Source organism: Dyadobacter sp. CY326 (genome assembly GCF_021390515.1).
GTDB lineage: Bacteria > Bacteroidota > Bacteroidia > Cytophagales > Spirosomataceae > Dyadobacter.
The window spans coordinates 1-57,671 of record NZ_JAJUXI010000015.1; the positions used below are offsets into that span (position 1 = coordinate 1).

Consider the following 57,671-nt stretch of genomic DNA (forward strand, 5'->3'; position numbering starts at 1 on the left):
CCGCTAGCGTTCATCCTGAGCCAGGATCAAACTCTCCATTGTAAATTTTGTTGTGATCTCTTCCTATTACAGAAGGACCGAATCTTCTTAAACGAGTATTTCTTACTCTCTTGGTTTATCTCATCATGTCAAAGAACAGGGCCAATCGCGCTTTCTTTTCTTCTTTTCTCTTTCGCCGTTTGCGATTGGGATTGCAAAGGTAGAAAAAGATTTTAGGGATGCAATATCACGTCAAAAAAAACTTCAAAAAAGTTAAAGTTCTTTAACCCTTTAAATAAATCACTAAAATTGTACAATTAAGCGCCTTCTAAGAAGGGATATTTGTAATCAACTGGGGAAACCAGTGTTTCTTTTATTGCCCGTGGTGACACCCAGCGAAGCAAGTTTAAAACAGATCCAGCCTTATCATTTGTGCCGGATGCCCTTGCTCCTCCAAAAGGTTGCTGCCCTACAACCGCACCTGTTGGCTTATCATTGATATAAAAATTCCCTGCTGCATTCACCAAATGTTCAGAGGCATATTGAATAGCATATCTATCAGTGGCGAAGATGGCTCCGGTTAATGCATAAGGAGATGTGCTGTCAATAATGGGGATGATCTTTTCGAACTCATTCTCCTCATATATATACACAGTAAGCACCGGCCCGAAGATTTCCTCGCAAAGCGTCACATAATCGGCTGTATGAGCCCTGATAATGGTTGGCTGGATAAAATACCCTTTGCTTTTATCAAACGATCCACCAGCAACGATTTCAGTATCGCTATCTTCCTTTGCTTTTGTTATATATCCTGTAATTTTATTAAATGCTCTTTCATCAATAACAGCATTAACGAAATTTGAAAAATCTTCCACGCCGCCCACTTTGATTTCTGCCAGATCGGCGAGCATCAATTCCTTCACTTCTTCCCATAAATTGGAAGGAATGTAAGCGCGGGAAGCCGCTGAACATTTCTGTCCCTGATATTCAAATGCTCCTCTGATAAGACCTGTTGCCAATGCTTTTGGATCAGCAGATTTATGCGCTAAAACGAAATCCTTACCGCCCGTTTCTCCTACAATCCTCGGAAACGTCTTATAAGAAGCGACATTTTCACCGATCGTCTTCCATATCGTCTGAAACACTTTCGTGCTTCCTGTAAAGTGAATTCCAGCAAAATCAGGATGTTTGAATATAACGTCTCCGGCAACAGGACCATCGGCCAAAACCATATTAATAACTCCGTCCGGTAAGCCTGCTTCTTTAAACACTTTCATGATCACATTGGCGGAATAAACCTGCGTAAATGCGGGTTTCCAAATCACTACATTACCCATTAGTGCTGGTGCAGCTGGCAAATTTCCTGCAATGGCTGTAAAATTGAATGGCGTGATTGCAAACAAAAATCCTTCCAAAGGCCTATATTCCATCCGGTTCCAAACACCGTCAGACGAAATGGGCTGCTGACTGTAGATGTCCCGCATGAAGTTTACATTCAATCTCAAAAAATCAATAATTTCACATGCGGAGTCTATTTCAGCCTGGTAAGCGTTTTTGGATTGCCCTAACATTGTTGCTGCATTGATTTCAGCACGATAAGGCCCTGCTATGAGGTCGGCTGCTTTCAAGAAGATTGCAGCGCGCTGTTCCCAGTTCAAAATCGCCCAGCTTTTTCTGGCTTCAAGGGCGGCTTCAACAGCTAATTTTACGTCTCCCGCGTTCCCTTCGTGGAAATATCCGAGCACATGCTGGTGATCATGCGGCGGTGATATTGTTTTCTTGTTTTGAGAAAATATTTCTTGACTACCAATATATTGGGGGATTTCAATCGTTTTTGCTCTTGCTTCCTCGAGCGCTTTTTTCAGCAAATCCCTTTCGGGGCTTCCGGGCGCGTAATTTTTAACCGGCTCATTCCTCACTGCGGGAGCATTAAAAATACCTAGTGACATATTTTTAGTTTGTTAATTATTATAAATCAATTTGAAAACACAGCCTAAGGCAGACAAATTCACCAGCCTCATTTATATCCGTGAAATTTTCTAGCCCCTTGCTGGCAGCTTTTTACGTAAATTTGGAATCTTAATTATGCACCATAGTTACTGCAATGATATTTTATAGTACAAAAACAGCCAGTATAAAGGCCTCGGCCGAAGAAGCCATCTTCAACAGCTTGCCTGCCGATAACGGGCTCTACATGCCGGAATCTATCCCAACATTGTCTCCGGATTTTATCTCAAACATTGAAAATAAAACTTTCAATGAAATCGCCGTTGAGATAACGCATACATTATTCGGAGACGAAATTACAAGAAGTGAGGTTGAAACCCTCATTAATCAGGCTTATGATTTTGATGCGCCAGTGCGGCAGATTAATGAGAAAGACTATGTTTTAGAGCTTTTTCACGGTCCGTCGATGGCTTTTAAAGACTTTGGGGCACGGTTTATGGCGGCCATTATGTCGCATTATTTGGCGCGTTCTAAAAGAAAAATACAGATATTGGTTGCCACTTCCGGAGATACGGGCGGGGCGGTTGCACAGGGATTTTATAAAATTCCCGGCATTTCCGTTACAATCCTTTATCCAAGTGGCAAGGTCAGTGAAATTCAGGAAAGGCAGCTGACTACGCCCGGACACAATGTAACAGCAATAGAAGTCGATGGAACGTTTGATGATTGCCAGAAATTGGTGAAGGAAGCTTTTCTAGATCCGGAACTGAATGCCAGATTTAATCTCGCCTCTGCCAACTCCATTAATATTGCACGCCTTATCCCGCAATCATTTTATTATTTTTCAGCTTATGCGCAATTGAAAAAATTAGGCAAGCCGATCGTGTTCGCGGTGCCAAGCGGGAACTTTGGAAACCTGAGCGCCGGCCTTCTCGCCTATCGGATGGGGTTACCAGTTGAGCGCTTTGTTGCGGCTACCAACTTGAACAATGCTGTCCCGAGATATCTCGAAAGCGGAACTTACGAACCATTGCCTTCTATAGAAACCATATCAAATGCAATGGATGTCGGAAACCCAAGCAACTTTGTTAGATTCCAACGATTTTTTAATGATGATTGGAAATCCGCAACAGAAAAAGTTTCAGGATTTTATTTCGACAACGAACAGACAAAAACTGCAATGCGCGAAGTTTCGGAAACGTCGCAATATGTAATGTGCCCTCACACCGCGGTTGCTTACCAAGGGCTCCAAGCTTATCGCGAAGAGAACACTTCGGATTATACGGGCGTGTTCCTGGCAACTGCTCATCCGGCCAAATTTATAGATCTTGTGGAAGAAACATTGGAAAAACAAATTGAAATTCCTGAAAGACTCAAATCTTTGCTCTCCATTGAAAAAGTCGCCACCAGTATGAATTCTTCCTTTTCTGAGTTTAAAAAGCTGTTATTAAGCACGTTAAATTGAAATTTGATATATTTTCAGCCTCTGAGAATTGCATATAGCAATCCAATCGCATCTCAGCCTGCAAATACGAAAAAGAAAAGAGCCAGAAATCGCTATGATTCTGCCTCTTTTCTTTTTTTCGCTTAATTCTAGTTGATCACGTCTCCTCTCAAAAGTCTAAATCTTTTTCTTGACTCAGCGACGAAAATGCTTCCCGGATATTTTTCCATTAACTCCTGGTACAGCTTCATCGCAAGATCTTTGTCTTTTAACTTTTCCTGGTTAAGTTTGGCAGAAGCGAACAATGCGTCGTCACCGTAAATGTCGTGACCATATTTTGTAGTCAACACTTTCAGGTTTTCCATCGCCTGCTGATTGCTGTCGAGCTTAATGTATGTTTTGGCAGTGAGCCAGAGAATCTCATCCGCCAGACTGTGATTCTGATATTTTGCATAAAGATGTTTTAATGTGTCGATGGCTTCGTACTTTTTATTCTGAAACAACAGCAACTCCACGGCCGAGTATTGCTTCATCGCAGCTTCCGTGCTATCCAGTCCCGTGTTGTCCATGATGAGCAACGACAGCTCATTGGCATCATTCGCAATTTCCCTAGAAGTCGCCTTTTTCAAAATATCGAGCACCGCTTTGGCCAGCTCAAACTCACCTTTAAAATAATGCAGCTTCGCATTTTTAAGCTTTGCTTCGTAGCCAAGCAAGTCGTCTTTCTGTGATTTTTCAACCTGCGAATAGACCAATGTTGCTTCCCAAGGTTCACCCTGCAACAAATAAATATCGCCCAGGTCGAGCTTGCATTTGTCCACAAAATTCTTTTCCTGCTTTCCTGCTTCAATCGCGGCGTTCAGTATTTCAATTGCTTTTTTGAAATCATCCATATAAAATGCATTCAAAATCGCCATGTTCCGCATTGCTTCCACCGTCCTCGCATTGACACCCAGCTCATCAACGAGCTGCTGATATTGGCCAAGAAGCTTTTGCACTTCGCTTCGCTTGATAGGGTAAGTGTTTTTTACCTGTTCTTCTCTCGCAAAAATGGCCATTCTTCTGGCAACCGGATACAGCTGACCTTTCGGATATTCCTTTACCAAATGATCAAAGATTGTCCCAGCATTACTATAATCGAGATTTTGAAGCGCAAGCATTCCGAGATTGTAAAGTCTCGATCCATTGTGTTTAAAGCGCTTGTCAAGCGAGCGTTCCTGAATGAATGCTTTGTAAAAATCCTTTTTCTGGATCTGATACCAAATCAGCAATTCGTTATAAAAGCCTTCATTTGGAAACTTCTGGATCTTATCATAGAGGACTTTTTCCAATAACGCCTGCTCTTTCTCATCCTTGGTGAAATCTTGCAGCATATTCTGCACCACTTCAATGTTCTGATAACGCATGCCGTAAGACAGCAGCTCATCAATCATTTGTTCAGGTGCATTAAGATCCCGATAGACACTGGCCAGTTCGAGCTGGAAAATGTCTGTTCGTTTTGCAGCTTCTCTCGCTTCTATCAATATTTGCTTGGCCGACTCAGGTTTATTAAGCGCCCTGAACTCGTCCGCTAAATCACGTTTGAGCTCAATTCTTGCACCGGAGGCAGCAATGCTCTGCTCAATCTTTTTTGTGGCTTCCTGCGTCTTTCCCTGCTCTTCCAGCAGCACTCCCCAATACAAGTTATACCAGCTCGCATTCGGCGCATCGTTCTTGATCTGTTTCTTGAAAAACTGCTCACCTTCTCCCCACGTTTTGGTTTTGATAATGCAGTTTGTGTAATTTTTTAGCGCGCTCTTTTCAAATGTCGTTTTCAGGAAGCTTGTATAATAGGTCAGCGCCTTCGAACAATCATTATTCTTAAAATACTCCTCCGCCATCTCCTTCTCCGACTGCCCGACCGCGGCCGCCCCGGAAAGAAGCATGTATATCAACACCCATCTTGAAACCTTTTTCATAATAGATAAAAAAATTTTCCTTTAGTTATTATCTCTTACTATGTATGTGGAAAAGGGGATAAGTTGTTTATCCACTGTAGATTAACATAGTTATCCACATTATGTGAATAACTATTAAGTATTATCCACTTCAGTTTTCAGAATTATCAACGTTTAACTTGCTGAAATACAAGATAAGAAATTATCTGTACACACTGGGGTGTTGGTACGGTGCGGTCTTTCGTGTTTTGTCTTATCCACATTTACTAAAGTGTATCAACGCGGTGTTAACTTCATTTTAGATCAGATTTACCCACAGTAACACGACATTCGATTTTTTATCCACACATATCCACAGTTATCAACACAATTGTTAACAATTTCGACCTGCTTACCAACAAAATTTCTGTGTTATTAACATAGTTATCCACACAAAGTGTATAAGAAAATGGGATTTTTTTACTTTGGAAGCGTGACGTTGATATCGTTTAATTCAAAATTGGCTTTCAAAAGGATCTTATCCGGAATGTAAAACATGGCTTCGGGCTGTTTGTCTTTATCGAGCTCTCCCGTATCCCAGCGGCGGTTGCGGTTTGCATCGAGCGTAACACGAATGAAATATTTGCCTTGCGGAATGTGGATGAATGTGTAGGGCGAGGTGTATTGCGTTTCTATGAGCTTATATTGCTCGTCCACCAGTTCGATAATGTAGCCCGTTGACGCGTCAGCATTCGTAATAGCGCCTTTAATCTGTCCGTAATTTTCCTCGTTAAGCACCGGATGCTTAATGAGTAATTTTGACAGTGTATCGCCTTCGACACTAATCACACTGCCTTTCGGAAAGTCCCACTTGATCGTATCTTTTGCAAATGATTTAGCTTCAATAGTCAGCTCCGTGCGATTCGCATTCCAGCGATATTTGAATGCGTTCAAAGGCTCATGCGTGAGACTATCCGTAATCAGACTGATGTTTTTGTCATCCAGAAACTGGACAGGTTTATTCAGACTTAATGTGTAGGAAAATGTGTTTGTAAGCGGCTTGTTTCCCTCTGGTTTGGTCGTCATATTGAATGGGTCCCGCTGTCTCTCCTTTCCTCTTTGTGCCTGAAAAGCTATCTTTTGCTCAAAGTCTGTAACAGCTCCAAGTGAATCTGTGACAGTGAGTTTCACTAATGTTGAATCCGGATGCGGCTGGACATTAAAAAACTTCAAAGCGGCACCATTTTCAAGCATATAGGGCAACGTGTCATTGTTCATGAATTTCACATCCACCTTCTCGATTGATTTGCTGAAAACGACCGAATAGTTGTTCACCCGTGGAATCGTGCGCTGAATTTTCAATATCGTGTTGTCCGAAAGGAACATGCTGATATTATAGGATGCGGAATCTGAGCCGGCTGTAACCGGCGGGCTGAGAAAGCCCATTCGCTCGTCCTTTGCATTGAAAAGCATATTGCGGTTTTTGTCATCAATCGCGATAAGCTTATAGTTTCTGGTTTGAATATTCTCGATCGAAAACACGCCGCTGCTGTCGGTGCGGGAGAAATAGTAGGGCTTTTGTTTTGTGATATTTAGCGTGTCGCTCATATTGTAAAGACCCACCAATGCATCAAAAATAGGCTTGTTGGTTTTAATGTCTTTCACGGTGCCATACACGCGGCCGGAGTCCAATGTGGAGCCGGTGCTGAATACGAGTTTCAGATTTTTTGCAGGGTTTTTTTCAGCAAAATCGCGGATTGCATCACCAAAGTTCAATGTGTAAGTTGTGCTGTCCTTGAATTCATTTTTAAAACTCAACGAAACAGACATGCCGTTTTGCTTATAAGAATATGGATTGTCCGCTTCTGGCGTAATGATCAGTTTCTGATTAATGTTATCGACAACCACATATTCGTCGAAGAACAGCTCTATTTTCTTGCCCTTAAAATTGAGTGTTTTGTTAAGCGGATTGCTTTCTAACAAGTTTGGAGGAATAGAATCTTTTTTACCTCCCGTAGGCGAAACTTGTTGGGCGCAGCGACCGAAAATCAACAGGCAAATAATGGCAATGGCAATGGTTCTGATCATTGATTTTTAAAGTTAAAAGGCCCGCAATACAGATAACGCGTATTGAGGGCCCATTCAGATTGTCGTCAGAATTAGTGTTTATTTTTTTGAAACAATGTATATCAAGCTCGATGTATTAAGGTGCTCCCTGTCTTTGGAACGCCCTTTCCAATTCGATAAAAGCCCGGTCTTGACACTATCAATGTAGTTAATGCTCCCTCCGCTATATTTCGAGCTCAGCATTCCTACGTAAAAGGAATCAAACCACATCGGCAGAATGCTTTTGACTTCCAAATTATGTTTTTGAAGCAGCGTTTTTATAGTTCCCTTTGTAAAGTGATACAAATGGCGCGGGACATCATAGGCAGCCCAGAAACGGCCATATTTGTTTGCATCAAACGACTGCGGATTTGGGACAGCAATCAAGATCTTTCCATTCGGGTTAAGGTGCTGATAAAGCCAGTCAATCGTTTCGTTCAGCAAATGAACATGTTCGAGAACGTGCCATAATGTGATGATATCGAAAGTTTGAGAGCCTAATTCACTTGCATTAATCGATTCATAAATGGAAGCTCCTGCCTTCTTTTGTGCTTGTGTCCTCGCTCCCGAGTCGGGTTCCATACCGGATATTTTCCACCCGTCCTGTGCTGCTGCGGCCAAGAAGTTTCCTGTGCCACAACCAAGGTCTAACAGGTTCCCTTTTCCCGGGGACAAACTATTAATTAACTCAACTTTCTGCTTAATCGTACGATTTCTAACGGCCGTGTAAACCTTCGAGATCACATTCTTTTTCTCTTCGTCATGATGAGAAATATAATCTTCGGACTGATAATACGCGCCTATTTCTTCTTCCGATGGACGTGGATTTGTAAACAAGAAATAGCAATTGTTGCATTGCTGGATCGTAAACTCCTTGTGCGAAACGGTGAAATCCTCAACATTCAAATAATTATTGAAGCTGGACTTTTCACAAATCGGGCATTTTTGAAGCGTTTCTAATGGCATTATCGTCCTATAAAAAGCATTAATACTGAGATATCGGAAGGGCTAACGCCACTGATCCTTGAAGCTTGTCCGATCGTCCCTGGACGAGTTCTTTTAAGTTTTTCACGGCCTTCATATGAAAGCGAAGTCACCACATCATAATTGAAGTTCTCAATAATGTTGAGGTCTTCCAGCCTATTCATTTTCTCGACCAACAGCATTTCCTTCTCAATATAGCTGTCATATTTAAGATTTATCTCCGCCTGATGAATCGAATCCGTTCCAAATTTTTCAAGCAAATCGGCAACAATTGGACTGGCTTCCGTCAATTGATCTATCGAAATTTGTGGTCTTTTCAGGAGTTGCGCCAAAACGATTTTCTCGCGCAATAGTGCTGTTCCAATCGCCTCCAGTGTTGGGTTAATCTCTTCCGGCGTCAGTTTTGTTCCAGAGAATGCGGCAATGATCTCAGCCACTTCTGCTTTCTTTTTATTGACATTATCCAATCTCTCCTGACTTGCTAAGCCGAGATTAAAACCCTTTTCAGTAAGACGAATGTCTGCATTGTCTTGTCTCAACAGCGTGCGATATTCAGCGCGGGAAGTGAACATTCTATATGGCTCTTCTGTGCCTTTATTAATGAGGTCGTCGATCAAAACGCCGATGTATGCCTCAGACCTTTTTAAAACGAATGGTTCAAGCTCGTGCACATTCTGGTGTGCATTAATACCAGCCATCAATCCCTGGCAAGCGGCTTCTTCATAACCGGTGGTGCCATTGATCTGTCCTGCAAAAAAGAGGTTTGTAATCAAATGTGTTTCCAGCGTCGATTTTAATTGGGTCGGCGGGAAGTAATCGTATTCGATTGCGTAGCCCGGACGAAACATTTTGGCATTCTCAAAACCAGGAATTTTCCGGAGTGCTGCATATTGAACGTCTTCGGGCAATGAAGTGGAAAAGCCGTTCACGTAAACTTCAACCGTGTCCCATCCTTCCGGCTCTACGAAAATCTGATGACGATCCTTGTCAGCAAAACGATTGATTTTGTCCTCAACCGATGGACAGTAACGCGGCCCAATTCCTTTGATCCTGCCCGAAAACATCGGTGATTTCTCAAAGCCCGTTCTCAGTATTTCATGCACTTCCGAATTGGTATAAGTAATCCAGCAGCTGCGTTGTTTTGCGAGCGGCTTTGTATCGGTGTAGGAAAACTTAGAAGGATTTTCATCCCCAGGCTGCTCCTCCATTTTAGAATAATCCAGCGAACGACCATCCACGCGCGGAGGCGTTCCTGTTTTCATTCTTCCTGCTTCAAAGCCCAATGTTACCAGTTGTTCGGTAATGCCGGTCGCTGCTTTTTCGCCAGTCCGTCCGCCGCCGAAATTTTTCTCGCCAATGTGGATTAGTCCATTCAGGAATGTTCCATTAGTGAGGACGACAGACTTTGATTTAATTTCAATTCCAAGACTAGTTTTAACCCCACAAGCCTTTCCATCTTCAATCAGTATCTCCTTTGCAGTGTCCTGCCAAAAATCAACATTCGGATTATTTTCCAAAACGTTCCGCCATTCAGTTGCAAACATCGCGCGGTCGCTTTGACATCTTGGACTCCACATGGCGGGGCCTTTTGACAAATTGAGCATCCGGAATTGGATCATAGTCTTATCGCTTACGATGCCCGACTGTCCGCCAAGCGCATCGATCTCACGAACGATTTGCCCTTTTGCTACTCCCCCCATTGCAGGGTTGCAAGACATCTGAGCAATGGTATGCATATTCATTGTAATCAGCAGAACGGAGGAGCCCATCGTCGCCGCAGCCGCAGCTGCTTCACAACCCGCATGGCCCGCTCCTACCACGATTACATCATATTTTTGAAACATAATTCATTTACTTATTAAACCACTTTAATTAAAGTGTTCCACGTGGAAATTTAACTAGAACAGCAAAAGATACTGATCCTCTTTGGCTCGCATTGCAGCTTTTAGCTTTTCATCCGTATCATCATAACCCATCAAATGCAGCAAACCGTGTATCAGAACTCGCCGCATTTCGGTTTCAAAATCGGCTTCAAAAGTTGCCGCATTTTCCTTTACCCTATCAACGCTGATATAAATGTCTCCTTCGATCACATTGTCTTCCTCACTATTGTCAAACGTAATGATGTCCGTAAAATAGTCGTGATCGAGATATTGTTTATTGATTTCCAGAAGGTATTCGTCGTCGCAAAAAATATAGTTCAAATCAGCGATCTCATAACCCTCTGATAACGAGGCATTTTTAATCCATTTTTTTGTCTTAACGGGGCGTAATAAGTCGAAATCGACGTTTTCGGTGAAGAAATTAAGCATACTGGGTGATAAAATATTACAAACATACTAAACTATCCGTTCAAGATCAGTTTAGCCGGTGACAGCGCCCCTAACAACTTGCTTAAAAAGTGTTAAAACGCAGTCACCGGAACGTTCACAACAGTGGGATGCTATAATCAGTTCTTAGCCTGATACTTGCGGAAGTAAGTGTCCACCTCTCTTTTGTAGAACGGAGAGAATGTCGGTGGAATGGTCCTGAGCAGTTCGGTTTGCTTTTCTTTGTCGCGGATATATTTTTCAAATGCCGCAGGTGGTTGTCTTGGCAATTGTTTTGCACTTTGCGCTTTGCGCTGCTCGTCCTCATCCTGTTCTTTCATTGCTTTTTCGGATTCCAGCAGTCGCGTCGTGATTTCCTGGTTGCGCTTAATGAGCTCGGGCGTGATGCGCTTGTTCACAAGATCCGTTTCGGTCTCATCCATTTTCTCAGCAATTTCCTGCAACTCCTTACCCATCTGTTTGCCAACTTCGGTGCCTTTTTGAGACTCCATTAAATCATTGATCATCTTCCGGATCATCGCCTGTTCAGCCGCCATTCTGGCCAGCTTCTCGGAATTATTTCCCTGCCCCTCTTTTCCCTGCCCAAGCTTTTTCATTTCACCATTGAGTTTCTCCTGCATTTCGCCCATCCCCTTCTGCTCACCTTTTTGCTTTCCTTTTTTGCCCTTACCACTTCCCGGCATGGCCATCGCCATTTGCTGCTGCATTTGGTTAAATACATCACTTAGCATTAATGCCAAATTGTTCATAGAAGTCATCGCAAATTGTTGCTTCGAAGTCGCCTGATTAATTTGACGGTCTTTAATGCTCTTCACGCTCTCATCCATGTAAGACTTCATATCATTGAGCTCACGCGTAATGAACGACTGGATTTGGATGACACGATTCGCAAGTGCGTAAAGGCTGTCCTCAACGATTTTTGCATCATCTTTCAATTTCAGTTGTTGCTGGCCAAGTTTAATAAATCGTGGATCTTGCAGACTCACGCCTCTGAAATCTTTCATCAATGTTTCCTGATCAAATGAAAGTGTGATCAAGTTTTCAAGAATATCGCGTAAGGCGTCCAGATTTTCCTGCATTTGCTCCATCTCCGCAGATTCCATCGCTTCCTGCATAGACTGCGACATTTTTTTCATGGATTGCGCCGCCTTTTTCTGCGATTCAGAAGCTTTTTTATTCTGTTGCTTATCAAGTTGTTCCTTACTTTCTTCCATCTGTTCAGAAGCGTTTTTCTGCTCTTCTTTCTGTGTGTCCAAAGGCTGTTCAAGCTCCTCGCTCATTTTTTCGACCTCCTTGGAATCCTCCTGCGCTTTTTTAAACTCGTCCTGGATTTTTTCCTGCTCTTTTTTCAAATCCCCATTTTTGCCTTTTTTGTCATCGGAATTTTTATTCTTGTCATTTTCCTGACTTTTATCCGCAAGCTGATCTTCCTTATCTGCTAATTCGTCCAACTTTTCGGTCAGGTTTTCCATTTTCTGTTCAAGCTGCATTTGCTTGAAAAGCTTCATCGTCCGTTCCAGCTCTTTTTCCAGGTTATTCTCTTTGTTTTTAAGCTTTTCCATCATGCTAGACATGCGGTCGCTCTGCTTCTGTTCCAGCAATTTTTTCAATTCCTGATAAAGCTTTTCTGTGTCCTTATCCATCAGCTCATTCATGAGCTTTTGAAGCTGTTCCAGCTTGCTTTGCAGTTCAGGGCTTTGCTGATTGAACTGCTTCGATTTCTCGTTCGCATTCTGATTTTTTTCCTGCAGAGCCTGCAATTCTTTCATCAGCTCTTCCCGCTTTTTGAGCACTTCCTCAATCTGCTTCTGCTCTTTAAAATCGAGTTCTTTGTTGCTCTTTAATTTATTGTCAAGATTTGTCAGATCCTTTTGCAAGCTCTGCGCCTTCTTCATGGCCAACTGCATTTGATCTTCCGTTTCCTGCTCAGATTTTCTAATCTCAGCCTCTAACTGGTCTTTGGAAGGAACAGTAAATTGAATCGACCGTGATTTAGCGCTTTTCGGCCCGTTCACGCCATCATTATCCCAGACCTGAGCATAATACTCGATCTTATCGCCCGGAGCCAGTTTGAGGCTATCTACATACCATTGGAAGTAAAAGCTTTGCGTATTTACCGTTTTGTTAAATGGCACTGGAATTCCTTTGGCTGGCGAAGGTTCTTTCTGGTCAGCCCGCTTTACAGAATAAAACATTTTCAGCTGCGAAAAGCCGTAATCATCACTGATTGAGCCGCCAAGCACTAAATAGTTATAAAGTGTTGTATCCTGGAAATTTTCGAGGCTCATGACGGGGAATTTGTCGGGAACCACATTGATGAAGTAACCGATTTTATCCAAATTTGTAGTCTCATCATTTTGCAAATTCACCTGATATTGCGACGAGCGTTTAACCGTTTTTCTGATTTCGAAACGGTCTCCTTCCCTCCCTTTCGCACGGTATAATGCCGAATCATCATCAAATTTGATCGCCAGCGATTTGGTCGATGAAGTGTTAAAATTCCACTCAACAGTCGTTCCTTCCGGCACAGAGAGATTTCCAACATTGTTAAGCCCTTCCGCAGGTTTGTTGAGATAGGCTGGATAATGCAGGTTTACGTCAAAAGAAAGCAGCGAAGGCCGTTCTGCAACATTGATCTTGTATTCCTCAGAAGTGAATCCAGCAGCGTCGAAGGAAAATGCTACATCTCTTTGCAAATTTTTGAATGTGTAGGAATAAGTCTGATTGCCGTCATTATTCAGTTTAAATCTCGAACCATTTTGGACCAGGTAAGCGGCAGTAGGCAGTGCTTCGCCCTTCAATTTTAGTTTTAGTACAAAATCCTCATTTCTAAATGCTTTCAATGATTTGTTTTCAAGAATAAATGAAAACGGTGCATAAGTGTAATTTTTCTGGAAATGAATGATCCGGTCAGAGCTGGACGAGAAAAATGAAGGATTGAAAAGCAAAATGGCCGCAATGGCCGCAAGCGGATAAATGGCATATTTAATGCGCTTTTTATTCTCATTAAAACGAATGGCATCTGAGAATTTAACAATCAGCAACTGGCCGGATTTCTGGCGAATGCTGGCTTCGATAAGGTCGGATTGTGTGCCGGTTAATCCCCTTAGTTGCAATGTATTTACAAGCTTATCCCCTATTTCCGGAAAATATTCTCCGATTTGCAATGCAGCCTGCTCGTCCGAAATCGGCTTTCTAAGGCCGGAAAGGTGGATTAACGGCTGAACAACCCATTGAAAAAATGAAAAAACAAGCACAGCCAAAAATCCGAAGAACAATGTTCCACGGACACCCGAACTAAACCGACCGAAATATTCGATTGTATTGAAAAACAAAAACACACTCAGCAGCAGCGCAGCAGAAAGGATAATGCCTTTAAGCAACTGATTTTGATAGTATTTTTGACGGTATTCCTGAATGCGGAGCAACAGGCCTTCCATTGCCGGCGTAAAAGCAGCCATATATGAATGTCGTTAAATCTCTGATGGATTTTTATAACGTATCCGGCTGGCAAAAATTACGATCCGCCTGGCCACGCATAAAACAAACTAAGATAGCGATTTATATGGAATTCCATCGTTAAAAATGGATTTTTCCGGCGCCCAAAAGTTTATTTTGTGAAGAACTTAAAGCGAAAGCAAAACACCTACAGAAGCGTAATTGATCCAATTGAAATTGTAGACCTCGTCACTATCCGCACCGCCTTCCACAACGCGGTAACCAGCCTTAATGCCAAACTTAGGATTAACCTGATAAGCCGCGCCCGCAAAAACATCCTCCGCCCGTCCTTGTTTAGCAGCCAATGCATCACCTTCCAAAATCACAGACCAGCGGTAAGATGGCTTGTAAGAAGCATAAAAGTTGACTAGCGGAACGAAGCCAACATTATCAAAATGCGTGTCATTAGATTCATTTTTGAAGCGCACATCGGCATCACGGATCTTGGCAGTAAGACCTAAACCAACACGCCAGCGCGTTTTTGTCACAAAATCGTAGCGATAAGTCAGTCGATAGGAATTGAATTTATAGAAAACTTCCAGTGGCTGTCCGGCAGCGTAATTAATGCCATTGAAATTAACATTTTCATCAAACGTACCATGATATTTCACAGAAAGTGGCGCAAATAATGCACTGATATTATGCCGGTTTCCAATCGTATAAGTGCCTCTGATCCGGTAAAAAATCTTTGGATCAATGCTCAGATCGTTCGCGAGGTTAACCTGCGTGCCGCCCACATTGGGAATGCGGACTTTGTTATAATTCGTCCCAAACACCACCCCGCTTTCCAGATCGAGCCGGAACTGCGCGTAAAGCGGTGATGAACAAAGCATTAAAATGATGAAAAAAATTTTTCGAGATCCCATATCCGCACCTATCTAAAAAAAACAAACAACCCGATGATGAGTTGTTTGTACAAAAGTGATGCCTGAAGCGAATGGTTTCTCGGTAGATTCGAATGTGTTATGCTTCGATCGTTTCAGGATAGTTTTTTACATTTCTTACAAAAGACTTAATGTCCTGTTCAAGATCATTGCTTTCCTGCAAAACGCGGATGAATGCGCTGCCAATAATGGCACCTGCGGCATAATCAGAAGCTTTTTTGAACGTTGCATGGTCCTTAATCCCAAAACCGATCAGTCGCGGATTACGGAGCTGCATGGCATTCAATCTGTCGAAATAAGCTTCCATATCATCGCTAACGCCTGTATTAGAACCCGTTACGCTTGCAGAGGAAACAGTGTAAATAAAGCCTTCACTAATTTCGTCGATCTGGCGAATGCGTTTTTCAGAAGTTTGTGGGGTTACCAGGAAGATATTCAGAATGCCGTAAGCGTCGAAAATGGCTTTGTATTCATTCAAATATACATCCATAGGCATATCCGGCAGGATCAGCCCGTCAACGCCAACCTCAGCGCATTTTTTACAAAATGCTTCGATGCCGAACTGCAAAACCGGATTCACATAACCCATTAGCAGCACAGGAACAGAAATGGTCTCACGCATATCTGCCAGTTGCTCGAAAAGAATCTTTACAGACATGCCGTTTTCCAGCGCCCGGTCATTGCTTTTCTGAATGGTTTCACCGTCGGCAACAGGGTCCGAGTAAGGCATGCCAATCTCAACCAGATCAGCGCCGCCGTCCTGCAAAGCCTGTAAAACGCGCACGGTGTCATTCAGTTCAGGAAAGCCTGCTGTGAAATACACATTCAGCAATCCGGCTTCGGGATGATCATTTACGCCGCTAAAAAGGGTTGTAATGCGGTTCATTCTTGTGTCCAGTAATCAATAACCAAAACTTTGTCCAAATGCGGTCCTAACACTTTTCCGAACGCTTTGTGATCAGGATGCGGAAGATATACTTCACGACCTGCTTCGTCATCGAATGTTACAAAGAATGCGTGCGTAAAACCTTGTGAAAGTCCTTCCGGGCTGTTGTTTGTTCCCCATTCAAGGCCCTTGATCTCCTTAATTTTAGATGGCAATGCTTTAAAAGCCTCTTCCACTTCCTTAATCTGCGCCGGCGTTGCCGAGTCTTTGAATTTGAATAAAACGACGTGACGAAGCATTTTTTTAGTAACGGGTTTTTCAGGTGAAGCAGAAGCCACAGCGCCAAAAAGGAGCATTCCGGCCATTAAAAGTAATTTGAAATTCATAATCGGAAAAAAGATAAGGTTGAATGATGGTTGCTATGCAGAACAGTTGAGGCACTCGCCTTCGTCACTGAATTTCAGGCGATCAAATTCGCCCAGTTTTTCTTTGAGTTCAAGGATTTCGTCTTCCAGGTCGCATCTTTCAAAAAGCGAAAGTTCTCCCGAGTTTACTTTTGCTTCCAGCTCTTGTAGTTTGAGCCTTACGTCAAAAACCTCAGGTAAGGTCAGTGTTGCCATTGTAATGTGTTTATGAGTAAATTAAACGATGTATTTCATGTAAGTGGCCATGTCCTTATCGCCACGGCCAGAAAGGTTCAAAATCACAGTCTCGTTTTCCGTAGCGCCTAATTGACCCAAAATAGCCAAAGCATGCGATGATTCCAATGCTGGGATAATGCCTTCATAGCGCGTCAGTTCAAATGCAGCCTGCACCGCTTCTTCATCCGTTGCTGACATAAAAATCCCTCTTCCGCTGTCGTACAAATATGCGTGCTGAGGACCAATTCCAGGATAATCCAAACCGGCCGAAATTGAGAATGGCTCTACAACCTGGCCGTCTTCCGTTTGCATTAATATCGTGCGGCTTCCATGCAAAACGCCTGGTTTTCCCAATGCTGTTGTCGCAGCAGAATGTCCGGAATTAATGCCTTTTCCGGCAGCTTCCACAGCCACGAGCTTCACATCTTCATCATCCAGAAAATGATAAAATGCACCCGCCGCATTGCTTCCTCCGCCCACACAAGCCACCACATAATCAGGCGTTTCCTTGCCGGTTTGTTCTTTCAGCTGCCATCTCATTTCTTCCGAAATAATAGACTGGAACCGCGCCACCATATCGGGATAAGGATGCGGGCCCACCACTGAACCTATGATATAATGTGTGTCCACCGGATTATTGATCCAATGGCGCATCGCTTCATTCGTAGCGTCTTTCAATGTGCGAGATCCGCAAGTCGCCGGCCTCACTTCTGCGCCGAGCATTTTCATACGCGCCACATTAGGAGCCTGACGTTCAATGTCGAGCTCGCCCATGTAAACGATGCATTCAATGTCCATGAGCGCGCAAACAGTCGCCGTTGCCACGCCGTGTTGACCTGCACCGGTTTCGGCTACGACACGCTTTTTGCCAAGCCTTTTCGCCATCAGGATCTGCCCAATGGTGTTGTTCACCTTATGAGCACCTGTATGGCAAAGATCTTCACGTTTGAGGAAGATGTTGGTTTTATATTTTTCCGAAAGCCTGTTGGCCCGGTAAAGCGGCGTGGGACGTCCTACATAATTACGCAGGAGATCATTGTATTCTTTTTGAAAAGAAGGCTCCGCAATGATGCTGAGATAATTTTCGCGCAACTCTTCGACATTCGGATACAGCATTTCGGGAATGAATGCACCTCCAAAATTGCCGTAATAACCGCGGCTGTCAACCTGATATGACTTCTTTTCTAATGTTTCCATATTTCACTGCGCTTCCGCCTCTTCTTTCTCTTTTACACGAACTAAATTGAACAATTCTTCAAGCTTGGCAATGTCCTTCACGCCCGGCTCCGTTTCAAACTGACTATTCACGTCAATCCCATAGATAGGAAGCGTTTTTGACAATGCAATAATGTCATCCACATTGTCGACGCTAATGCCTCCGCTCAGCAAAAACGGCTTTTCATTATCGTATTTTTTCAAAAGGTTCCAGTCGAACGGCACGCCGTTTCCTCCTGGGGCATCGCCTTTTGTATCAAACAAAAACAAATCACAAAACGACTTATAATTGTTCAGCATTGCGAAGTTGAATGATGCGTCAATGCTAAATGCTTTGATCACATTAACCCCTTTCTGGCGAATGCTGCGACAAGTGTCCGGCATTTCGTTTCCGTGAAGCTGCGCATATTGCAAGTCGTATTTTTTGACCGTGGCAAGAATATGGCTAGGGCTTGCATTCACAAATACGCCGACTTTTTTAATGTTTTTAGGGATACTTTTTACAAATTCTTCATCCAAATCTTCGCCAACATAACGGGGTGATTTTTCGTAGAAAATAAACCCGATGAAGTTAGGCTGTAAGGCCACCACTTTTTCAATGTTGTCTTGCTGGCGCAGTCCGCAAACTTTTATTTTCATAGAACCAAAGGATTTAAATTGCTTTGTTGAGTTAAGTCAATTTGTAAATCCGCCAGTGCGGTTCCGGGATTTACAGTCTTCATAAATGTTTCACCTATTAAAAAGCCTTTATATCCGTAACCATACAATCGGTGAATGGTCTCAGCATCTTTCAGGCCGCTTTCTGATATTTTAACAAAAGAATCGGGAATCTGTTCACTCAGCGCAATTGAAGTTTCAATGGAGGTTTCGAAGGTTTTGAGATTTCGATTGTTAACCCCCACAATATCAATGTTTTCACCAATGGTTGCGGCAAGCTCTTCGGCATTGTGCACTTCCAACAAAACTTCCAATCCTAGTTCGTGCGCTTTTTGACTTAATGAAACCACTTCGGCTGGTGTAAGGCAGGCTGCAATGAGCAAAATCACGTCCGCTCCTATCGCTTTTGCTTCGTAAAGCTGATATTCATCAATGATAAAATCCTTGCGCAACATCGGGATCATTGGATTGGCTTCCCGCGCTTTCAGAAAGTCCGAAAATGAGCCGCCAAAGAAATCAATGTCAGTCAAAACCGACAAGGCAACTGCGCCAGCATTGGCATAATCGAAAGTCACAACCTCCGGCGAAACGTCGGCGTTAATGATGCCTTTTGAGGGCGATTTGCGCTTGAATTCAGAAATGATTTTCGGAGATGAAGCATTTCTCAAAGCCGCCGACAAGGAAACCGTTTTGCGCGCAAACAATTCTTCTTTTTCCAACTCGGAAACGGACTTATTTTGCTTGGCTTCAATGACTTCCTCCCGCTTTCTTGCGACAATTTTATCTAATATGTTCATCTGTGATCAGTCTTCTATCAATTTTTTAAAGCTGGCCAAAGCCTTTTTACTTTCTAACGATTCCCGCGCCGCTTCCACCGCATCCAAAAGCGATAATGCCGGATTTGCGCAATGCAATGCCAATGCAGCATTCGCCAGCACGGCCTCTTTTTGCGAGAATGTTGCTGTATCGTTCAATACATTCATGAAAATTTTGGCAGATTCTTCGACCGTTTCTCCTCCCGACAGGTCTTGCGCGCGCAAAGTTTTTAACCCTAAATGCGAGGGAGTCAGAACTTGCTCCGTTTGAGCGGTGATGATTTTAAAAGCACCTGTTAATGACACTTCGTCGTAGCCGTCTAATGCGTGAAGAACCAGAAATTGCTTGTCAGTCTGTTGGTAAAGATAAGCAAAAAGCCGTGCCAATTCAAGACTGAAAACGCCTACAAGCTGTTTTTTGGGCGACACCGGATTCACCATCGGGCCCAGCATATTGAAAAAAGTTTTCACTCCCAGCTCCCGGCGGATCGGCGCCACATTCTTCATCGAAGGATGGAAAAGCGGCGCATGCAGAAAGCACACATTTGCTTCATTGATTTTGCGTTCCAGATAATCTTTCTCATTGGTAAACTTCGCGCCGAGAAATTCCAGAACCGTAGACGATCCGCACATAGATGAAACGCCATGATTTCCATGCTTGGCTACATGTTGGCCCGCGCCCGCAACCACGAAACACGACAATGTTGAAATGTTGAATGTATCCTTTCCGTCGCCTCCCGTTCCGCAAACATCAATGGGATCATAAGCTGACAAATCAACGGCTAAGCACAACTCTAACATTGCATCCCGGAAGCCTTCTAATTCTTCAACCGTAATGCTGCGCATGGCATAAATGGTTAAGAATGAGGCGATTTCGGAATTGGAATATTTGCCTGTGCTAATGCCGATCAGGACGTCTTTGGCTAATTCTTTACTTAAAACTTTATATTCAAAAAGATGGCTAAGAATCTGTTTCATGTTCATGCTAAGCGTACTAAAAGAAAGTTTTTACTATTGAGGAGGAAGTAATCTTAAATTGCCAACCAGTTTTCCAGCATTTCTTTCCCGTGCTCTGTCAGCACAGATTCCGGGTGAAATTGCAGGCCTTTAACATCATATTTTTTGTGAGAAAGCCCCATAACTCTGCCTTTTTCGTCCAATGCCGTAATGGTGAGATCTTCCGTGAATGTTTCAGGGATAACAGTCCAGGAGTGATAACGTCCGACTTTAATCTCAGTTGGCAAGCCTTTAAAAATGCGCTCCGATTGATCTGTAACAATGGCCGTATCGCTGATGCCATGCAGCACGTCGGTCATGTTTTCGAGTGCTGCGCCATAAACCTCGCCGATGCCCTGATGCCCCAGACAAATGCCCAAAATGCTCTTGCTAGGACCATATTCGCGGATCAGTTCATGCATAATGCCCGCTTCTGACGGAATGCCCGGGCCGGGAGAAAGGAGGATTTTATCATATTTACCAACCTCTTCCAGCGCAATTTTATCATTGCGGACAATGTCCACCTGATCATTCAGCTCGCGGAGAATGTAGACGAGGTTGTAAGTGAAAGAATCGTAATTATCGAGCACTAAGATTTTCATTATTTCCAGTTTTTGAGGATTGTCCTAATGTTTAAATTTCTTCTGCAAACTCGATCGCTTTGCGTAAAGCGGCCAGCTTGCTGTTAATTTCCTGCAATTCGCTTTCCACATTGGACTTGGCCACAACGCCCATTCCAGCCCTGAAAAACAATGTGTTATTCTTGCTCAGGAATGTTCTGATGGCAATCGCGTGGTTGAAATCTCCATTGAAATCCATAAAACCAATCGCGCCGCCGTAAATGCTTCTGTTGCTCGTTTCCATCTGGTCAATCAGCTTCATGGCATTGTGTTTGGGCGCGCCCGAAAGCGTTCCCGCAGGGAATGTGTCCGCCACCAATTGCAATGGATTCACACCTTCATTCATTTTTCCAACAACTTTGGAGACCAAGTGAATCACGTGCGAATAATATTGGACTTCCTTATAATTCGTCACTTTCACCGCGTCACAGCTTCTGCTCAAATCGTTTCTTGCCAGATCAACAAGCATTACGTGCTCCGCAGTTTCCTTTGGATCATTTAACAACGCCTGCGCGGCCTCTGCATCCGCCTGATCGTCGCCCGTTCTGCGGAATGTGCCTGCTATGGGGTGAATTTCAGCTTGTCCGTTTTTGATAAAGATCTGTTTCTCAGGCGAAGAGCCAAAGATCTTATAACTGCCGTAATCAAAATAGAACAAATACGGCGAAGGATTAATGGATCGCAACGCCCGATAAACATTAAACTCGTCTCCCTGAAAATTGCGACTAAACCGGCGCGAAGGAACAATCTGGAACACATCACCTCGAAGACAATGGTCAATGCCTTTCTGAATCACCGCCCGCATTTTATCATCCGTCACATTGGACGTTTCATCAGAAGCGATTTGGAAATCATATTTAGGGAAATTGCGGTTTTTGATCAAAATCTCAATCTGCTCAATGCCACTCTCCTGCTCGCTGTCGCCATATTGATGCTCAAAAATGTAAAGCTCATTTTTGAAGTGATTAATGGCAATCACATATCGGTAAACCTGATAAAAAATCTGGTCAATGTCCGTTTCCGGGCTCGCAGGCTGGATGGTAATGTCTTCAAAATAACTTACCGCATCGTAAGTCATGTGACCGAAAAGGCCATTGGAAATAAAAGGAAAACCGCTTTTTTCCGATTTGAAACTTTGGGCAAAAGCATATAACGTCTGCACTGCATCTTTCGGCTTTTCCAGGGTCAAATTTAGCTGCTGCCCGTCCGGAAATTGCTGCGTAACCACATTCTGATTCAGTTTGAAAGAAGCAACAGGATCGCAGCAGATGTATGTAAATGAGTTTTCATTGCCATGATAATCAGAGCTTTCCAGCAAAATGGTGTTGACAAATCTATCTCGTAATTTGAGATAAATGGAAACCGGCGTTAATGTGTCGGCCAGAAGCTTCTTGTGGCGGGTTGATATCTGAAAGGTAGGATTTGACATTTTTATAATCGTAAAATTTTATAATTATGGCACAAAAAAACGGCTCGCTGTCAGATGAACAGCGAGCCGTATGTAAAGTATATTTTTGATTATACCAAAGCAATGACTACTCGTCCATCTTGTTAAGACGTGCACGCCACCACCAAATAGTATTCAAAGTCTTCATATCTCAGTTTATGATGTCTTGCGACATTACCAATGGCAAATATAGAAGAAAATAAATCTGATTTAATTTATTTGAAAAAAATTATTGCATCGTACCAGCAGACTTTTTTTCCCTGATACGCTTCACTATCCGGACTGCTGTCATCATCAGTATTGCAAAAATAACGAGCCCCAGCACGCCCCAGAGCCAATCCACGGTGTTTTTTAACACAACCAAAAAAACGATCGAGAATAAAAAGATTGTTGCGATTTCATTGAATAGCCGAAGTTGGAAAGAGGAAAACCTGAAAACACCACGACGTAATTCCAGCAGGATTTTGCGAGTAAAAAAATGATAAGCGATCAGGCCGGCTACAAATACAAGCTTCAACTGCATCCAGCCCTGGTCCAGCCAGGAAGGTGTGATGTAAAGCATAGTGGAGCCGAAAATGATGGTGAGCCAGCAAGCGGGCGTCATAATGGCGTTCCAAAGCAGCTTTTCCATTTTTGTGAATTGGGCAAAAAGAATTTCCCGCTCCGGGCTCGTTTTATCCTTAGCCTCTGTGTGATAGACAAATAGCCTCGGCATGTAAAAAAGTCCGGCAAACCAGCTTACTACGAAAATGATGTGTAATGCCTTAAAATGGAGATAGGTCATGGGCGGATTGCATGCATGGGTTGTCAGTTGAAAAGCTGTGCATTTAGTGATCTTTTCATGGCCAAATTTCGTAAATATCGTCGAATGCGTCACATAAACTTTCTTTGATCGCGATTCGTTTACCAAATAGGAATAACACAAATCGATAAAATGAGAACCACCATCCCTATTTTCACGTTCCTTTTTCTGTGTTGCATGGTTGTGATATCCTGCGCACAGTCGGACAAAAAACAAAAAAAGCAAATGAACAAAGAAACGGCTTTGACAGCATTGGACGAAAATAACGTAGACTTGGCGAATACGGAAACCGCAACATTTGGAACCGGATGTTTCTGGTGTACGGAGGCCGTTATGGAGTCATTGGATGGCGTAAAAAAGGTGGTTTCGGGTTACGCTGGCGGGCATGATCCCAATCCAAATTATAAGGAAGTCTGCACGGGCAACACGGGACATGCGGAGTGCGTGGAAGTGACCTACGATCCTAAGGTGATCAGTTATGCAGACTTGCTTGAAGCATTCTTCCGCAGCCATGATCCAACGTCGCTTAACCGTCAGGGAAATGACGTTGGCACGCAGTATCGTTCGGTGATCTTTTTTCACAATGAGGAACAACATAAGCTTGCCGAGCAGGCAAAAGCCGAATTGGACAAATCCGGGGCATATGACAAAAAAATTGTAACTGAAATCACTGCTGCACCGAAGTTTTTCCCGGCAGAAGATTATCACCAAAATTACTTCGCAAACAATCCAGATCAAGGATATTGCGCATTTGTAATCGCTCCGAAACTGGACAAATTTAAGAAGGTTTTCAAGGACAAACTGAGAAAGTCAATCTAGGAAAATACCGTTAAGATCATTCGTTTCGCCATTTACATAATCGTGCGTCCCGAATAATAATTATCAATGGCACAAGTTTTGAAGCATTAAACAAAAGGTTTTAATTTGTGCCATTATTTTTATTAACAAAAACTAATCTATTACGATGAAAAATTTTCTATTTATGTTTTTTGTTGTTGCCGTACTAGGAACAACGTCTCAAAAGGCTTTCGCGCAATATGAGAAAGGAGATAAGTTATTGAATCTTGGTATTAATCTTGGCGGGACGTACGGCGGCGGCGGCATAGGCCTAGGCGCTTCTTATGAAGCTGGGGTGCATGATTTTATAAGTGTTGGTGCACAGGCAGATTTCACCACTTGGAGTTACGGTGGATTTTCGGGTTATAAGTGGAGATATAACTTTTTTACCATTGCTGCAAGAGGTTCTTACCACTACGGAAAGCATTTTTTAACAATGGATAACCTTGATTTGTATGCTGGACCGGCGTTAGGATATCGGATCTCTTCATACAGCACACCGGATGGCTTCTCAGGAATCTATGACGATGGTTACGGAAGCGGTGTTTTCTTCGGCGTGTTCGCAGGAGCTCGTTATTATTTCAAACCAACAATGGGTGTTTTTGCAGAAGTTGGTTACAACGCTTCTCCTTTGAAAGCAGGAATTACTTTCAAATTCTAAGACAAGCATTACATATAGAAAAAGGGCTTTGGGAAACTTCCCGAGGCCCTTTTTTCTTATATCTTGATTCAAAGTTTAATGCTTAACGTTACAAACGCCGCTCCACTCGCAGCATTGAAGCCTGGTGAAAATTGAAAGGTGAGCGGCTCATTTCGTCTCATTAGTTCCCTTCTCACGCGTGTTGATTTTGAACCGTTTCGTCCGGCTTTGACAAAACCTACGGTGCCAAATGTTACTGCGCCCGCAAACCCACCAGCCATCATCAATGCGCCTCGTATTGCTCTTTTTTCGTCCTGAGAACTTTTGAAATTGCCATTGGCATCCGTGGCGCTCGCTACAATGCCGGTTCCTATTCCGGCTACAATTACACCGGCCGAAGTTCCTGCAATGCCCATGATCAGGCCACCTTTTGATTTCGTTTTGTAAAATTTATAAATCGCCCTCAGTCTTTCTGGTGACGCTGTCTGCAACTCTTCATGAAAACGTGCTTTTGGTGTTACCGTGCTTGAAACAGGCGGTCTGGATGTTTGCATTGGAGCAGAAGGCGAATAATAACTTGGCACTTCCAGCACTGCTTCAAATGTTTCAGTTTCGCCATTTCCATATGTGATTGCCGCTATTTCGCTTTTCCTGACCGTAAAAAGTGGCCCGTCCGGGTCGGTCACTTTCTTGTATTTCACAACATTCTCATCAACTTCCTGAATCAAAACTTCAAGCTTTGTCGCGTCGCGAAGTGTAATCAAATCCGGCTTGCGGGACGGTTGAGAATAAGCGAAATGAGCGGTTAATAGCAATAGAAAGAAGAAAATCCGGAGGATCTTCTTCTTGGAAATGGTGGTTTTCATTCTGGAAGGACGTTATAATAAGACATTTAATACCAATAATGATACTAAATAAATGTTATTACAGTGACATCCTCAATGTTAATTGCGCTGACTTATTGAACGGATCAAGGCTTGGAGCGAAGTTAATTATGGTCAACGATTGATTTCTGCGCACAAGCTCGGTTTTCACCTTTTCAGCACGGTTTCTGTGGAACTTGTAGTTTCGGAAACCAATCAAACCCAATCCAACGCCAACAACCGGGCCGGCAATCGCCAATGAATTTCCAATCGTTTTGTTATCCGGACTTGTTCCAGAACCCGCAATGATGACGCCTGAGATCAGGGAAGCGGCTGCAAAGGAAGTAAACACAATTGCCCCTGTTTTCCCGTCTATCGAACGGTCTGTATGGTAACGATATTTGTCGCGCAACTGATCGGAATTTGCCATTACAACGTCCCGTTCGAATTTATTGGTCGGCAAATTGGCCATATCAGCATATTGTCCGACGCTATCCGGCGGCACATGACCGATCAGAACGGAGTCGCGGACATGGATGATTTTTCCAGTTTTCAGGATGACGCGGGCAACTTTGTCAAGGTAAATGTAACTTTTAGCGCTGTCTGCGGTTCCAAGATCGCGGTAATTGATCTTTTCATAGCTCATTTGAGTAATCAAAGCCTGTATTCTTGAACTGTCGCGTTTGACGATTATATCATTTTTGGCAGCACTTTGAGCCAAAGATCGATTTGAAATGACAAAACTCAGCAAGCAAATGAACAACAGACCTGACTTCATAAATGTGTGTAATCGCATGGTGTTAATGTTAGGTGGAAAATGAATGTTAAACTACACAATCTTTCAACATTACCCGTAAAAAACCATGCTACTATACGCCAAATTTGTTTAGCTGTTTCACAAGAACCTCAAAATCTTTGGGATAAGGCGCCTCGACCCGAACCGGGTCGCCATTCATTAATGCAAATGAAAGCGCAAATGCGTGCAGTGCAACACGCTGGATTAGAGGCTGTTCTTCCGTTTCTTTTTTAAGATTAAACTTGCGTTTCAGGCTCGACAGGAAGATTGGCTCACCGCCGTATTGCGGATCGCAGACGATAGGCGCTTTCAGGCAAGACAAGTGAATGCGGATCTGGTGCATGCGCCCTGTGATGGGGATACATTCAACCAATGTGTATCCGCGATAAACTTTCAATGTGTTAAATATTGTTTCTGCAACTTTTCCCTCGGCCCGGTCTATTTTCACAGCGGTGCCGTTTTTCAGCTGCATAATTGGCAAATAGACGGAGATGCTTTCCAGATTATGAACGCCATTGGTCACCGCGTGATAGCGTTTTGTAACTTCACGATGTTCAAACTGCATGGCCAAATGGCGATAAGCAGCCGGATTTTTAGCAAAAGCCAGCACGCCAGAGGTTTCTTTATCCAAACGGTGGGCTGCCTGCAATTCGGAATTGTATTCTTTGGCTAGTCTCAACACACTTCCTCCCCTATCCGCAGTTCTTTCGTCAAGGGTTGCAAGATGCGGCGGCTTGTTAACGAGCAAAAAATCCTCGTCCTCAAATAATATCAGGTCCTTAAAATTGATCTTCATAAAATATTAAATAAAAATAATCCGGAAGAACGACCCATTGCGGTTATTCTGCCGGATTGGCATGTTAAGGCAAAGATAACTACTTTTTGTATGCCTCTTTTCGATCTGCAACCTTAATCACTTCTATCAAAAGCTTGTCGTCTTCAATCGAATAGATCACACGATAATTACCAATCCTGATTCTATAACTGTTTGTAAAATTTTCTAGTTTCCTGACGCCCTCGGCCTGGGATTGTTCATGAGCGCATCAATGTGCGCAATGATTTTTAATCTGAATGATTTTGGAATGTTTTCTAACTCCTTTAAAGCAGATCTTTTGATTATGATCTTGTACATATCAATCTTTTGAAATCAGCGAGCTTCTTATTTCCTCCCAATCAAGTGAAGGCTCATTTTTTCTCAAATTAATTGCTACTTCATCCTCAATATCATCCAGGATATCCAAGAGATTGTCCCGATCTTTTAACAAATCAAAATCAATGACAACCGCCTTTTTGTGACCTTCCTCATCCGTTAAATAGCTGATCCCTTTCATAATTCGATAAAGTTTAAGGAAAGTTATTAAATTTTAGACCAAAGCGCTAACCTTAGTCGGATTCGGATTTATAGTGTCGGATTCGACGAGGCCGTCGCGGAGGCGGACGATCCTGTGAGCATAATGGGCAATGTCCTCTTCGTGGGTTACCATCACGATCGTGTTGCCTTTGCTGTATAATTGGTCAAAAAGATCCATGATTTCGTAAGAGGTTTTGGAATCGAGGTTCCCGGTTGGTTCGTCAGCAAGTAAAATACTCGGATCGTTGACGAGGGCCCGCGCTATGGCCACGCGCTGCCGCTGTCCTCCAGAAAGTTCGTTGGGCTTATGACCAGCGCGATTTTCCAAACCCACGTTTTTAAGCGACAACATGGCCTTTTCAGTGCGGTCCGATTTGCTTAAACCTGCGTAAATGAGCGGCAGGGCAACATTATCGAGCGAAGACATCCTGGGCAGAAGGTTGAATGTTTGAAAAACGAAGCCAATTTCCTTGTTCCTAATCTCCGCCAATTCACTCTCCGTCATATCGCTGACGTCCTTATTATTTAAAATATATCGTCCAGTTGTTGGCGTGTCCAGGCAGCCGATGATGTTCATTAACGTTGATTTCCCGGAACCGGAGGGCCCCATAAATGCCACATATTCGCCTTTATTGACTGAAATTGTGACTGATTTGAGTGCCTGAATTATTTCACTTCCCATCACATAACGTTTCGAAATTTCCGTGGTTTCAATGATTCTCATGTGATGCTGTTTTCGATTTTTTTGAAATAAAATAACTTATTGATTAAGAAGAGGCTGCGATTTTGCGCCAGTAATTGCTTACGTATAAAGCAGATAGAATAATTCCGGCTGGAATGTAATCATTATCAACGCTGCCCTCATTTTTCCAGAAGCTTGACAACTGGAATGTCGCCGCGTCCTCAGCGTTTTGTACGACCCATTTTTTCCGGGTCCAGGATTGAAATTTCCATTCATATTCCTGGTCTTCGTAATTGATTGTCGCTGAGCCTTTCCAATAATTGTAACGAATTTTTCCAAGCTCTTTTTTGCCTTCAATATCCAGAATCTTGGTTGTTGTATTGAACCATCCCTCGCCTTTGAATCGCAGCAAATGTCCATTGAGCTCGCCATATCCATCTTCTTTCCAAATGCTCGTTTTCAGGAGCCCGACGATCAATTTGTCGCGGAATATCCGACATTCAGTTCCGCTGAGATTAGATTTCCAGGATAAAGCCATGTTGATGAAGTGTAATATGTTCTCTAAAATACAAATCACTGAAATTCGGCTCGTTGTTTTTCGATAAGAGCCCGCATGGGTTGATAGCGCATTATAAATTGCTGATAATCGGCAGGCAAGGCATATTGCCGCACTTTTTGCTCACCCTCATTGCCTTGGCCTATCAAACCCTGTTCGAGACTCAAATACGCATATTGTTCCCAAAGTTGTGGCGCATATTCGTTGTAACGCAACGCATTCAGCACGATTTTATAAGCTTTTGCCGTCGCTTTCTTTTGTCTGTAAAAAGCGGAGGCAGCCGCAATAACGTGCTCATCAAAAGGATTTACCCGAATTGCATTATCGAAATTTTTATCTGAAGGCGACCGCTTTGCAACTTTTAACAAAGAATCCGCCGGAGATTTTGGTTTTACACCCGAAAACAATGTTTGCTTTAATTGTGCGATCGCTGCGCTGGGTTGCTTTTCCTGTAATTTGTCCAAAAGAACCACTGCAACCGCTTGTTTGTCAGACAATGCATTGGCCACAGCCATGCCAATTGTTCCCTCAACGCCTTCCACTACGGACAAGTTTTCAATGGCCTGATCATAAAGCCCCAGCTGCAATAACCAGTGGCCCAGAATTTTGTGATATAAATCGCTTTTCTCGCCCGCATCTTCGGTCCATCCGGTAAGCGTTTCGAGTGCTTTTAATTTACTTCCGCTATAATATTCAGAATAAAGCGCTGCAAGACTCAAATCCTGTGACAGCACGGGGTTTTTTGCTGCCAAAGTTGGCAGAAATTTTGCCGGTAAACTGTCCTGTTTTGCCTGATTAGCCGCATAATTCATCAAATAGGCAAAGGATGAAACGCTCAGCAGCGAATCGGCCGGAATGGCTGATTGATTTAATGTTTCCTTCGAAAATTTCTGTCTTAAATTTTGCACAGCAAGCCAATTTGCCTGCCAGGATAGATAATTTTGCTGCTCACTTTCAGTTGCCAACGAATCGAGTAAACTTTCGTCCGTGCTTTTGGCAAGAATGGCCAGGAGATTGGTTGATGGAATTTCAGCGCGGTTTGTGTTCTCCTTTGCTTTTGCAAGATAAAAATAGGCGGAGTCGGCCACATTGGTTTTGGAATACAACATGCCCAGGTTATTAAGCAACTCACCGCTTTTTGGGAACCTGTGAGTGCCTTCCTGCAAACTGTAAACGGCATCGAAAAAGAGATTTTCCTGGGCTAAAATGCCGCTTAATCCTGCGTAAGCTTGCGCCGATGGATTTTTTAAAAGAGCTTGCCGGAAGTAAAAAGCCGCGGCATTTCTGTCGCCTTGCCGGATGGCGAGTGACGCCAGTGCGTAATTGGATTTATGGTTTTGAAACTCCTGCTGAACCGCCAGTTTATAATATTGCTCCGAAAGCGAAAATTCCGCTGTATTGGCATGTAAATCACCTAATCCATTGAAATAACCTGCAATCGCTTGATTGACGGGAAGCAATCTCTGGATTGAAAACAATACAATCAAAATTGTAAAACCGAAAAGTCGCGTTTGCGTTAATCCAAAGCGCAAAGGCTTATACAGGACTTTGTGAACAGCCAGCTTTTGCTGAAAGATTGGGAGGAAATTGATCAGTACATAAAAAAGGAAAAGGACGCTCATGGCAAGCTGGCCTTCGACTACAACATCTTCTAATGTCTCCAAAACAGGATCATTGGCCATTCCAGCCATATAAGCCGTAAAAGAAACCGCAATGATGAACATTCCCATGTAAAGCCAGAATCCAGTGCTTCTGAACGGGATAATGCCATCCGTAGAATCAGCCCTTTTACGAAAACCCCAAATACCAAGAAGTCCAGCCGCCAACCCGAGGAAAACAGGGCTTACCAATGTGAGTTCCCAGTCAATTTGCTTCGTGTTTCGCAAATACAAAAGAAGGAGCAGCAATAAATATAGAATGCTGATTACCAAAAAATTAACTAGCCCAGACTTTCCTTTTCCTGTGGATCCGCTGGTGCTCAGCCACACAAGCGCCGCCATAATTTCGGTGGCAGTGACAATCAGGAATAGGACGGTCATAATTAGCCAAAACGGATAAGAATAAGAGGCGGCTGTTAATGACGGAAATTGAGCATTGGACGCAAAAGCGACTAGCAATGCAAGCAATATGGTCACAATGCCAATGCCGATAATGCGTTTTGCAATGCCAAAGTCTGGCCGAAATGCATGGAAATAGTAAGTCACGCCGCCGTAAAGTGCAACTGCGATTAAAAACAGTGCGCGATTTCCTTCGCCAAAAACGCCCAATGTTTCCAATCTCGAAAATGCCAGAAACATGATAAAAGCGATCATTCCAGCCAGATAATAGAAGCGGGACATGGTCGTCAAAGCGCCTAGCAGGATCGTAAGTCCGATTAAAGAGAAGGCCCAGAAAGCGGTCACATTCAGAAAATCAGTCTCCATGACAGAGGCCATAAAGCTTTCCGTAACCAGATGTGTGGGCGTTGAAATGCCATATTGCCATTGTCCCAGCTGCAAAATATCTAAAACGGCAGTTGTCTCCGACAGCTCGCTAACCACATTCCAGCGGATCACATTAGCTAGCGGATCAATGCTTTTAACCAGAAAAAAAACAAGCGCCACAAAAAGCGCCAGAAAAGCAGCAACCGTCATATTTCGTTCCGACGGCGACCAAACCTTCCAGAAAAAAAACTCCTTCATAAATTTTGTTTAAAGCAATTCACAAACGTGAGTGTCCACGTTTTATAACAGGTGATGGTGAACATTATTGTCCAGTAATTTCAACCAAATCACTCGTTTGAAGCAAAGCAAGGGCTTGTGCGAGATTTACTGATAAGATCTCTTTCCATCGTTCTTTGGATGTATTTCCGCAGGTCAGCCAGATTACCCTGGGAGGGCTTCCATTTCTGCTAAGAAGTGACACAAAGTCGTCATCCTTTGTGATAACGATGGCATCTTTTTCTCTTGCGAGCATGAAAATCTCCTTGTCTTCTGCCTCACATAAATTCAAAAACTTCGCAGAATAACATTCAATAAAGTAAGAAGACGCAATCCACGATGCAAGGCTGGGCGGAATGTGAGCATCCAGAATGATCATTAAGCAGCCTGTAAAACAGGATGGTTCAATTTGAGGGCTGCGTAAAGCAAGCATACAGTGATATCTTCAGTTCGAGATCCGGAAGTTCTTCCGTTATAATTTGCTCAACTGTTAGCCCATTTGCCAACAATTCAATAACGTCCGTGACCCTGACGCGCATATTGCGAATACAAGGTTTGCCACCACATTGATTCGGATTGAAAGTAATTCGTTCCAGGAGTTGCTTGTTCATTTATACCAATATGGACTATGCCAAATTTAACCGTTTTTCATTGACAGTTTATCCAAAACCAACCCTCTATCTAAAAAATATCCAATAAATCAATAATTCCGCGCTTGGTACTGACCAAATTATCCCATACTTTTGCGGTCTGAAAAAAACCTCATTGGAGATAATCAAAATTATATAATGGCAAACGCGACAAACATAGGAAAAATTACGCAGGTAATTGGTCCGGTTGTAGACGTATCATTTGAGGACAGCGGACTTATTCCGTCGATCCTTGATGCGTTAGAAGTCATCAAATCAAACGGTCAGAGAGTCGTTCTTGAGTGTCAACAACACTTAGGCGAAGACCGTATCCGCACCATCGCAATGGATAGCACCGAAGGGATGCAGCGCGGAATGGCGGTTACTCCCCTTGGATCACCGATCAAAATGCCGGTTGGTGAAGGCATCAAAGGACGTTTGTTCAACGTGATCGGTGAAGCGATCGACGGACTTACACCGCTTGACAACACAAATGGTATTTCAATTCACCGTTCAGCTCCTAAGTTTGAAGATCTTGCAACATCAACTGAAATCCTTTTTACAGGGATTAAAGTAATTGACCTGCTTGCGCCTTATGTAAAAGGAGGTAAAATTGGTCTTTTCGGTGGTGCCGGTGTTGGTAAAACCGTTTTGATTCAGGAATTGATCAACAACATTGCAAAGGCTTACGCAGGTCTTTCTGTATTTGCTGGTGTTGGAGAGCGTACCCGCGAAGGAAATGACTTAATGCGTGAAATGATCGAAGCTGGTATTATTAAATACGGCGACGAATTCAAACACAGCATGGAAGAAGGCGGCTGGGATATTTCAAAAGTGGATTACAACACATTGAAAGACTCGCAAGCAACCTTCGTTTTTGGACAAATGAACGAACCTCCTGGCGCACGTGCCCGTGTTGCACTTTCAGGATTGACAATGGCTGAGTATTTCCGAGACGGAGATGGCGAAGGTCAGGGTCGCGATATTCTTTTCTTTATTGACAACATTTTCCGCTTTACACAAGCAGGTTCTGAGGTGTCGGCCCTTTTGGGCCGTATGCCTTCTGCGGTGGGTTACCAGCCAACATTGGCAACGGAAATGGGACAGATGCAGGAACGCATTACATCTACAAAACGCGGTTCAATTACATCTGTACAAGCGGTTTACGTGCCTGCGGATGACTTGACTGACCCTGCTCCTGCAACAACATTTGCTCACTTGGACGCAACTACGGTATTAAGCCGTAAAGTTTCTGAAAAAGGAATTTATCCAGCGGTGGATCCACTCGATTCAGCTTCAAGGATTTTGAACGCAGAGACATTGGGTGCAGCACATTACGATTGCGCACAGCGTGTTAAGAACATTCTTCAGCGTTACAAAGAATTGCAGGATATTATCGCAATCCTTGGTATGGAAGAACTTTCTGACGAAGATAAGCTTGTCGTTTCACGCGCTCGTCGTGTTGAACGTTTCTTGTCTCAGCCGTTCTTTGTTGCAGAGCAATTCACAGGTTTGAAAGGGACATTGGTTGACATTAATGATACAATCAAAGGTTTCAACCTGATCATGGATGGCGGTTATGACCACCTTCCTGAAATGGCTTTCAACCTGGTTGGAACAATTGAAGATGCGCAGGCAAAAGGAGAAAAAATGCTTGCAGAAGCAACGAGATAAGTTGTAATGCTTCATAAACATTTGAATTCATGCATTTAGAGATCATCACCCCAGATAAGAAAGTATTTGCCGGAGAGGCAAATGCCGTTACATTACCGGGTACAGAAGGACAGTTTCAGGTTTTAAACCGTCACGCGCCATTGGTTAGCACGCTGGGCAAAGGTGATGTAGTTGTGGATACAGGTGCTGCAAAGCAAACTTACCTGATCGACGGCGGCGTTGTTGAAGTGCTTAATAACAAGGTGCTTGTTCTGGCTGAGGCTGTTCTTTAAGAATATATATATTAAATGAAAAAAGCAGATGTTGCGCTAGCGACATCTGCTTTTTTGTGTTTAAACCGCTCAATTCTCCGTTTCCAGGATAAGAATAATGGCATCATTGGATAAAGCTTCAAATTCCACCTCGGGCACATTTTTCAATGAAAGCCCGTCGCGCTTTTCGAGCAGCCTGTTCTGGACTTCAAATGCACCTTCAATAATAAAAATGAAGATGCAATTTGCCGGATTTTTGGAAATATATAAGCCGTCCTTGCGTCCTTGATATTTTCCTATCACCAAGATTCCATAACCTGCATCGGCATCCAATATTGGAATAAGCGTATTTTTAATGTTTAGGTCAAAAGTGTTTGTAGCATTGTTTTGCAAAGAAATTTCTTTGTCCAAAAGTCTGATTTGCAGGTAATTAATGGCTTGATCCGGATAAGGGTTTGTAATTAAAAAACCATCATTCGGCGTTACCACGAGACTCAGGCATTCACCGGAATCAACATATCGCACGTCTCCTTTTCCTTCGTTTATTTCAACAGCACCCACCAGTGGTAATAAAATAATCTGAACTGGCTCATTGACAGTTACTTCCCATGAACATTGGGGCAGAAGCGTTTCATCATTCAAAGCCAGCAATTTCCCTATCGGCTCCCTATTTTCAGCTTGGTAATCCCCGAAGTTAAAAGTATAAAACCCTCGAAAACCGTTCGACTGGAATCGTCCACGTTGACTTTGAAGAAAAATCTGCGCTTCTATATCCATTTGTGCAGTGATCATTATGCGCTTACAACGATCGCGTGTGTCAGTTCGTATCCTGCGGACGTGCTGCCTGTTACGGTCGACATCTCCGTAGAAGTGCCGTCGCTGAACACATTATCCCGCGCATTGGTCGTATCCGCTTGTCCGTGGCTTGCATAAACGCCTTGCGCATAAACCACTTTGCTGATTGCTTCGGGAAATGCAATTTGCGTTACAAGCAATGATTTGCCGCTTGCATTATACACATGCACGTGAATGTGCGGCGCACGGCCTGAGTACCAGCCCGGGTAAATGCTTGTAAAAGTGACCAGCCCGTTTGCGTCTGTGGTCTGGCGGCCTCTTAGAAAATGAACATTTGTGTAGTCTGTCGACTGCATGCCTGAGCCGCCATATTCAGAGTAATTTCCTGTTGCATCACAGTGCCAGATGTCTACCAATGCGCCAGCTAACCCTTCGCAATTGTTGTTCAGGTTTTGAATGGTGATTTTAATAGAAAGTTTGGTTCCCGGCCTGTCCGATGTGATGTCATTTGAAACAAGCGCGCTTGGTGATTTGGTAGGAAAAGGCCCCGCGGTTTCAGATGCCGTCGCCGTGCATGCGCCTGATGACGTTTCCAAACCGGCCGCTTCGGGGTCAATCGTGTCGCTTGTACAGCTGATGAGTGGCACAATGGCCGCCAAGCTCAATGCGGAAAATCCTCTTCTTAAAAATTCTTTGCGTTCCATAATTCAGTAACAGTGCTTGGTTTCAAGTACATTATCGTATTTCAACCTCGATTTGTTGCAGCGGAAACCGAATGTGTCGGTCAATAGGCATAATGTCCCGATGAATGCTTATACAACAACCAAACGATCGCACTTGCAACATAATCTCCTGCATAAAGGATTTTTCGCAATGTAAACCAAAAGTTTTCCTATTTTCGAAAAGTACAATTTCACTCCTCCCCCATGCAACAACCCGCTGCCAAGAATGAACTGTTTAAAATTTTAGGCGTCGGCTTTGGCATTGCCGTCACTATTGGCGGCACAATTGGAACCGGAATCCTTCGAAAACCAGGCCCGATTGCAGCGCAACTAGGTGATTATTGGTTGATTATGGGGCTTTGGGCGGCAGTCAGTCTGTATGCTTTTCTGGGCACGCTTTGCACCATAGAACTTGGCACTTCAATGCCAAAAGCGGGAGCCTGGTATATTTATGCCCAGCGCGCATTTGGTAATTATGCCGGGTTTGTTGTTGGGATAAACAGCTGGCTTGGAACCTGTTCCGCATTAGGTTTTGGCGTTTACACCATGAGCGAATATCTGGCGCTGCTTATCCCCACATTCGTTGGTTATGAGCCTTATGTTGCCGCAACAATCCTGCTCATTCTCACAGGCATTCACTGGATTGGCTTGGAGCTCGCAAGCAGCTTTCAGAATGTGATGAGTGTTTTGAAGGGTCTCGGGTTATTTATTTTTGTGGCCGTTTGCTTCATTTATGGTGATGAAGTTACAGCCGAGCAGGCACAAACAACAACGAGCAAAATCGTGCAAACCGGAAGCTGGATAGCGCCTGTAATCTTCTCATTACAAGCCATTTTTTATACTTACGACGGCTGGCATACCGCAGCATATTTTTCAGAAGAAGACAGAGACCCAACCAAAAACCTGCCGCGTTCCATGATTGGAGGCGTTTTACTGATTATCGCCATTTATTTGCTTTGCAATCTGGCCATTCTTCACATTTTGCCTATGGATCAATTGTCACAGTCGAAACTGGCCGCAGCGGATTCCATCAAATTGATTTTTGGTGAAGGTTCGGCAAAGATTGTGACGCTCTTTTTAATGATTTCAATCTTAGGAATTGTCAATGCGCAGCTGCTTTTCAACCCGCGTGTGTTGTATTCTATGAGCCGTGACGGACTGTTTTTCAAAGGCGGAACCAGCGTTAACAAAGGCGGGACGCCGGCCACGGCAATGCTCATTACCTCAGCCGTAGCCATTACACTCATTCTCATCGGGAAAAATGCCACCGAAAAGCTGTCGGACATTGCAACATTCTTTTTTGTCTTAGGTTACACTTCCGGGTTTGCTTCACTTTTAGCATTGCGCAAAAAAGAGCCCCTCCTCCCCCGTCCCTGGAAAGTTCCGGCATATCCGGTGCTGCCAATCGTGATGCTCGTTCTGTCAATCGCTTTTCTGATCGGTGCGGTGATTCAGGATTTACCGAGCAGCCAGTTTGCATTATTATTTCTGATTATTAGCTACCCTATTTACTTGCTAGTTAGCCGACTGAACCGTTAAATTGCATTCGGTTACTTAATAGTATCATTATGCCATGGATCAAAGAAATTTTCAGAAAATGCCTCATCCCCATCATCTTATTATTCATAACCGCATTCAACTGGGTTGATGAGGACTTCACGCAGCATATCGCTGCCAAACTTGCGAATTACCGCAGGTTATTTCCTCAAGAAAAGGCCTATCTGCATTTAGATAAACCTTATTATGTAACCGGCGACACGCTCTGGTTTAAAAGTTATCTGGTCGAAGGAGCGCTGCATATGCCGGACAGTGCGAGTCAAATGTTATACGTGGACTTGATCGAGCAGCGGACTGGCAGAAATGTGGCGTTGCGCCGTGTGCAGTTGTTGGGCGGCATTGGAAACGGGGAAATTGTGTTGGCCGATTCCATTCAGCAAGGCGCTTACACGATCCGGGCGTACACCAACTGGATGCGCAATTTTTCTGATGAACAGTTTTTCCAAAAAGACATTTATTTATTTGATCCTGAAAGCGTTGCTCCGCCTGTTTCCTCCAACAAACTCGATTTAAAATTCTTTCCCGAAGGTGGCCAAATGGTCGCTGGCATTAACACCCGCATTGCGTTCAAAGCGGTCAATGAAAGCGGCCTTGGACAAGATGTCAGGGGTTTTGTGCTTAATAAGGCCAATGATACGGTCGCGTCATTCAAAAGCGCTCATTTGGGAATGGGCCGGTTTCAGTTTGAGCCGCAATCCGGCGAGCTTTACACGGCCTATTTGCATGGGAAAAATGGAAAAGCTTTGCGCTACGATTTTCCAAAAATGATGGAAAGCGGCTTTACAATGATCGTCGATAATCTCTCCAATGCTCAGAAAATGAGGGTTTTGGCTTACTGTAAAATTCCGGGTAAGCAAGAGTCTCTGGTGCACATTGTTGGTCATTCAAAAGGAATCGTTGCATTTGTGGCGAAGGGCAAAATCACATCAAAAGGCCTGATGATGAGTCTTCCAACCACTGAATTACCCGACGGCATTACGCATTTGACGCTGTTCAATGATGAGAATAAACCGGTTTGTGAAAGGCTGGTTTTTGTCAACCACAACAGAAGCCTTCAGGTGAAAATTACGCCTTCAAAAACGGCTTATAAGCCACGCGAGAAAGCGTCCGTTGAGATTGCCGTTTTAGATTCTGCTGGAAAACCGGTTGAAACAAATCTTTCTGTGTCCGTGACGGATGCAGGGCAGATTTTGCAGCAGGCCTATGACGAAAATATCACTTCCAGTCTCCTGCTTTCATCGGATCTGAAAGGTTTCATCGAGCAGCCAGCATATTATTTTGATCCTGAAAAATCGGAAAGGAAGATTCATACGGATTTGCTGATGATGACCCAGGGATGGAGTCGGTTTCGGTGGGAAGATGTGCTTGCTGATTCGCTTCCTGGCCCACAACATTTTGTAGAACAGGGAGTTACATTGGAGGGAGAAGTCAGGAAAGGCAAGAAAAAATTGACTGATAAAATTGCGCTTTCCATGTATGTAAGCAACGACAGCCTGGGCACATTCATGACAGCCGAAACCAATGAGGCGGGCCGTTTTGCTGTTTACAATCTCGTTTTTACTGATTCGCTGAAAATCCGTTTGCAGGGAATGAATAAGAAAGGAAACGCAAACCTTTCGTTTATTCTCGATCCATTTTTAACGCCAAAAGTGACCTTGGTGAAGGCGCCTTTTTATCCCATAACGGTTGACGCGCAGCAATTGCAGGCATATCTGAAACGTGCGGAACAGGACCAGGAAATTGCCCGAAAAATCCGCGAAAGTCGGGAACGGTTATTGCAGGAAGTGACGATCAAAGGAAAAAAAGAGGTGCAGCGCGATTCAAGAAAATTGTATGGCTCTGCGGATGCTTCCATCAAAGTGACTTCGCAAATGGCATCGGCAGGAAGGAGCATTCTGGACATTCTTGCTGGCCGAGTGGCTGGTGTTCAGGTGGTTGGCTCCGGGATGAATGCTTCGGTCTACATTCGTGGAAATCGGGGCGAACCGCTTTTTGTGTTGGATGGAATGCCGGTGGATAAGGATATGATTGCAAGCCTAAACACATTTGACGTGGAATCAATCGATGTCTTGAAGGGAGCTTCGGCGGCAATATTCGGAAGCCGCGGAGGCAATGGTGTAATCTCGATTTTGACCAAAAGAGGCAATGAAAATTACGATTATTCGCAGGATGTTGTGCCCGGTGTGCTGGTGACGAAAATTGCTGGTTTTAATGCGCCAAAAGAATTTTACGCACCGACTTACGAGGTTACAAGGCCGCAAGGAACGAATCCGGACTATCGTGCAACCGTGTTCTGGGCGCCTATGCTGCGAACGGATAAGCAGGGAAAAGCCAAATTGGAATATTACAATTCGGATGCAACAACGACCATTGACATTCGTGCAGACGTGCTCAGCTTGTCGGGGACGCCAGGATTTGGAAAAGCAGGATATGCTGTTCAGTAGATGGGATTTTTGATCCAGAAAGTTTCCTGATTGGCTGATTTTCAGGCAAGATTACGGTTGTTTGAGCGTTACTAATCTTATCTGGTCCTGCTGAGCGGACAAATCATACAGACAAAAATTGGTAACTTTGATTTTTAGTAAAAATGGCTTGTCATGTCTACGGACCTGGCTATGTTTAGATAAATATATGAGGACTGAATATATCAAATGGACCCTGCTTATCTGCCTCATTTCGAGCATTTTCATTGCTCAGCCTGCCGAAGCACAGCGTCGCAATAAAGAAAAGGAAAAGCAACCTGAAAAATCGGAAGTTACGGGTGCTCGCCTGGAAGAAGAATCTCTTGCCACGGAAGGCATGAAGTTCATGATGAAGGATGAGCCCGACCGCGCTTTACCAATTTTTCAAAAACTTGCGCAATCTAGCGCGAATGATGCTGCAAGCCATTATTTGCTTGCAACCGTGCTCATTAAGCTTGAAAAATTTGATGATGCAATTGTCTCAGCCAAAAAGGCCCATGACCTTGATAAGGAGAATATTTATTACGGTCAGCAGCTGGCAGAGTTGTATGCAAAGCGCCGAAAATATGCGGACGCGGCAGAGATTTATGAAAAGCTCTTGCAAAAAAACCCTGATAACATTCAATATGGCGTAGAATTGGCGGCAGTTTATGTCTTCAACGATCAGTTTGATAAGGCCATTGACACGTATAATATTTTGGAAAAATCCCTGGGTGTAACCGAAGAAGTTACGCACCAGAAAGAGCAGCTTTATTTGAGACAAAATAACCTTGAAAAAGCCCTTGCAGAAGCAAAAAAGCTTATCGCGGCTGAGCCTGGCGAAGTGAGTTATTTGGTAGAATTCGCTGAAATGCTGATTGCAAATGAGCGCATTGTGGAGGCTGTCGTGCCATTGGAAGAAGCGATTAAAATCAACCCGGACGAAGCGCAGGCGCACGTTTTGCTGGCAGACATTCACAGGAGAAATGGTGATGTTCAGAAATGCAATCAGGAGTTGAAGCTTGTTTTTGCAAATCCAAACCTTGACGTAGACCCTAAAATCCGCGTTTTGTCGGGTTACTTGACGATGCTGAAAACGGGTGACGAGCTTAATGATGCAGTTCTACTGGCCAAACAGCTTTATGAAACACACCCGAATGAGCCGCGAACAAGCGTTATTTACGCAGACCAGCTCATGCGCCAGGATAAAAAGGCGCAGGCGCGTGATTTGTATTTAAAGGCGGCACGCATTGACGGGTCCGTTTTCCAGGTTTGGCAGGCGATTATTGAGTTGGATGGCGCTCTAAATCAAGTGGATAGCATTGTTGTGCATTCCGAGAAAGCATTAGAATTATTTCCAAATCAAGGCATGTTCTGGTATTATAATGGCTCTGCGAAGTTGATGCAGCGGAATTACAAGGAAGCTATTTCATCGTTTGAAGAAAGCCTGAAATTGGTAAGTGCCCAACCAGATTTGATCCCTGCCATTCATGCGCAGATGGGCGATGCTTATAATGGACTTGGTGACTATGAGAAGTCTGATGCAGAATATGACCTTTCGCTTAAAGCCGATCCAAATAATGATCACGTTCTAAACAATTATAGTTATTTCTTATCCCTGCGCAAAGAGAAACTGGACCTTGCTCTTAAAATGTCTGCGAAGCTTGTTCAGGATCACCAGAACAACCCAACTTACCTGGACACGCATGCCTGGGTGCTTTACATTCGCAAGGATTATAAAAAAGCGAAGGAATTTCTCGAAAAAGCAATGGTTGATAGCAGCGCGGTAAGTGGCACGATTGTTGAGCATTACGGAGATGTACTTTTCAAGCTTGGCGAGCGCGACAATGCTGTTGCGCAATGGAAAAAGGCCAAAAGCATGGGAGAAACAACCGAACTTCTTGACAAAAAAATCGCAACAGGTGCATTACATGAGCAATAAAATTACGATTTGGGCGGTCGCAATCAGTTTCATCTGGTTCTCAGCCTGCCACAAACCGCGTTCCTCCAAAAACAATAACACGTCAGCAGATTCTACATTCGTTAATGCGAATCCAGGCTTAAAAGACTCTTTGGTGACTGACACAGCTGTTGCTTCTACTCCACCTGAAACAGCTGAGCCACTGAAAATCAATTCCATATCATTCGATTATCTGGTTGCCAAATCCAAGGTTGATTTTAAAAGCAAATCGCAAGATTTTGACAACACGAATGTCAACATCAGGATGAAGAAAGACAGCATTATCTGGCTTTCCGTGACGGGTGTAGGCTTCGAAGTGGCGCGTGGCATCATTACGCCGGATTCGATTGTGTTCATGGACAAAATCCACAAAGATTACTTTGTATTCACCTATGCGCAGCTCAGTAAGCAATACAATTTCGACCTCAATTTTGCCCTTTTGCAGTCGGTTATCATTGGTAATCTGCCGTTTCCGCAGCAAGGTGATGCACAATTTGTGAAGGAAAATGATTTTTTTGTTTTAAAACAAATCGTTGAGCGCTTGGAAGTGTCCAATTATGTTGCACAAAATAACCTGAAACTGTCACGGTTAATGGCAACGGAAGTTCCTACACAAAACACTTTTACGCTCGATTACGAGGATTTTAAGGAGGTGAAAACTTTTCTTTTTCCTTTTTCCAGCCGGATTAGTCTGAATGTGAAATCGCAGAAAGATCAGCAGATTAACCAGACAAATATGCGTATCAGGCACAGCAAGGTCGATTTGGTAAGTCAAAATCCCGGGTTCCCATTCAGCGTTCCGAATTCCTACAAGCGAAAAAGGTAAAAAACCGCAGGTCAGTTTAAGATCATAGAGGCAAAAACCCTAAGTCTGCTTAACTTTGCCAGCCTTTCCAGGAGTTTTGGCCGCAAGAATTAACTGTATGCCCTTTCAAAAACCGCATTGCCGTCGCTTACTATTACTATTAACGTTCATTTTTTGCGCGTCCCTGGGTGCCTACGCCCAGAAAACGCGTGATCAGCTGGAACGCGAGAAAAGCGAAAACCAGAACAAGATCAAAGAAATTCAGAGCATTCTGCGTCAGACTTCTTCGCAAAAGAATGTCAATCTTGGGCAGCTAAAAGCTTTAAATCAGCAAATTAACACATACAAAAAGCAAATAGACCTGCTTTCGGATGACCTTGATCTTTTAAACAAGGAATTACAGGTTCTCGAAAAAAAGAAACAAACGCTGGATGGCAACCTCGGCAAGTTGAAGACTGAGTATGGTCATATGATCTATGAGGCGTCGAAAAGGAACGTCTATTTCAATCAACTGGTTTTTCTCTTCTCTTCCGGAACATTCAACCAGTTTGTTTTAAGATACAAATATCTCAAACAATATACGGAGGCGCGGCAGGGTCAGGTTAAGGAAATTGAGGCATTGCAAGCGCAATTGCTGGCCGAGCGCCGACGCATTACTGTCAAGCAAAATCAACAAAAGAATGTCCTTGACACGCGCGTAACAGAAAACACAAAGCTGGAAGGCCTCAAAGTGAAGCAGAACGAAGTAATTCAAGAGCTTTCGCAAAAAGAGGTTGAACTAAGAAAACAAATTGCTGAAAATAAACGGGCAACCGATTTGCTTGAAGCCAATATCAGGCGCATTGCAGAGCGGGAAAGGCGTGAACGGATTGAGCGCGAGCGCAAAGAGCGAGAGGAAAGAGAAGCGCGCAGGAAAGCAGAGCGCGAGAGACTTGCTAAGGAAAATGCTGAAAGAGAGAAAAAAGGTGAGGCTGCGGTGGCGGCTGAGCCAGAGGAAGAGGCGCCGGTTACGTCGGGTGGCATGAGTGAGGAAGAAACCACGCTTGCATCTTCATTCACCGCATCACAAAACAGGTTGCCTTGGCCCGTAAAAGGCTTTGTTTCAGGTCACTTTGGACAACGGCCGCATGCTGTTTTGAAAGGCGTTATGGTGGATAACCTTGGCGTTGATATTCAGACAACGGCGGGAGAGCCTGTTCGTTCCGTTTATGACGGTGTGGTTTTGGATGTTACGGAAATGCCTGGAATGGGCAATGTGGTGGCCATTCAGCATGGAAATTACATGACAATTTATGCCAAAATGAATGGTGTAACCGTGCGGGCTGGGCAAAAAGTGAAGGCCCGCGAGAACATTGGACGGGTGGCCACGGACACAGACGGCACTTCCGAACTGCAATTCCAGATCTGGAAAAACACATCGCGCCTTAATCCCGAAAACTGGCTGATGCACAGATAGCCGGGGATTTCAGCTATATTTATTTATCATATTGCTATAAGATTATGTCCATTCATACTCCTGATATTAAACGCATTACAACCCACACCATTCAGGAAATGAAGACCCGTGGGGAAAAAATATCCTGCCTTACTGCTTACGATTTTTCAATGGCCGGAATCGTTGATGCGGCGGGTGTTGAGCTGATTTTGGTAGGAGATTCTGCTTCCAATGTTATGGCTGGTCATGAGACAACGCTGCCGATCACGATTGATCAAATGATCTATCACGCAACGTCTGTCGTAAGGGCTGTCAAAAGGGCTTTGGTTGTGGTGGATCTTCCTTTCGGGTCATATCAGGGCAATTCGCGAGAGGCGCTTAATACCGCCATTCGGATCATGAAAGAGTCTGGCGCGCATGCGGTTAAGCTGGAAGGTGGATTGGAGATCAAGGATTCCGTGACCAGAATATTGAGTGCAGGTGTGCCGGTGATGGGTCATTTGGGCCTTACGCCCCAATCGATTTACAAATTCGGAACTTACACTGTGAGAGCGCGGCAAGAGGCTGAGGCACAGAAATTGATTGAAGATGCGCGCATGCTCGAAGAAGTGGGCTGTTTTTCTGTTGTTTTGGAAAAAATCCCTTCTTCACTAACAAAGCAGGTTTCGGAAACGATTACAATCCCAACCATTGGCATTGGAGCCGGACCGCATGCCGATGGCCAGATCCTTGTTGTACACGACTTGCTGGGCATTAATAAGGCATTCAAACCCAGGTTTTTACGCCGTTATGCAGATCTTAATGGTGTAATGACCGATGCGATTTCAAATTATATAAAAGACGTTAAAGGCAATTCCTTTCCAAATGAGCAGGAATCGTATTGACCTTTTTAAAAGTAAAGCACTAATTATATGGCAAAGCGACCATTTCAAATCATATACGAAGACAATCACCTGATTATCGTCAATAAAGAACCAGGCATTTTGGTTCAGGGCGATGTGACGAAAGACAAATGTCTGCTCGATATGGTGAAAGAATACATTAAGGAAACTTACGATAAACCGGGAGCGGTGTTTTTAGGAACCGTTCACCGTCTCGACAGACCAGTTAGCGGGCTTGTTGTGTTTGCAAAAACATCCAAAGCATTGGAGCGGATGAACGAAATTTTTCGCAAGCGTGAGGTTCAAAAGACTTATTGGGCAGTTGTCAAAAATCGCCCGGCTGATAAGAAGGGAAAGTTGGTTCATTATTTATCAAAAGATGAATCGCGCAATGTGACGACGGCTTATGATTACGAAAAGCCCGGAAGGCAGCGCGCAGAGCTGTCTTACCGCTGGCTTGGTGAACTAAATAAGTTTCACTTGCTGGAAGTTACACCCGTCACGGGCAGACCGCATCAAATCCGGGTGCAGCTCGCTTCAATGAATTGCCCGATTCGCGGGGATGTAAAATATGGTTTTCCAAAAGGAAATCCTGACAACAACATCAACCTGCACGCGCGACGCCTTTATTTTGAGCATCCCGTTAAGAAAGAGCCGATTATTTGCAAAGCAGGCGTTCCAAATGATCCGTTTTGGGAAGAGTTCCTGACATTAGACACGGAGGAAATCAAGCCAGAACATCTGGATTTCCTTTACGAGTAATGCCTGCCAATGATCGAGAAACTCAAAGAGCGCTGGAATGTCAAGAATGGCTGGGACGTCCTGATCATTCTGATTGTGTTTGCTTGTACGGGCTTTTCGGTTTTATATGCAAAAAGGGGCTTATTCGCGTTAATTGGCATTAACAAGCAGTCGCCTGACTGGCTTAGGTGGGTTGTTAACATTCTTGTTATTTTGCCGTTATATCAGGTTATTTTGTTGGCCTGGGGTTGGATTTGGGGGAAGTTTTCGTTTTTCTGGGAATTTGAAAAGCGCATGTTCAGCCGGATCGGCGGTTTGTTTAGACGGAAAAGATTTCGGACGTAACATGTTACGCTCAGTTTGCACCCAATTTCATTTATCAATAATCGCCTGATAAACTTTCCTGGCTTGGTTGTATGCTGCTTCGGCGGCTTTTTTTTCTTTTGCGCGAATGTTGGGCTCTTTCATTTTCCAGCATTGATTCAACGCCGCAATGCACCATTCGGCACTTTTCTTTTCAACAACAGGCTTGTTGTCAACATTGATGAACACCGGATTGGAATGGGAACTTGGGTAAATCCGCAATGCAGCCCAGCCCGATTTTTGCACCTCATATGAAAACTTCACGCTAGTTACTGCTCCATCCGCATCCACTTCCGTTGTGTCAACGGCCGTGCCATTAATAATCAATTCAACACGCACTTTTTGCGACTTGCCAATTCTGGCCCGCTCGATGTCCCAGTATGGCACTAATATGATGGATGTTTGCGCGATTTTCTCACCCTCTTTATCCTGTTCCTTGGGAAGATATGCAGCGACATTTGCCGTAATGGTGAACTTTTCATTTGCCTTAACCGCCACTTCGCTATCGCCCGTGCCGGCTTCTTTTCCATTGACAGCGAAGTCCATAATGTGCGACTTGCCATCCGAAACGTAACTTCTGCCGGATTTTATTGCTGCCACATAATTATCATAATTATAAGCTCCGTTTGGCTTGAAATAACTTCTTGCCTGTCCCACACGCGCATCCGTAATGCAGGGAAAATCTGTCTCACCACTTAACCTTGGCCTGAAACCGCAATTTAATGTGTGATAATAAGTGTTTAATTCCCAAGGGGCAGGCGTGTCTCCAGCGCTGAAAAAGTCGACCAGATTTTGGGTTACCGTCACAATGTATTCATTGGCGCCGATCCCGTCCATTTTCGGGACGATGTAATTCGGAAGCTTATCCGTCGGTTGCATCGGCTGCAAACCCCAGCCCGAATGTGCATAACCTACGACGCCGCCCTGCGATTTTGCCCAGGAAAGGACAGGCGCTGTCCACGTGGGCCATTGTTCAATTTGCGTCGTGCCCGGATAATCGTCTTCTTTAATCCGGAGCAAAACAATGTGGCCGGAATGTGAAGATGGAAAGCCGGAAACCTCGACATCATTGCGCATAATGTTTTTATCACTGGATAATGGATGGTCTTTCCCCGTAAAAAAAGTTTTCTGACGATACCAACTCGGTCCCCAGGCCAGGTTAGCAGCCAAATTAAGGTCTTCGCCGAGCGTTTGGCGCATCATGTCTTTTGGGTCAACGCCTTCCGTCGGACTGTCGTAATGGCTGCAACCGGCCGCGTGAATGTGATGATCGGCGCTATGCCATCCCAATTTTGTCATTTGAATCCAGCGCTTCAACTGAAAAGTAACGGTGACCGAATCTTTGTTTTCAGGGACAATGATTTCCTTTATTTGCTTAACATATTCCGGTCCGCGGGTGTAAGTGACCTGATATTTTCCTGCCGGAAGCATGACGTGTTCGCCATCTGCGCGATAAATCTGTGGCTGAAAGAAGAAGTCGGGATAAGTGTCGAACGCGGCGACGCGCCTTGAAGGAAGCGGATAAATGCCTGAAAATTTTCCTGAGGCGTGCGCTTGTCCATCCGTGATCAGGAATGAGGCCATTGTGGGCTTGCCATCCACATCCAGGACATTGAATTTGACCTTAACCGCAGGTTTTGTATCAAAAAGAATGTGCGTCGAATTCCTAAAACCAAGATCCTGAGAGCCTTGACCGACATTGTATGCAACTTCAATGTCGCGCTGCCCTGCATCTTTTGAATACAATTGCACGATGGCATATTCGAGCTTTAAGCCTGTCAAATTCGCTTGTAACGGCGGATTTGCGTAAATCTGAATTTCGGCAAAGCGGTTGGCCGTCTGCCCGGGCGTCAGTTGGTGTTCCTTTTTTACTTTTGGTTCAAATGACGGAGAATGATAAGGTTTTGCGGCATTCGGGCTTTCGGCTTCGAGCTTCGCGGCGATGCCCGCTTCATTATTAATTTTGACTAAATAACTTGTCCAGCCGCCTTGTAGGAGCGTCGCCTTTGCTGGTCCGCGCAACACTTTCACACGCCCTTCCGGGTTAATGTGAATGATGTTAAGACAATAAGGATCAAAGATATCCTGTATTTGTGTGACAATTTCCTGGGTTAAGGGTTTGTCAGATAGTGCTTTTAGCTTTTCAGCATCATGGGCCGACAACGCGCTTCCTGAAAATGTAAGTGCCTCCTGCAAACGCATGGCCTGCGCCAGCAACGGCTGCGGTTCTACGCCGGTTACCTGGCCCGCGGACTCATGATTGTGATGCTGCGCAAGCAACGCAACAGGAATAAAAAGCTGGAACAAGAAGAGCACTGTCTTTTTCATATAAATGAAAGACTAGTCCTCTGCTTTTTTCCTGTTTAGTTTCCAGGCCGTGAAGCCTAAATAAATCATGGAACCTCTTGCTCCGCCCTTTTTCAACAAACCATTGACATTGCTAAAACCGAGAAAAACGGGTCCAAAGTGACCAACCGCGCCAATTGACGGACGATTATTTCCTTTGATAAATGAAATTGGAAAAGCAAAATCGGAATCTTCGTCTTCAAATCGCGGGGTGATCGTAAATGCATCAAGCTGATAAGGATCCATATAAGCGCCGCTTTTGCGTTTGTAGCGTTTTGTCTGGGATAAATTCAGGAAGAACCCTTTCACCAATTGAATGTCCGCTTCCCAATGCAGCGCCTGCGGCAGTTGCATATCGCGTCGGAATGTGGTGTCGCTTTCGGCCGGGAACAATGTCATAAATCCTTCCGGACCTTTGTCGCTAATGTTTTCCAGCTCTTTTTGGCCAATAATCGATTCTGCTTCCCGACCTGCGATAACCTTACTCTGAGAAGTTCTGTAATGAATGGAGCCAACGTCGGTCAATGAACCTGCCAGACGGATCAGATATTCAGGGCTTTCGTCAAACACTTCTTTTGATTTGTTCCAATAAGCGCCCAATTCGTAAGAAAAACCAACATCATAACCCCAGCCCGAGCCATATTGGTCAGAATCAAAGAGATTGGAAAGGCGCATTTTCTTGTTTGGAGCACTGTAACCGCTTTCGTAGGCAATGTTTTGAATCACCAATTCACTGGTGTCATCAATCCCGGGTAATGGGCGAATGCTGTAACGATCCGCTGAGCCATTCAAATAACCAATTCGCGCACCGAAAACACGTTTTCCCGTAACGCCAATGCGAAATTTATGCGCTTCCAAGTCCAGCAACTGAACACCATAAGACACGCTCACGTCCGAAAAGCTTTGCTGCACCAGATTGAAATTGCCCCACGACTGGTCTGTTGGCGGCGTGCTTCCGGTGTCAAGTCGGTGAAAATATAATGTCTGAATAGGATCGGGGAGGTTGTTGCCCTGGACAAAACCTCTCGTCCTGAATTGCAATGCGATGCCTTGATATTTACCAATGGCCAGCGAAGCGGATGGCCAGCGGATTTCGCTCACTGTGTAAATCGGATTGTCATTGAGGAGCGATCCTGTCGTGCGCGAACGGCCGTAAAGTTCTTTGGTGGAATGGGGAACAAGGAGCGGATACAAAAGCGAATTTTCCCCTAAAAAGTTGAAATATCGATAATTAATGCTGCCCCCAAACGTCCCAATGTTGATTTGCCACTTGTGTTTTGGACCGCCAATGACCGACGGATTGTAAGTGGCGCGATACAAGCCTCCGTAATTGCTGAATTGCATTCCCGGAATTTGCTGGGAAAAAGCGGCCTGAATGGTGATGAAAGTTAATAGTGCGAAGGTAAAAAATGTGTTTTTCAATGTTGAGTTTTGTTAGTTAAGGCTAGTTTTCCAATCGTGTCATATCGGATCACTTCGTCTTTGATCAATTGCTGCAATGTTTGTAAAAAATCTTTTTCAGGAACGTCTTCAAATGCTTTGCCCAGTTCATTGGGTGTGACGGCGCCGTTTTGGTTTAAAAAATTAACGAGTGCGCTGTCTAGTTCAAGGTTATGCTGTAAATCTTGCTTTTTCTTCTGGATACAAATGTCGCAAACACCGCATTCTTCCGCATCAAATTCATTGAAATATTCCAGTAACAGCAAAGTGCGGCAAATTCGTGTGTGGGCGGCATAATGTGCCACGGACCGCGCTTTTGTCAAATCTCTGCTCTTCTTTTTCTCAATTTCAAACACATTAAGCGGCAACAATGCGGCCTCATAGCGTGGCGTCAGGAATGTTAGCTGCGGCTTGTTTTTCCTTGGTTCGTAATCAATGATATCGCGCTCTTTCAGAAAATTAAGCTTCTTAATCACCTCTGGTTCAGGCGCAAAAAATATTTGTCCAATTTCACTTTCTGAAATGCGCACATATTCCGTAAACAATTCTCCGCCATACATCCTCAGAATTACCTTGATAAACGAATCCAATTCCTGGTAACGTATTTGAAAGTCGTACAATTGCCGGTTATCGACCAGGAAATGGATCTTTGACGCATCATTAAAACTTTCGCTCAATTGCAGAAAACCCTCTTCTTCGAGCAGTTTAAGCGCATAATGCGTTTCGTTTACTGCTAAGCCGAATGTGCCTGTAAACTGCTGAATGTCAAAATCAAACGCGGAGAATTCGCCGCCGCCAGTGGCGATTTTGTAATAGTTGGCCAGCGATTGGTAAACCCTTTTCAAAACCTCGACTGGCGGATATTTTCGCTCAACATTTTCGGTTAATTCTTCAAGATCCAGTTTTGTAAAAAGTGCCACAGCATAGGCTTTCGCTTCATCGCGTCCCGCCCGTCCTGCCTCCTGATAATAGGCCTCCAAATTATCAGGAAGGTCAAAATGAATGACAGCGCGCACATCGGGCTTGTCAATCCCCATCCCGAATGCATTAGTCGCCACCACAACCCGGGTTTGATTCTTGATCCAGGATGACTGCCGGTCGCCACGTTCACGAAAAGGCAGTCCGGCGTGGTAACTTTGAGCGCTAATGCCTTGTCTGCTAAGCCAATCCGCCAGTTCTTTCGTCCGCTTTCTTGTGCGCACATAAACAATCGCCGAGCCTGAGACATTCTTTAAAATTTGTAATAGTTTCCTTTCTTTATTTTCTTCCGAAAATGCAGAGTAAGAGAGGTTTGCACGCGCAAATGATTGTTTGAAAACCCGCGCATTGCGCATTTCAAGCTTATCCAGAATATCGGCCCGCACTTCTTCGGTCGCTGTTGCCGTCAATGCCATCGACGGAACGCCCGGAATGAGTTTTCTGAAATCAGCAATTAAGAGATAAGCCGGCCGGAAATCGTAACCCCAGGCGGATATGCAATGCGCCTCGTCAATGGCCAGCAAACAAACATTCATTTGCTTGGCCCTCGCGATCATAATGTCTGTCCGCAGCCTTTCCGGCGAAACATAAAGGAATTTCGTGTGGCCGTGAATGCAGTTATCGAGCGTGATGTCAATCTCGTTTTTGCCCATTCCTGAGTGAATGGCGGCTGCCGAAATGCCCCGGCGTTTGAGCTGCTCCACCTGGTCTTTCATCAACGCAATGAGCGGCGTAACCACAATGCAGACGCCTTCCATGGCCATCACCGGCACCTGAAAGCACACCGATTTACCGCCGCCGGTCGGGAGCAAAACCAATGTGTCGATGCCGTTAAGGACTGCTTTAATGGCATCTTCCTGAAAAGGCCGGAAGTTATCATAACCCCAATATTGTTTCAGGACGGCGTGAAGGTCGGTCATCAGACTTTTAATGTTCTAGTGCGTAGTGAAAGTGTACAAAGTAATGCCATAATGTTCGTTATGAAAAGGATTGCGTGCCTGGGAGTGATAAATACATCGGCCCGGGCGCGGAAAAATAAATTCATAATGTTTAATTTGATCAAAATTCCAGCCAAAAAGCTGAACTAACTTATTTCCATGCGCACACTTGTTTTGTTTTTCAGTGTTCTCACACTTTCGGGGTGCTCGGTTTCCCATTATTTGAAAAGAGAATTAAAGCATTCGACAGTCCTGAGCCAGCAGCACACAGGCGTTTCTATTCAAAATCTGGACGGGAAAAAGGAGCTGGCGGCTTATCAAAGCGATAAATATTACAATCCCGCTTCCAACACAAAGCTGTTTAGTTATTATGCAGGCTTGTGCGCCTTGGGTGATTCGATTCCGGGGCTGGAATATTTGGAATGGGGGGAATTGCTGATCATTCGCGGAACGGGCGATCCTTCGCTTTTGCACCCGGATCTGCCGCATAGCAAGGTTTTTGATTTCCTTCAAAGCCGCAAAGAACCGATTTTTTTCACGCCTTATAATTTTGAAAATAAGCGCTTTGGTCCGGGATGGGCGTGGGGCGATTACAATGATTATTATCAGCCGGAAGTTTCGCCATTGCCCGTTTATGGCAACATTGCACGTTTTACCGGCGAAGGCTCATTGAAATTCAAAGCTTCGCCATCGTTTTGGAATAAATCAATGGTTTTTGACACAACTGCCTCAGGCATAGAGCGCGACGAAACTCAAAACTTATTTCATCATTCAAAATTGGCTGTGCCACAAGGCCTTATTCAGGATGTTCCCGTGCGCATGACAGATGCATTGACCGTGCAATTGCTGAGTGACACATTGAAACGGGAAGTGAAACTGATCAACATTCCGCTTGAAATTGAGTTAAAAAAGATCAACAGCATCCCGTCTGACTCGTTGTATAAAAGAATGATGCAGGTGAGTGATAATATGCTCGCAGAGCAATTAATGTTGCTTTACGCGTCGGCGAACGGGTTGCCATTGAATACGGAAAAGGCGATTGCACACGCGGTCAAGCAGCATATGAGCGACTTGCCGGACCGGCCGGTTTGGAAAGACGGGTCAGGGTTGAGCCGTTATAACCTTTTTACACCTCGGACAATCGTTGCTTTGCTTCAAAAGATTTATCAAAAAGTGCCTCGTGAAAAGTTGTTTCAAATTCTGCCGGCTGGCGGAAAATCCGGGACGCTTGGAAATTTGTTCAAAGGGCAGGAGCCATTTGTTTATGCCAAAACAGGAAGTCTGAGCAATAATTATTGTTTGAGCGGTTATCTGATTACCAAAAAAGGCAAAACGTTGGTTTTCAGCTTTATGAACAACAATTTTACGCGACCATCGAGCGAAGTCCGCAGTGAAGTGGCGCGTATTTTAACAGGATTGCACAATAAATTCTGATCAGTCAGCTTCATTCCATGTTTTTCCCGTGCAATAAATTTTGTTCTGGCCATTGGCTCTGACCAGCAACAGAATCTTGTAAGTGCCTGGCTCAATAGTGGCTGTGTGAAAACTTCCGAATGCGCCTTTGGCAAAATACATTCCCCTGCGAATGGTCGTTTTTAGCGGAACTGCGGACTGGTTTGGGGCAGAGGCGTAGACATGATCTTTTGATTTCAAGATTATATAAGCGCCGTCAGAGTAATTTTTAACAGGCTTAAAGAAGTCTTTCTCGAAGTTAATTTTAAGGAAATCACCTGATTTTTCAACCAGATCCGGACTGTAAATGCTGTCACAGAGCGCCTCGTTGAAGTCTGTCAATGGTTTCCAGCCTTCGGCTAGTGGGTCCGCTGATTGATAATAAGCCCTAATTTTCTCAAAATGCTTTTGATCCATTGAAAACATGCGGACTCCCAGCCAGTCGGCATTGTATCGCGCATTAAACTCCTGCGTTATGGCCGATCGCCGGTAATTAACCGCCTCTGCAATGTTGCTATGCAGGATTACGAGGTTCAGAATGATTGCTGTCGTGAGCACAAAGGGCGACAATTTGATTCGTAATGGTTGCTTTCTGAGAGACAAAAAGGCAAAATACAATGCAATGCAGCACATGGCCGAATACATGCGGTAACGACCTTTGAACATGCCCGCAAAAGTGTCGGTCGGAATGCGTTTATAGGTGAGCGCCAGTGTGGTTATGCCAATGAAAATGAGCATAGCTAGCGCAAAAATTGACATTGGGTTACCATATTTTGATTTTAATAAAAATGAATTCCATAGTGGCAAAACCTGCTTTCTGTAAAGGACAATGAAGAGCAAAACGAGTAACATTCCGCATGCCGAGGCGAGATACATCGTCGCTAACGGAATACTGTAAGCGCTTAATGTGGCGATGGAGCCGATGAAACCAAACAAGCCAAAAAATCCTTCCTTAACCTGCTGTGGATTTGAAAAATTGAGATTTTGAGTGATCGGGGTGAAGTCAATGAAGTAAATGACGGCAACAATTGCTGTGAAAATCAATGTAATAAGGAATTGCTTGCGATGGCCTGTCAGCAAATAAACCAACCCGATGACCGGAAGGACCATTAATCCATTGCCGTAAGTGAATGTTGCTGCAAATGCGAATAATAAGCTTAAAACGACTTTTTTTGGATGATAAGCGGTAAAATAAAGCGCCAGTAACACGAATAAAATGACGCCGAAATTGCAAAGCGAGCTTACTCCCCAAAAGATATTTTCATACGACTGGATATTGAACCAAAGCCAGACAACGGGCACAAAATACCAGAAATTGATGCGGAGTTTGCTGAATGCTTTGTAAAAAATGACCGCACAAAGAGCCCAGCAAACATTGGAGACGACCATAAGCCAAACCAGATTGACGCGCCCGAAAAGGTCATGAAATAAAAGGATGACGGATCGTGAAAAAACGAGCCGATGCTCTGGAAATAATGTTGTCAATAATTGCCAGCGGCGTGGCCAGGACGCGCTTTCAAACTCAGGAATAATGCTGAAAACCAGAATGTCGTCAAAGGCTACATAATTGACATTCAATGCAATAGATTGAAAAACCCAAGTGTAAATGACTATGGGAATGATGCATAATAAAACAGCAAGCCAAATCTTATTTTTGACGAAACTTAGGAGAGTTGGAAACATATTTTAACAATTCGTGCCGGGAATCCAGCACGCTAATTAAGCAGGTGAATGATGATTTTCAACCATTCCAGACTTTAATTTTCGGTTTCTTCCTCCACGGAAGCGCGTGGATCTTTGGTGTAATCGTAAAGAAGCTTGCCTTTATCGTCCCATTCACGCAATACAAATGGCTCAAAATCTTCGTCCCAGCCCGACTTCGGATATTGGATTTCTTTTTTGCGCTGGCGACGGAATTGATAATATTCAACCCAGCGACCAATTTTTTGACCAGCGTCATATTTCCCAGTCACCATAAGCTGGCCTTCTTTGTAAAACTGCATATACTCACCTTCAACCTCCCCAAAGGTCACCGGCACCACTTCTTTAATCTGCGTATGCGCTGAATCATAATAAGTTATTTGTGATTCGGCAGGGAAACCGTGCTCCCAGACAGACTTGTCGATCAGGTTGTATTTGGCATCGTATTTCACCCAACGGCCGTCTTTGGCACCCATGTAGTAAAAGCCTTCTTCGATCAGATTTTCGCCGCTGTATTTTTTATAGGAGCCATGCAAAGGCAATGCTTGCTCTTTTTCCTTGATGACTGCCGAGCTTAGTTTTTTGCCTTTTGTATCATACCAGCGCGTATTTGCGCCAAGAACATAAGGATTTAGAGGTTTGTATTCTTTCAAAACATGGAAATATTCAACCGTTGCGCGGTCGCCGCTGCCGTATTTTACAGACATGCTTTCCATAGGAATGCCTTCATACTGCACTTTCGCGAGCTTGGCTTTTTCCTTTTTCGATTTGCGGTCTTTTTTCTGGCTTTTATATTCTTTAACCCTTAATCCAAGGTCCGGGATTGTTTCTCCGAAGAGTGTAGAGAGGCTTGTCGACTTCCTATTGGCGCCAGGAAGCGACCCATTTACAACGGGATCGAGGCCTGATATAAATGATTTCAGGTCTTTACTCCGGTTTGCAGTGTCCTTTTTAACGGTTTCTTTTGGCAACCAGGAAGGCGTTTCGCTCTTCGGTTCTGTTTGCGCCGATGCCGTTTCAAGCAGAATTAAGCAGAAAAAGCACCATAAAAGAATAACTCTTTGCATGTATATTGAATTTTTCTTGAGAGCAAGATTGTTACTTTTGTAACGAAATGGCTTTTTGTATATTGATTATCAAGGCACAAATTTAAAAAAAACGCAGTGGAAAAAAGCGCTAAAATTTATATCGCCGGACATCGCGGGATGGTAGGCTCCGCAATTCATCGGAAACTGGTTCAAGAAGGTTACGATAATTTCCTGCTGAGGAAGTCGTCCGAGCTGGATTTGCGTGACCAAAGTGCTGTAAGAGAATTTTTTGAGGCAGAGCGGCCCGAATACGTTTTCCTTGCTGCTGCGAAAGTGGGAGGCATTATGGCGAACAACATTTACCGAGCCGAGTTTCTGCACGACAATTTGCTGATTCAAAACAATGTGATTGACAGCGCTTACCGGACCAATGCGAAAAAGCTGATGTTCCTTGGATCGAGCTGCATTTATCCAAAATTGGCGCCTCAGCCACTTAGTGAAGATTCGCTGCTAACCGGACTTTTGGAACCAACCAATGAGCCTTACGCCATTGCGAAGATCGCCGGAATTAAGATGTGTGAAGCTTACCGCGCACAATATGGCTGTAATTTCATTTCAGTAATGCCTACAAACCTTTACGGCCCGAACGATAATTATGATCTTAACAATTCGCACGTTTTGCCTGCAATGATCCGGAAATTCCATGAGGCGAAAGAAGAAAACAAGCCATTTGTGGAGCTTTGGGGGACAGGTTCGCCGTTGAGGGAATTTTTACATGCGGACGATCTGGCGGATGCTTGTTATTTCCTGATGCAAACTTATAACGAGCCGGGCTTCCTGAATGTGGGCGTCGGTGCAGATGTTTCCATTAAGACATTGGCCGAAATGATTCAGCGCGTTACGGGTTACGAAGGACAAATTAACTGGAATACGGATAAGCCCGACGGCACGCCACGCAAGTTGATGGATGTTAGTAAACTGCATGCATTGGGCTGGAAACACCGCGTGGAACTGGAAGAGGGAATTGCAGTGACTTACCAGGATTTCTTGCAAAAAATAGAAACTTACGCCGTGTAAACGGATTAAGCTGAATGAGTAACAACTTCATTTAGCATAATAATTGAATACTAAAAGTGGATTTCGCCTACTATAATTCTTTTTTTTGACAAAATTTCAGTATAAAATTATAAGATTCTTCGGGAAACTAATTAGTTTTGCAGCGTCCCAAAAAAAGGGACTTTACAAAACCTTAGTCATAGAGAAATGTCGGCCATTATTAAGTTAGACCAGATAGACCGTAAAGTACTGGAGATCTTACAAACAAACGCTAAAATAACAAACGCACAATTATCAAAGGAAATAGGCTTATCGCCTGCACCGACTTTGGAGCGTGTTAAAAAACTAGAGCAATCCGGAATCATCAAGAGTTACCATGCTCAGCTTGAACCAGAAAAAGTAGGTTTGGGCGTAAGCACATTCGTTCAGATTTCGTTGGTGGGACACAGGAAAGCGGTTACTGAATCTTTTGTTGAAAAAATTCACGCGATTCCAGAGGTTATCGAATGTCACCACATTACAGGAACGGGCGATTTTCTTTTGCGGGTTATTTCAAAAGATATCAGCACTTACCAGAAATTGATGCTTGAAAAGATAAATGAAATTGAAGAAGTGGCCAGCACACAAACGATGGTTATTTTGTCAACTTTTAAAGAAAGCAAAGTCTTACCGATACCTTGATTTTACTTTACGTCTTCCAAAGAAAAAGCGCCTGATTTATAAATCGGGCGCTTTTTCTTTGGGGGCAATGCCCATGTTATTGATGTTGCTCGCGCAAAAGATCATTCACAGTTTTTACCGGATTGAATGTCAAAAGCGGAACCTCAACAAACAATGTGTTCCAATCGGCCATTGCACCATTCCATAATCCAGGCAATTCCTGCGCT

At 44.0% G+C, this 57,671-nt stretch carries 52 protein-coding genes and 1 pseudogene (1 of these 53 running past the window's edge); 16 read left to right on the forward strand and 37 right to left on the reverse strand.

The features are described from left to right. Nucleotides 1-296 precede the first annotated feature (296 nt). A complete protein-coding gene (pruA, locus tag LZG73_RS25130) occupies nucleotides 297-1,928 on the reverse strand; it encodes an L-glutamate gamma-semialdehyde dehydrogenase (RefSeq protein WP_233855558.1) in 1,632 nt (543 codons plus the stop codon). 155 nt (nucleotides 1,929-2,083) lie between these two features. On the opposite strand from pruA, the gene thrC reads away from it, so the two are divergent. Continuing rightward, complete coding sequence (gene thrC / locus LZG73_RS25135) at nucleotides 2,084-3,391, forward strand: threonine synthase (protein WP_233855560.1); 1,308 nt, start codon at nucleotides 2,084-2,086, stop codon at nucleotides 3,389-3,391. Nucleotides 3,392-3,519: 128 nt separating this feature from the next. Here thrC and LZG73_RS25140 read toward each other — a convergent pair whose 3' ends face one another. The 17 genes from LZG73_RS25140 to LZG73_RS25220 all read right to left on the reverse strand — a co-directional run bounded on the left by LZG73_RS25140 (nucleotide 3,520) and on the right by LZG73_RS25220 (nucleotide 23,149). Beyond that, nucleotides 3,520-5,328 (reverse strand): tetratricopeptide repeat protein, encoded by a 1,809-nt coding sequence (locus LZG73_RS25140; RefSeq protein WP_233855561.1) that lies wholly within the window; start codon nucleotides 5,326-5,328, stop codon nucleotides 3,520-3,522. 438 nt (nucleotides 5,329-5,766) lie between these two features. Continuing rightward, the gene (locus LZG73_RS25145) at nucleotides 5,767-7,374 is read right to left on the reverse strand and encodes an Ig-like domain-containing domain (protein WP_233855562.1); all 1,608 of its coding nucleotides are present in this window, start codon (nucleotides 7,372-7,374) and stop codon (nucleotides 5,767-5,769) included. Nucleotides 7,375-7,452: 78 nt separating this feature from the next. Then, entirely contained in the window at nucleotides 7,453-8,358 is a 906-nt protein-coding gene (locus LZG73_RS25150) for a class I SAM-dependent methyltransferase (RefSeq protein WP_233855563.1), read from the reverse strand. Then, a complete protein-coding gene (mnmG, locus tag LZG73_RS25155; RefSeq protein WP_233855564.1) occupies nucleotides 8,358-10,220 on the reverse strand; it encodes a tRNA uridine-5-carboxymethylaminomethyl(34) synthesis enzyme MnmG in 1,863 nt (620 codons plus the stop codon). Before mnmG ends, LZG73_RS25150 begins: the two co-directional genes overlap by 1 nt. A gap of 54 nt (nucleotides 10,221-10,274) precedes the next feature. After that, nucleotides 10,275-10,688, reverse strand: a complete 414-nt coding sequence (ybeY, locus tag LZG73_RS25160) for an rRNA maturation RNase YbeY (protein ID WP_233855565.1) — start codon at nucleotides 10,686-10,688, stop codon at nucleotides 10,275-10,277. Nucleotides 10,689-10,825: 137 nt separating this feature from the next. After that, the gene (locus LZG73_RS25165) at nucleotides 10,826-14,146 is read right to left on the reverse strand and encodes a DUF4175 family protein (RefSeq protein WP_233855633.1); all 3,321 of its coding nucleotides are present in this window, start codon (nucleotides 14,144-14,146) and stop codon (nucleotides 10,826-10,828) included. A gap of 186 nt (nucleotides 14,147-14,332) precedes the next feature. Further along, nucleotides 14,333-15,070 carry a hypothetical protein gene (locus LZG73_RS25170; protein ID WP_233855566.1) on the reverse strand — a complete coding sequence of 246 codons (738 nt, stop codon included), beginning with the start codon at nucleotides 15,068-15,070 and terminating at the stop codon, nucleotides 14,333-14,335. Nucleotides 15,071-15,167: 97 nt separating this feature from the next. Continuing rightward, a complete protein-coding gene (gene trpA, locus LZG73_RS25175; protein ID WP_233855567.1) occupies nucleotides 15,168-15,974 on the reverse strand; it encodes a tryptophan synthase subunit alpha in 807 nt (268 codons plus the stop codon). Further along, the gene (locus LZG73_RS25180; RefSeq protein WP_409014367.1) at nucleotides 15,971-16,360 is read right to left on the reverse strand and encodes a Dabb family protein; all 390 of its coding nucleotides are present in this window, start codon (nucleotides 16,358-16,360) and stop codon (nucleotides 15,971-15,973) included. The genes trpA and LZG73_RS25180 overlap by 4 nt, the downstream gene beginning before the upstream one ends. Nucleotides 16,361-16,393: 33 nt before the next feature. After that, the gene (locus tag LZG73_RS25185; protein WP_233855569.1) at nucleotides 16,394-16,594 is read right to left on the reverse strand and encodes a hypothetical protein; all 201 of its coding nucleotides are present in this window, start codon (nucleotides 16,592-16,594) and stop codon (nucleotides 16,394-16,396) included. A 21-nt stretch (nucleotides 16,595-16,615) separates the two neighbouring features. Further along, nucleotides 16,616-17,812: a tryptophan synthase subunit beta gene (trpB, locus tag LZG73_RS25190; protein ID WP_233855571.1), complete on the reverse strand. Its 1,197-nt coding sequence runs from the start codon at nucleotides 17,810-17,812 to the stop codon at nucleotides 16,616-16,618. Between the two features lie 3 nt (nucleotides 17,813-17,815). After that, on the reverse strand, nucleotides 17,816-18,469 hold the full coding sequence (locus tag LZG73_RS25195) for a phosphoribosylanthranilate isomerase (RefSeq protein ID WP_233855573.1): 654 nt from the start codon (nucleotides 18,467-18,469) through the stop codon (nucleotides 17,816-17,818). Continuing rightward, a complete protein-coding gene (gene trpC / locus LZG73_RS25200; protein ID WP_233855575.1) occupies nucleotides 18,466-19,284 on the reverse strand; it encodes an indole-3-glycerol phosphate synthase TrpC in 819 nt (272 codons plus the stop codon). Before trpC ends, LZG73_RS25195 begins: the two co-directional genes overlap by 4 nt. 6 nt (nucleotides 19,285-19,290) lie before the next feature. Continuing rightward, nucleotides 19,291-20,280, reverse strand: coding sequence for an anthranilate phosphoribosyltransferase (trpD, locus tag LZG73_RS25205; protein ID WP_233855577.1), 990 nt, complete (start codon nucleotides 20,278-20,280; stop codon nucleotides 19,291-19,293). Between the two features lie 53 nt (nucleotides 20,281-20,333). Then, nucleotides 20,334-20,900, reverse strand: coding sequence for an aminodeoxychorismate/anthranilate synthase component II (locus LZG73_RS25210; RefSeq protein ID WP_233855579.1), 567 nt, complete (start codon nucleotides 20,898-20,900; stop codon nucleotides 20,334-20,336). 31 nt (nucleotides 20,901-20,931) lie between these two features. Beyond that, nucleotides 20,932-22,347 carry an anthranilate synthase component I family protein gene (locus tag LZG73_RS25215; protein ID WP_233855581.1) on the reverse strand — a complete coding sequence of 472 codons (1,416 nt, stop codon included), beginning with the start codon at nucleotides 22,345-22,347 and terminating at the stop codon, nucleotides 20,932-20,934. A 247-nt stretch (nucleotides 22,348-22,594) separates the two neighbouring features. Further along, a complete protein-coding gene (locus LZG73_RS25220) occupies nucleotides 22,595-23,149 on the reverse strand; it encodes a CopD family protein (RefSeq protein ID WP_233855583.1) in 555 nt (184 codons plus the stop codon). 243 nt (nucleotides 23,150-23,392) lie between these two features. Between LZG73_RS25220 and msrA the strand changes: the two genes are divergently transcribed. Beyond that, nucleotides 23,393-23,986, forward strand: a complete 594-nt coding sequence (msrA, locus tag LZG73_RS25225) for a peptide-methionine (S)-S-oxide reductase MsrA (RefSeq protein ID WP_233855585.1) — start codon at nucleotides 23,393-23,395, stop codon at nucleotides 23,984-23,986. A 145-nt stretch (nucleotides 23,987-24,131) separates the two neighbouring features. Beyond that, nucleotides 24,132-24,665, forward strand: coding sequence for a hypothetical protein (locus tag LZG73_RS25230; RefSeq protein WP_233855586.1), 534 nt, complete (start codon nucleotides 24,132-24,134; stop codon nucleotides 24,663-24,665). Nucleotides 24,666-24,733: 68 nt separating this feature from the next. On the opposite strand, the gene LZG73_RS25235 is transcribed toward LZG73_RS25230, so the two are convergent. The 11 genes and pseudogenes from LZG73_RS25235 to LZG73_RS25275 form a co-directional block, all read right to left on the reverse strand. Further along, nucleotides 24,734-25,510, reverse strand: a complete 777-nt coding sequence (locus LZG73_RS25235; RefSeq protein ID WP_233855587.1) for a hypothetical protein — start codon at nucleotides 25,508-25,510, stop codon at nucleotides 24,734-24,736. A 58-nt stretch (nucleotides 25,511-25,568) separates the two neighbouring features. Beyond that, nucleotides 25,569-26,303, reverse strand: a complete 735-nt coding sequence (locus tag LZG73_RS25240; RefSeq protein ID WP_233855588.1) for a hypothetical protein — start codon at nucleotides 26,301-26,303, stop codon at nucleotides 25,569-25,571. A 73-nt stretch (nucleotides 26,304-26,376) separates the two neighbouring features. Then, the gene (locus LZG73_RS25245; protein ID WP_233855589.1) at nucleotides 26,377-27,099 is read right to left on the reverse strand and encodes an RluA family pseudouridine synthase; all 723 of its coding nucleotides are present in this window, start codon (nucleotides 27,097-27,099) and stop codon (nucleotides 26,377-26,379) included. 79 nt (nucleotides 27,100-27,178) lie between these two features. Next, a pseudogene (locus LZG73_RS25750) lies at nucleotides 27,179-27,292 on the reverse strand (type II toxin-antitoxin system RelE family toxin); the annotation flags it as partial. A gap of 11 nt (nucleotides 27,293-27,303) precedes the next feature. Further along, on the reverse strand, nucleotides 27,304-27,435 hold the full coding sequence (locus tag LZG73_RS25545) for a type II toxin-antitoxin system RelE/ParE family toxin (protein WP_255697434.1): 132 nt from the start codon (nucleotides 27,433-27,435) through the stop codon (nucleotides 27,304-27,306). Between the two features lies 1 nt (nucleotide 27,436). Next, entirely contained in the window at nucleotides 27,437-27,634 is a 198-nt protein-coding gene (locus LZG73_RS25250) for a hypothetical protein (RefSeq protein WP_233855590.1), read from the reverse strand. A 33-nt stretch (nucleotides 27,635-27,667) separates the two neighbouring features. Next, a complete protein-coding gene (locus tag LZG73_RS25255; RefSeq protein ID WP_233855591.1) occupies nucleotides 27,668-28,378 on the reverse strand; it encodes an ABC transporter ATP-binding protein in 711 nt (236 codons plus the stop codon). Nucleotides 28,379-28,421: 43 nt separating this feature from the next. After that, on the reverse strand, nucleotides 28,422-28,874 hold the full coding sequence (locus LZG73_RS25260) for a hypothetical protein (protein WP_233855592.1): 453 nt from the start codon (nucleotides 28,872-28,874) through the stop codon (nucleotides 28,422-28,424). 35 nt (nucleotides 28,875-28,909) lie between these two features. Then, a complete protein-coding gene (locus LZG73_RS25265) occupies nucleotides 28,910-31,573 on the reverse strand; it encodes a tetratricopeptide repeat protein (protein WP_233855594.1) in 2,664 nt (887 codons plus the stop codon). A gap of 64 nt (nucleotides 31,574-31,637) precedes the next feature. After that, the gene (locus tag LZG73_RS25270) at nucleotides 31,638-31,970 is read right to left on the reverse strand and encodes a DUF5615 family PIN-like protein (protein ID WP_233855597.1); all 333 of its coding nucleotides are present in this window, start codon (nucleotides 31,968-31,970) and stop codon (nucleotides 31,638-31,640) included. Nucleotides 31,971-31,995: 25 nt separating this feature from the next. Next, nucleotides 31,996-32,202, reverse strand: coding sequence for a DUF433 domain-containing protein (locus tag LZG73_RS25275; RefSeq protein ID WP_310588464.1), 207 nt, complete (start codon nucleotides 32,200-32,202; stop codon nucleotides 31,996-31,998). Between the two features lie 177 nt (nucleotides 32,203-32,379). Between LZG73_RS25275 and atpD the strand changes: the two genes are divergently transcribed. Both atpD and atpC read left to right on the forward strand, forming a co-directional pair. Further along, complete coding sequence (gene atpD, locus LZG73_RS25280) at nucleotides 32,380-33,894, forward strand: F0F1 ATP synthase subunit beta (protein ID WP_233855599.1); 1,515 nt, start codon at nucleotides 32,380-32,382, stop codon at nucleotides 33,892-33,894. Nucleotides 33,895-33,923: 29 nt separating this feature from the next. Beyond that, nucleotides 33,924-34,166 carry an ATP synthase F1 subunit epsilon gene (gene atpC, locus LZG73_RS25285; RefSeq protein ID WP_233855601.1) on the forward strand — a complete coding sequence of 81 codons (243 nt, stop codon included), beginning with the start codon at nucleotides 33,924-33,926 and terminating at the stop codon, nucleotides 34,164-34,166. A gap of 69 nt (nucleotides 34,167-34,235) precedes the next feature. Here atpC and LZG73_RS25290 read toward each other — a convergent pair whose 3' ends face one another. After that, entirely contained in the window at nucleotides 34,236-34,922 is a 687-nt protein-coding gene (locus tag LZG73_RS25290; protein WP_233855602.1) for a hypothetical protein, read from the reverse strand. Between the two features lie 14 nt (nucleotides 34,923-34,936). Next, nucleotides 34,937-35,644 carry an intradiol ring-cleavage dioxygenase gene (locus tag LZG73_RS25295; protein ID WP_233855604.1) on the reverse strand — a complete coding sequence of 236 codons (708 nt, stop codon included), beginning with the start codon at nucleotides 35,642-35,644 and terminating at the stop codon, nucleotides 34,937-34,939. 222 nt (nucleotides 35,645-35,866) lie between these two features. Between LZG73_RS25295 and LZG73_RS25300 the strand changes: the two genes are divergently transcribed. The 8 genes from LZG73_RS25300 to LZG73_RS25335 all read left to right on the forward strand — a co-directional run bounded on the left by LZG73_RS25300 (nucleotide 35,867) and on the right by LZG73_RS25335 (nucleotide 45,827). Continuing rightward, the gene (locus LZG73_RS25300) at nucleotides 35,867-37,201 is read left to right on the forward strand and encodes an APC family permease (protein WP_233855606.1); all 1,335 of its coding nucleotides are present in this window, start codon (nucleotides 35,867-35,869) and stop codon (nucleotides 37,199-37,201) included. 29 nt (nucleotides 37,202-37,230) lie between these two features. Then, complete coding sequence (locus LZG73_RS25305; protein ID WP_233855608.1) at nucleotides 37,231-39,663, forward strand: TonB-dependent receptor plug domain-containing protein; 2,433 nt, start codon at nucleotides 37,231-37,233, stop codon at nucleotides 39,661-39,663. A gap of 187 nt (nucleotides 39,664-39,850) precedes the next feature. Beyond that, on the forward strand, nucleotides 39,851-41,602 hold the full coding sequence (locus tag LZG73_RS25310; protein WP_233855610.1) for a lipopolysaccharide assembly protein LapB: 1,752 nt from the start codon (nucleotides 39,851-39,853) through the stop codon (nucleotides 41,600-41,602). Then, the gene (locus LZG73_RS25315) at nucleotides 41,592-42,446 is read left to right on the forward strand and encodes a DUF4292 domain-containing protein (protein WP_233855612.1); all 855 of its coding nucleotides are present in this window, start codon (nucleotides 41,592-41,594) and stop codon (nucleotides 42,444-42,446) included. The genes LZG73_RS25310 and LZG73_RS25315 overlap by 11 nt, the downstream gene beginning before the upstream one ends. A gap of 97 nt (nucleotides 42,447-42,543) precedes the next feature. Beyond that, nucleotides 42,544-43,881 carry a murein hydrolase activator EnvC gene (locus LZG73_RS25320; RefSeq protein WP_233855614.1) on the forward strand — a complete coding sequence of 446 codons (1,338 nt, stop codon included), beginning with the start codon at nucleotides 42,544-42,546 and terminating at the stop codon, nucleotides 43,879-43,881. A 44-nt stretch (nucleotides 43,882-43,925) separates the two neighbouring features. Continuing rightward, a complete protein-coding gene (panB, locus tag LZG73_RS25325) occupies nucleotides 43,926-44,744 on the forward strand; it encodes a 3-methyl-2-oxobutanoate hydroxymethyltransferase (RefSeq protein ID WP_233855616.1) in 819 nt (272 codons plus the stop codon). 27 nt (nucleotides 44,745-44,771) lie between these two features. Then, nucleotides 44,772-45,503, forward strand: a complete 732-nt coding sequence (locus LZG73_RS25330; RefSeq protein WP_233855618.1) for an RluA family pseudouridine synthase — start codon at nucleotides 44,772-44,774, stop codon at nucleotides 45,501-45,503. A gap of 9 nt (nucleotides 45,504-45,512) precedes the next feature. Continuing rightward, nucleotides 45,513-45,827, forward strand: a complete 315-nt coding sequence (locus tag LZG73_RS25335) for a DUF6787 family protein (RefSeq protein WP_233855620.1) — start codon at nucleotides 45,513-45,515, stop codon at nucleotides 45,825-45,827. Between the two features lie 27 nt (nucleotides 45,828-45,854). Here LZG73_RS25335 and LZG73_RS25340 read toward each other — a convergent pair whose 3' ends face one another. Genes LZG73_RS25340 through LZG73_RS25350 form a run of 3 tightly spaced genes read right to left on the reverse strand, consistent with a single transcriptional unit; the run spans nucleotide 45,855 to nucleotide 51,529 of the window. Further along, entirely contained in the window at nucleotides 45,855-48,173 is a 2,319-nt protein-coding gene (locus LZG73_RS25340) for a CehA/McbA family metallohydrolase (RefSeq protein ID WP_233855622.1), read from the reverse strand. A gap of 12 nt (nucleotides 48,174-48,185) precedes the next feature. Continuing rightward, entirely contained in the window at nucleotides 48,186-49,613 is a 1,428-nt protein-coding gene (locus LZG73_RS25345; RefSeq protein ID WP_233855624.1) for a DUF5723 family protein, read from the reverse strand. Further along, nucleotides 49,610-51,529, reverse strand: a complete 1,920-nt coding sequence (locus LZG73_RS25350) for an ATP-dependent DNA helicase RecQ (RefSeq protein ID WP_233855625.1) — start codon at nucleotides 51,527-51,529, stop codon at nucleotides 49,610-49,612. The genes LZG73_RS25345 and LZG73_RS25350 overlap by 4 nt, the downstream gene beginning before the upstream one ends. Nucleotides 51,530-51,706: 177 nt before the next feature. Here LZG73_RS25350 and LZG73_RS25355 point away from each other — a divergent pair, with 177 nt between their 5' ends. Next, the gene (locus tag LZG73_RS25355) at nucleotides 51,707-52,981 is read left to right on the forward strand and encodes a D-alanyl-D-alanine carboxypeptidase/D-alanyl-D-alanine-endopeptidase (protein ID WP_233855626.1); all 1,275 of its coding nucleotides are present in this window, start codon (nucleotides 51,707-51,709) and stop codon (nucleotides 52,979-52,981) included. Here the strand turns inward: LZG73_RS25355 and LZG73_RS25360 are convergent, their stop codons facing one another. Then, nucleotides 52,982-54,682 (reverse strand): hypothetical protein, encoded by a 1,701-nt coding sequence (locus LZG73_RS25360; RefSeq protein WP_233855627.1) that lies wholly within the window; start codon nucleotides 54,680-54,682, stop codon nucleotides 52,982-52,984. A gap of 74 nt (nucleotides 54,683-54,756) precedes the next feature. Beyond that, complete coding sequence (locus LZG73_RS25365; protein ID WP_233855628.1) at nucleotides 54,757-55,767, reverse strand: toxin-antitoxin system YwqK family antitoxin; 1,011 nt, start codon at nucleotides 55,765-55,767, stop codon at nucleotides 54,757-54,759. Nucleotides 55,768-55,863: 96 nt separating this feature from the next. On the opposite strand from LZG73_RS25365, the gene LZG73_RS25370 reads away from it, so the two are divergent. Together LZG73_RS25370 and LZG73_RS25375 are read left to right on the forward strand one after the other, a co-directional pair. Next, on the forward strand, nucleotides 55,864-56,805 hold the full coding sequence (locus tag LZG73_RS25370) for a GDP-L-fucose synthase (protein ID WP_310588465.1): 942 nt from the start codon (nucleotides 55,864-55,866) through the stop codon (nucleotides 56,803-56,805). A 186-nt stretch (nucleotides 56,806-56,991) separates the two neighbouring features. After that, nucleotides 56,992-57,465, forward strand: a complete 474-nt coding sequence (locus LZG73_RS25375; RefSeq protein ID WP_015813234.1) for an Lrp/AsnC family transcriptional regulator — start codon at nucleotides 56,992-56,994, stop codon at nucleotides 57,463-57,465. A 76-nt stretch (nucleotides 57,466-57,541) separates the two neighbouring features. On the opposite strand, the gene LZG73_RS25380 is transcribed toward LZG73_RS25375, so the two are convergent. Next, nucleotides 57,542-57,671: the end of a DUF4301 family protein gene (locus tag LZG73_RS25380; RefSeq protein WP_233855629.1), read on the reverse strand. It continues 1,367 nt past the right edge of the window; 130 of the gene's 1,497 nt are visible here — the last part of the coding sequence; its start codon lies beyond the right edge, outside the window; it ends in the stop codon at nucleotides 57,542-57,544.

Excerpts from the sequence above, each read along its gene's own strand:
- LZG73_RS25360 (WP_233855627.1), bottom strand. The coding sequence starts at position 54,682 with ATGTTTCCAACTCTCCTAAGTTTCGTCAAAAATAAGATTTGGCTTGCT.
- LZG73_RS25320 (WP_233855614.1), top strand. The coding sequence starts at position 42,544 with ATGCCCTTTCAAAAACCGCATTGCCGTCGCTTACTATTACTATTAACG.
- LZG73_RS25165 (WP_233855633.1), bottom strand. The coding sequence starts at position 14,146 with ATGGAAGGCCTGTTGCTCCGCATTCAGGAATACCGTCAAAAATACTAT.
- LZG73_RS25375 (WP_015813234.1), top strand. The coding sequence starts at position 56,992 with ATGTCGGCCATTATTAAGTTAGACCAGATAGACCGTAAAGTACTGGAG.
- atpD (WP_233855599.1), top strand. The coding sequence starts at position 32,380 with ATGGCAAACGCGACAAACATAGGAAAAATTACGCAGGTAATTGGTCCG.
- LZG73_RS25235 (WP_233855587.1), bottom strand. The coding sequence starts at position 25,510 with ATGAAAACCACCATTTCCAAGAAGAAGATCCTCCGGATTTTCTTCTTT.
- ybeY (WP_233855565.1), bottom strand. The coding sequence starts at position 10,688 with ATGCTTAATTTCTTCACCGAAAACGTCGATTTCGACTTATTACGCCCC.
- LZG73_RS25220 (WP_233855583.1), bottom strand. The coding sequence starts at position 23,149 with ATGACCTATCTCCATTTTAAGGCATTACACATCATTTTCGTAGTAAGC.
- LZG73_RS25185 (WP_233855569.1), bottom strand. The coding sequence starts at position 16,594 with ATGGCAACACTGACCTTACCTGAGGTTTTTGACGTAAGGCTCAAACTA.
- LZG73_RS25260 (WP_233855592.1), bottom strand. The coding sequence starts at position 28,874 with ATGGCTTTATCCTGGAAATCTAATCTCAGCGGAACTGAATGTCGGATA.
- trpC (WP_233855575.1), bottom strand. The coding sequence starts at position 19,284 with ATGAACATATTAGATAAAATTGTCGCAAGAAAGCGGGAGGAAGTCATT.
- pruA (WP_233855558.1), bottom strand. The coding sequence starts at position 1,928 with ATGTCACTAGGTATTTTTAATGCTCCCGCAGTGAGGAATGAGCCGGTT.
- LZG73_RS25230 (WP_233855586.1), top strand. The coding sequence starts at position 24,132 with ATGAAAAATTTTCTATTTATGTTTTTTGTTGTTGCCGTACTAGGAACA.
- LZG73_RS25300 (WP_233855606.1), top strand. The coding sequence starts at position 35,867 with ATGCAACAACCCGCTGCCAAGAATGAACTGTTTAAAATTTTAGGCGTC.
- LZG73_RS25295 (WP_233855604.1), bottom strand. The coding sequence starts at position 35,644 with ATGGAACGCAAAGAATTTTTAAGAAGAGGATTTTCCGCATTGAGCTTG.
- LZG73_RS25335 (WP_233855620.1), top strand. The coding sequence starts at position 45,513 with ATGATCGAGAAACTCAAAGAGCGCTGGAATGTCAAGAATGGCTGGGAC.
- msrA (WP_233855585.1), top strand. The coding sequence starts at position 23,393 with ATGAACAAAGAAACGGCTTTGACAGCATTGGACGAAAATAACGTAGAC.
- LZG73_RS25140 (WP_233855561.1), bottom strand. The coding sequence starts at position 5,328 with ATGAAAAAGGTTTCAAGATGGGTGTTGATATACATGCTTCTTTCCGGG.
- trpA (WP_233855567.1), bottom strand. The coding sequence starts at position 15,974 with ATGAACCGCATTACAACCCTTTTTAGCGGCGTAAATGATCATCCCGAA.
- LZG73_RS25150 (WP_233855563.1), bottom strand. The coding sequence starts at position 8,358 with ATGCCATTAGAAACGCTTCAAAAATGCCCGATTTGTGAAAAGTCCAGC.
- LZG73_RS25350 (WP_233855625.1), bottom strand. The coding sequence starts at position 51,529 with ATGACCGACCTTCACGCCGTCCTGAAACAATATTGGGGTTATGATAAC.
- LZG73_RS25275 (WP_310588464.1), bottom strand. The coding sequence starts at position 32,202 with ATGAACAAGCAACTCCTGGAACGAATTACTTTCAATCCGAATCAATGT.
- LZG73_RS25255 (WP_233855591.1), bottom strand. The coding sequence starts at position 28,378 with ATGAGAATCATTGAAACCACGGAAATTTCGAAACGTTATGTGATGGGA.
- thrC (WP_233855560.1), top strand. The coding sequence starts at position 2,084 with ATGATATTTTATAGTACAAAAACAGCCAGTATAAAGGCCTCGGCCGAA.
- LZG73_RS25240 (WP_233855588.1), bottom strand. The coding sequence starts at position 26,303 with ATGCGATTACACACATTTATGAAGTCAGGTCTGTTGTTCATTTGCTTG.
- LZG73_RS25265 (WP_233855594.1), bottom strand. The coding sequence starts at position 31,573 with ATGAAGGAGTTTTTTTTCTGGAAGGTTTGGTCGCCGTCGGAACGAAAT.
- LZG73_RS25245 (WP_233855589.1), bottom strand. The coding sequence starts at position 27,099 with ATGAAGATCAATTTTAAGGACCTGATATTATTTGAGGACGAGGATTTT.
- LZG73_RS25355 (WP_233855626.1), top strand. The coding sequence starts at position 51,707 with ATGCGCACACTTGTTTTGTTTTTCAGTGTTCTCACACTTTCGGGGTGC.
- LZG73_RS25250 (WP_233855590.1), bottom strand. The coding sequence starts at position 27,634 with ATGAAAGGGATCAGCTATTTAACGGATGAGGAAGGTCACAAAAAGGCG.
- LZG73_RS25545 (WP_255697434.1), bottom strand. The coding sequence starts at position 27,435 with ATGTACAAGATCATAATCAAAAGATCTGCTTTAAAGGAGTTAGAAAAC.
- trpD (WP_233855577.1), bottom strand. The coding sequence starts at position 20,280 with ATGAAACAGATTCTTAGCCATCTTTTTGAATATAAAGTTTTAAGTAAA.
- LZG73_RS25330 (WP_233855618.1), top strand. The coding sequence starts at position 44,772 with ATGGCAAAGCGACCATTTCAAATCATATACGAAGACAATCACCTGATT.
- LZG73_RS25340 (WP_233855622.1), bottom strand. The coding sequence starts at position 48,173 with ATGAAAAAGACAGTGCTCTTCTTGTTCCAGCTTTTTATTCCTGTTGCG.
- LZG73_RS25215 (WP_233855581.1), bottom strand. The coding sequence starts at position 22,347 with ATGTCAAATCCTACCTTTCAGATATCAACCCGCCACAAGAAGCTTCTG.
- atpC (WP_233855601.1), top strand. The coding sequence starts at position 33,924 with ATGCATTTAGAGATCATCACCCCAGATAAGAAAGTATTTGCCGGAGAG.
- LZG73_RS25305 (WP_233855608.1), top strand. The coding sequence starts at position 37,231 with ATGCCATGGATCAAAGAAATTTTCAGAAAATGCCTCATCCCCATCATC.
- LZG73_RS25195 (WP_233855573.1), bottom strand. The coding sequence starts at position 18,469 with ATGAAAATAAAAGTTTGCGGACTGCGCCAGCAAGACAACATTGAAAAA.
- LZG73_RS25180 (WP_409014367.1), bottom strand. The coding sequence starts at position 16,360 with ATGAATTTCAAATTACTTTTAATGGCCGGAATGCTCCTTTTTGGCGCT.
- mnmG (WP_233855564.1), bottom strand. The coding sequence starts at position 10,220 with ATGTTTCAAAAATATGATGTAATCGTGGTAGGAGCGGGCCATGCGGGT.
- panB (WP_233855616.1), top strand. The coding sequence starts at position 43,926 with ATGTCCATTCATACTCCTGATATTAAACGCATTACAACCCACACCATT.
- LZG73_RS25270 (WP_233855597.1), bottom strand. The coding sequence starts at position 31,970 with ATGATCATTCTGGATGCTCACATTCCGCCCAGCCTTGCATCGTGGATT.
- LZG73_RS25145 (WP_233855562.1), bottom strand. The coding sequence starts at position 7,374 with ATGATCAGAACCATTGCCATTGCCATTATTTGCCTGTTGATTTTCGGT.
- LZG73_RS25170 (WP_233855566.1), bottom strand. The coding sequence starts at position 15,070 with ATGGGATCTCGAAAAATTTTTTTCATCATTTTAATGCTTTGTTCATCA.
- LZG73_RS25365 (WP_233855628.1), bottom strand. The coding sequence starts at position 55,767 with ATGCAAAGAGTTATTCTTTTATGGTGCTTTTTCTGCTTAATTCTGCTT.
- LZG73_RS25310 (WP_233855610.1), top strand. The coding sequence starts at position 39,851 with ATGAGGACTGAATATATCAAATGGACCCTGCTTATCTGCCTCATTTCG.
- trpB (WP_233855571.1), bottom strand. The coding sequence starts at position 17,812 with ATGGAAACATTAGAAAAGAAGTCATATCAGGTTGACAGCCGCGGTTAT.
- LZG73_RS25210 (WP_233855579.1), bottom strand. The coding sequence starts at position 20,900 with ATGAAAATCTTAGTGCTCGATAATTACGATTCTTTCACTTACAACCTC.
- LZG73_RS25315 (WP_233855612.1), top strand. The coding sequence starts at position 41,592 with ATGAGCAATAAAATTACGATTTGGGCGGTCGCAATCAGTTTCATCTGG.
- LZG73_RS25290 (WP_233855602.1), bottom strand. The coding sequence starts at position 34,922 with ATGGATATAGAAGCGCAGATTTTTCTTCAAAGTCAACGTGGACGATTC.